Consider the following 57,428-nt stretch of genomic DNA (forward strand, 5'->3'; position numbering starts at 1 on the left):
GCTCTGGATCTGCTGCACCGAAGAGTCGGCAGCCACGTGCAAGGCGCTCACCAGGCGCGCAATTTCCTCGGTGGACTGCTGGGTGCGCTTAGCCAAGGCCCGCACTTCATCGGCGACCACTGCAAAACCCCGGCCCTGCTCTCCTGCCCTGGCGGCTTCGATAGCGGCGTTGAGGGCCAGCAGGTTGGTCTGCTCGGCAACACTCTTGATCACATCCAGCACACTGCCGATGTTGTCGATTTCCGTACTCAGGCTCTCTATACCGCTGCTGGCACGGGTCGCGGAATCTGCCAACTGTTCGATCCGCTGCATGCTCTGGCGCACCACCCGCTGGCCGCCTTCCACCTTGTCATCCGCCGCCTGCGCGGCCTGGGCCGCTTCCTCAGCATTGCGCGCCACGTCGTGCACCGTGGCAGTCATTTGATTCATGGCAGTGGCCACTTGCTCGGTTTCTTCTTTCTGGGTGCTGACTTCAAGGTTGGTCTGCTCGGTCACCGTGGACAGCGACTGGGCCGAATTCGCCAGTTGCTCGATCCCGGCCTGCAGGCCACTGACGATACCGCTCAGGCCACTGCCCATCTGCTGCATTGCCTGCATCAACTGGCCGATCTCGTCACGCCGGGTCACCACCACGCTGGTAGTCAGGTCCCCCGCGGCAATCTGCTGGGCCACATGCATCACGCTGCGCAGCGGACGAACAATCAGGCGGGTGATGCTCAACGCCGCCAACAAGCCCACCAGCAGGGCCAGGGCCGAGGAGCCGATAATCAGCCAGGAGTTCTTCTCCAGCTCCCCTTGCATCGACTGGTCTTCAGCCAGATAAGCCTGATCAACCCGCGCCATCACCCGGGCCGCGCGCTCATGCAACTGTTGATAGACCTGCTTCTCCTGGGCCAGCAGGCCGGTGTATTCGTTGAGTTTCTCGCTGAAGTTACCGATGTGCCCCGACACTTCATTGAGCACGGTCTGATAACCCGCATCCTTGACCGCCGCCTTCAACTGTTCGGCCTGGGCCAGGGCCTGTTCGGCCTGTTCGATCTTGCCTTGCTCGGCACTATCCTGGTCACCGCCCTTGCGATTCTGATCCAGGCGCACCCGGGCTTCGTTCATAGCCTGCAGCATCAGGCGCGAGACCTGGCTGATCTGATTGGCTTGCTCGATGAGTTCGGCGCCTTCCTTGCCCTGGGAATCCTTCAGCGCATAGGCGCCGTCATCCGCCAGCCCGGCCTGCAGCACGTCGAGGTTGTTGGCCACGCTGGACACCGACCAACTGGCCATTTCCAGGGCCAGGTCCTTGGCCTGGGTCAGTTCGACGAACTCATCAAAGGCCTTGCGATAATCCGCCAGGGCCAACTCGACATCAGCCATGGCCACTTGGTTGGCCGGGGATTGCCCCTTGAGCTGCAGGGCCAGGGCCAACAGAGCGGCCAGGCTTTCATGCAGGCTGTCGACGGTCTTGGCGTCGCCATGCAAAGCATAATCCTGCTCCAGCAGGCGCACCTTGAGCACGCCACTGTTGAGCTGCGACATCTGCTTGAGGCCATCAAAACGCTGGCTGATGGTTTGCAGGGACCAGACGCCAATGCCGGCCACCAGGGCCGTCAGGAGCAATACCAGGGCAAACCCGATGCCCAGTTTCTTGGCCATGCCCAAGTTGGCAAAACGTCCACTCGCGGTCGAAGTCATGCTGTGCAGCCCCCTTCCAGTCCCAATGGCAATAGGGCCATTTTGTCTAAGTGAAGGGTCGCAACGGTGCGTACCGACGCACAAGTCTCTGACATCGGAATAATGGCAAAAAGCTACGTCAAGGTCGTTTTCAGGACACTGGAGGTCGATTCCACAAGGCACCCGGCGGCCCGCGCCGCCCAGAACCCGCCCCTCCACTCAGATTGCGGTGGCACCACCGTCGACGGCCAACGCATGGCCGGTGGTAAAGGCGGCGCCATCGCTGCACAGATAGAGCACGGCACTGGCGATTTCCTCGACCGTACCGATGCGGCCCACCGGATGCATCGCCGCGGCGAATTCGGCCTTCTTCGGGTCTGCCTCATAGGCACGACGGAACATATCGGTGTCGATCACCGCCGGACATACGGCATTCACCCGAATTTTCTTCTTCGCGTACTCGATGGCCGCCGACTTGGTCAGGCCGATCACCGCATGCTTGGAGGCCGCATAGATGCTCATTTTCGGTGCCGCGCCCAAACCCGCCACCGAGGCCGTATTGACGATGGCACCACCGCCCTGGGCGAGCAGCAGCGGCAACTGGTACTTCATGCACAGCCACACCCCTTTGATGTTGACCCCCATGATGGCGTCGAACTCGTCCAGGGAGCCCTCGGCCAGCCGGCCCTTCTCGATCTCGATCCCGGCATTGTTGAAGGCATAGTCGAGGCGGCCATAGGCTTCGACGGTACAGGCCATGAGGTTTTGTACATCAGCCTCCAGTGTGACGTTGCAACGCACGAACGACGCCTCGCCACCCGCCGCTCGAATCAGCGCAACAGTGCCTTCGCCTCCGGCCACATCCAGGTCCGCCACCACCACCTTCAGACCTTCTGCAGCGAACGCCAGGGCCGTCGCCCGGCCGATACCATTGGCCGCGCCAGTCACCAGGGCCACCTGGCCGGAAAACCTCATGCTCATTGCTCAGTTCCTCGATCAATTACGGGTCAACCACCCGAGCCAATCTAGCCACAGCCAGCCTTGCTCGCGTCAGCACTATCAAAAGGCCGGTTGGGTCCTTATGCATCCGGGTGATGAAAGTGCCTGGGCCTTCATCACGGCATTGGATTGGCCCCCATTCGGCGGGCCGGCAAACCTTGCGGCATCGGCTTCGAGGGTCTATCAACTAGTGTTTCGTTCCCCCCTTTGAGTGCCTGCCATGACCAGCCTGACCAACCGCCAGTTCCTGCTCGCCAAACGTCCCGTCGGCGCGGCCACCCGCGAAACCTTCACCTACCAGCAGGTTGCAGTAGGCGAACCTACCGCGGGGCAGATCCTAGTGCAGAACCAATACCTGTCCCTGGATCCGGCCATGCGTGGCTGGATGAATGAAGGCAAGTCCTATATTCCGCCGGTGGGCATTGGTGAGGTGATGCGCGCGCTCGGGGTGGGCCAGGTGATTGCCTCGAACAATCCGGGGTTCGCGGTTGGCGATTACGTCAATGGTGCCCTGGGCGTGCAGGACTACTTCCTCGGCGAGCCTCGGGGCTTCTACAAGGTCGACCCCAAGCTTGCACCGCTGCCGCGCTACCTATCGGCCCTGGGCATGACCGGCATGACCGCCTACTTCGCCCTGCTGGATGTTGGCGCACCGAAGGCCGGTGACACCGTGGTGTTGTCCGGCGCCGCCGGCGCGGTGGGCAGCATTGCCGGGCAGATTGCCAAGATCAAGGGCTGCCGTGTGGTGGGCATCGCCGGCGGCCAGGACAAATGCCAATTCCTCATCGACGAACTGGGTTTTGACGGCGCCATCGACTACAAGAACGAAGATGTCCACGCCGGGCTCAAGCGCGAGTGCCCAAAAGGCGTCGACGTGTTTTTCGACAACGTCGGTGGCGACATCCTCGATGCAGTGCTCAGCCGCCTGAACCTCAAGGCGCGGGTGGTGATTTGCGGCGCCATCAGCCAGTACAACAACGACGCGGTCAAGGGTCCGGCCAACTACTTGTCGCTGCTGGTCAACCGCGCGCGCATGGAGGGCTTCGTGGTGATGGACTATGCCGCTCAGTACGCCGCCGCCGGGCAGGAAATGGCCGGCTGGATGGCCACGGGGCAGCTCAAGAGCAAGGAAGACATTGTCGAGGGACTGGAGACGTTCCCGGAAACGCTGATGAAGCTGTTCAGCGGGGAAAACTTCGGCAAACTGGTGCTGAAGGTCTGAAAACAAGCCAGCCCCGGAATCGGGGCTGGCTCAGGTGCCGGACCTGGATTACCGGCGTCGGCACCATCGGATCGCAGCGAGCCGGTTGTTACAGGGCCAGTTCGGCCACGACATCGGCCAAGGCCTTGGCCGGGTCAGCCGACTGGCTGATGGGGCGGCCGATCACCAGGTAATCGGAACCGGCATCCAGGGCCTGGCGCGGAGTCAGAATCCGCCGCTGGTCGTCCAGGGCGCTGCCCGCCGGACGAATCCCCGGGGTCACCAGTTGCAGGGACGGGTGAGCACTCTTCAAGGCCTGGGCCTCCAGGGCCGAGCACACCAGGCCGTCCATGCCGGCCTTTTGCGCCAGCGCGGCAAGGCGCAAAACCTGCTCCTGGGGCTCGATGTCCAGGCCGATGCCAGCCAAGTCCTCACGCTCCATGCTGGTCAGCACGGTGACACCGATCAGCAGGGGCTTGGGGCCGCTGCGCTGGTCGAGCACATCGCGGCAGGCGGCCATCATGCGCAGGCCGCCGGAGCAGTGCACATTGACCATCCATACGCCCATTTCCGCAGCGGCCTTGACCGCCATCGCAGTGGTGTTCGGAATGTCGTGGAACTTCAGGTCCAGGAACACTTCGAAGCCCTTGTCCCGCAGGGTCCCGACAATTTCGGCGGCGCAGCTGGTGAACAGCTCCTTGCCGACCTTGACCCGGCACAGTTTCGGGTCCAGTTGATCGGCCAGTTTCAGCGCGGCGTCACGGGTGGGGAAATCCAGGGCGACGATGATAGGAGTCTGGCAGATGGACATGAAGGGGCTCTCAGGCAAGTCGAAATCGGCGCGGATTGTAGCGCAAGCCGCGCCGATCCGGGACCCGACGAGCGCTATTTCATCCTCAACGGCAGCCCACACCGACGATCCGCCCGGTAAATAGCCCTGGCTGCCGGGTATTTGTATCAACCCGGATACACTGAAGACACGCCAGCAACAATCCGCAGCGCTACCCTCGCCAGCCGCAATACCCTCGAACAGCACTTCCAGCCCTCGGGCCGGACGCCTATGCTGAAGCCACAACCTCGTCGCCACCCTCTGGTGGCCGGCAGCCTACCTGGCAGATGACCGCACCTATGCATACCACTCCAGCCCCTCTGTACGACGACTCCAAAGCCCCGGTCAATGGCGACGACAAGCGCTGGAATACCCGAGCCCTGATCGTCGACGACGACGTACCGATCCGCGAGCTGCTGATCGACTACCTGGCGCGTTTCAATATCCACGCCAGTGGCGTCACCGACGGTGCCGCGATGCGCCAGGCCCTGCAGGCCGAACACTTCGACGTGGTGGTGCTCGACCTGATGCTGCCCGGTGAAGACGGCCTGTCCCTGTGCCGCTGGTTGCGTACCGAGTCGGACATTCCGATCCTCATGCTCACCGCCCGTTGCGAACCCACCGACCGTATCATCGGCCTGGAACTGGGGGCCGACGACTACATGGCCAAGCCTTTCGAGCCTCGGGAGCTGGTGGCACGGATCCAGACCATTCTGCGCCGGGTCCGTGATGATCGCAGCGAACAACGAGCCAATATCCGCTTCGACAACTGGCGCTTGAACAGCGTCCTGCGCCAGCTGATCTCTGCCGATGGCCTGGTGGTACCTCTTTCCAACGCCGAGTTTCGGCTGCTCTGGGTGTTCATCGAGCGCCCGCGTCGGGTGCTGAGCCGTGAACAACTGCTGGATGCGGCTCGCGGCCGCTCCATCGAGGCCTTTGATCGCAGCATCGACCTGCTGGTGTCGCGCCTGCGGCAGAAGCTCGGGGATGATCCGAAATCACCGCAGTTGATCAAGACTGTACGCGGTGAAGGCTATCTGTTTGATGCCCGAGACATCGGCTGATGCGTGGGCGCTTCGATACGCTGTTCGGCCGCCTGTTCGGTGTCCTGCTGATCGCGATCGTGCTCGCCCACCTGCTGGCGTTCTTCTGGTTTCACCACTACGGGCCTCCGCCCCCGCCACCGCCCATGTCCGCGAGCTTGAGCAACGGCCAGCCACCCGGCCAGCCCCCAGCCTATCCAAGACGGCCACCACGGCCCTGGTTCGGCGGCCCGCTGGTGCCGCTGACGTTCCAGTTCATTTCCTTGATCATCGCTGCCTGGTACGGCGCCAAGCTGCTGTCACGACCCATCCAGCGCCTCAGCGAAGCTGCTGAACGCTTGAGTGAAAACCTCGACAGCCCGCCCCTGGAAGAAGTCGGCCCCCGTGAGGCACGGCAAGCGGCCAATACCTTCAACCAGATGCAAAAGCGCATACGCGAACAGGTGCAGCAACGCGGGCGCATGCTCGGCGCCGTGTCCCATGACCTGCGCACCCCGCTTTCACGGCTGAAATTGCGCCTGGAACAGATCGAGGACAGCAAGCTGCAAGGGCAGATGCGCCAGGACCTGGACGACATGATCAAAATGCTCGATGCCACCCTCAGCTACCTGCATGAACAGCGCACCAGCGAGGCCGAGCAATGGATGGACGTGCAGGCACTGGTGGAGTCGCTGTGCGAGAACGCTCAGGATCAGGGCGCCAAGGTCCAGGCACAGGGCCATTGCGCGCCGCTGCTGGTGCAGCCCATGGCTCTGCAATCATGCATCAACAACCTGCTGGACAACGCCTTGCGATATGCCGGCCAGGCCACCCTGGCCCTGGAAGACAACCGTGAACACCTGCTGATCAAGGTCATCGACCACGGGCCGGGCATCGCAGCCGACAAGCGCGAGGCCGTGTTCGAGCCGTTCTTCCGCCTCGAAGGCTCGCGCAACCGCAACTCCGGCGGCGTCGGCCTGGGCATGACCATCGCCCGCGAGGCGGCGGGACGCATGGGCGGCCAGTTGCTTCTCGACGAAACCCCCGGCGGCGGCCTGACCGCGGTATTGCGTCTGCCCCGGCCCTGAGCGCCTTGTGTACCCATAGGTACAAAACGCCAATACCCAGGATAACTACCCCCCTGAGCCTGCATGAGCCGGAGCCCCCACCGGCTCTATTCATCCGCAGGGAGTGAGTCCAATGATCGGTAGCGTCAGCAGTAACCATTCGAGCTGCTACAGCTCCAGCAGCACCTCCAGTACCAGCCGTGGCCAGCAATTGCAGAAGGAGCTGTTTGCCAAGCTCGACAGCAACGGCGATGGCGCAGTGGACCAGGACGAGCTGAAAAACGCGCTGTCACAGAAGAGCGACAATCGCATCCTGGTCAGCCTGAGCAAGAACTTCAGCGACCTGGACACTGATGGCAACGGCAGCCTGAGCAGTGACGAGATGGCCACCATGGCACCGCCCGCGCATGACCACGCGCCCAATACCGAACTCGCGGATGCCCTGCTCAGCGCCCTGGACAGCAATGGCGACGGTGTCATCAGCAGTGATGAACTGAACAGCGGCTTGAGCAGTGCTGGCAGCAGTGCCGACAGCAAACAGATCTTCTCGGCTCTGGACAAGAATCAGGACGGCACTGTCAGCCTCGATGAACTGGCCGCCAGCCTGGCGCCGCCACAGCCGCCACAGCAGGGCTCCGGCAACCAGCTGTTCAGCCAACTCGACAGCGACTCGGACGGCAGTATCAGTGCCACGGAACTGAGCAGCGCCTTGCAGGCCCGCGACAACGGCTCAGGCAGCAACAGCAGTTCGGCGCTGCTGAAGATCCTCGATAGCGACAGCAGCGCTGGCATCAGCAGCGAAGAGCTCAAGGCCACGCTGCATGCCGGGCGCAGCCAGGACAGTGACACCCAGGGCGAACAGGCCAGCGTCGCCGATGCCCTGGGCAAGATGATCGCCAACCTGAGCAAGCAGTATCAGTTGAACGCCACCCGCAGTGTCGGCGGCGGCGTCAACGTCGCCGCCTGATAGGCCCTTGCCGTTCCCTTGCGGAGCGGCAATCGAGGTTTCACTGTGGTTCCTGGGCCCGGGCCTGGCTGGCGCTCCAGTCCAGCAGCAGGCTGTAGGCCACTGCTAGCAGGGTCGGGCCGATAAACAGACCGATGAAGCCGAAGGCAATCAGGCCGCCGAACACCCCAAGCAGCACGATCACCAGGGGCAGGTTGCCGCCGCGGCTGATCAGGTACGGCTTGAGCACGTTGTCGACGCCACTGATGATGAACGTACCCCAGATCCCCAGGAACACCGCCATGCCGTACTCGCCTTTCCAGGCCAGCCAGGCGGTGGCCGGAATCCATACCAAGGGCGGCCCCATGGGAATCAGGCTGAGCAGGAAGGTGACAATCCCCAGTACCAGCGCTCCCGGTACACCGGCAATGATGAAACCGATCAGCGCCAGCAGGCCCTGGGCCGCCGCCGTACCGATCACCCCGTTGACCACACGCTGCACGGTGCCAGCGACCAGGTCGATGTAGTAACCGGCACGCTCGCCGATCAATCGCTCCAGCAATTTGTGCACGAACAGCGCCAGACGCGGACCGTCGCGGTAGAAAAAGAACACGAAAACAATGCTCAGGGTCAGCTCGAGGATGCCCCCGCCGATCTGCGCGCTACGGGCCAGCAACCAGTTGCCCACTTGCCCCAGGTACGGCTTGACCGCCAGCATCAGGGCCGCGCCCTGCTGGTCGATGCTGTTCCACCAGCCTACCGCCCGCTCCCCGATAAAAGGCAGGCTCGCCAGCCAGTCCGGCGCAGCGGGCAGGCCATCGACCTGCACATCCTTGATAAAGACCGTGGCATCGCGCACATGGTCCGCCAGGTTGAGGCCAAGCCAGACCAGGGGCGCTGCCACCAGCAGCATCCAGCCCAGGGTCAGCAGGGCTGCGGCCAGGGACTCGCGCCCGTTGAGCCAGCGGGTCAGTAAACGCATCAGCGGCCAGCTGGCAAACGCCAGGACTGCACCCCAGAACAGCGCCGACCAGAACGGTGCCATCACCCAAAAGCTGGCACCAAAGAGCACCAGGAGCAGGATCTGCACCAGCAGGCGATCGTTATTGAGCATGAAATGTCTCGCGCAAGGATAACCAGTGAAGAGTAGGCGAACCCGCAATCGCGGGTTGCCCAAAACAGCTTAACGCAGCAGTTCGAAGTGTAGGCCAGCAGTATCGGTGTTACCGGTTTCCATCCGCCTCGCCAGCACTCCTTGCCCGATCAAGGCCTGACGCCAGGCTTCGGCCTGCTTCCCGGACAGGCTGACGCGCAGGGTGGTATCCAGATTCAGCCCGCGGGACAGCAGGTTGAGCCAGGTCGGCTGGGGATCCGTCAGTTTCGGAAAGTCCAGTTTTCCGGTGTCTTTCAACTGCCGCAGCAGGGTCGCCGAGGTCGGCAACAAATCCCCCAAGGGGGCTGCGGCGTCGAACTGTTCCACATGCAGATAAGCCCGACGGTTACCTCGAGTAATGCCGTACAGGGCTACCAGAGAGTTGTCCTGGGGCGCCGCCAGCCGCAGCAACAGATAGGCCTGCTGCTCATCGGCGCCAAACAGCTTGGCATTGCCGAACACCTCGTTGGCCCACAGGCTACTCTCGCCGCAATCACGCGCCTGGCACCAGAACAGCAGCTCGGCGCCCTGCTTCTGCAAGGCCTCCCGAGCCAGGGTGAAGGCATCGTTGGAGGTGCGCTCCGCTGGCAGTTGATAGGTGATGGCGGTGAGCTTGCCTCGGGCATTGACCTGGTTGTCAAAGCGCAACTGACCGCTGATCCTGCGGATCGAGCCCAAGGGATAGATGCGCTCCTGCTCCACTTCCGGACGGTAGTCGACGATTTGGGCATCGGTCAGGCGGGGTATCAAGGGCAGGTCATGACTGCCGGGCAGATCGGCGGCAAGCGCCAGGGAGCTTAGCAAGGACAAGCCCAGAACACTGATTGAACGCATGGAAACTCTCATCGGATAAGCATGGCCTGGGCGCCTTTGACGACGTTGGCATCGTCACTGCGTTGCGGAACCTGCAAGCCGCGCTGGACTGCAGGTCGGGCTTCCAGGGCCGCCATCCAGCGTTGCAAGGCAGGCAAACCCTCCACCGAGACACCGGACCACTCATGACCGCGCACCCAGGGGAAGGTGGCGATGTCGGCAATGCTGTAGTCCCCGGCCAGGTAATCGGCCTGTTGCAGACGAGTGTCGAGCACCTCGTACAAGCGCCGGGTTTCGTGTTGATAGCGGTCGATGGCGCCCTGAAGCTTTTCCGGGAAGTAGCGGAAGAACACGTTGGCCTGGCCCTGCATGGGCCCGATGCCGCCCATCTGGAACATCAGCCATTGCATGACGATCGAGCGGCCCTTGGGATCGGCAGGCAGCAATTGACCACTGAGTTCGGCCAGGTACACCAGGATCGCGCCAGATTCGAACACTGCGAAGTCGCCATTGTCGCGGTCGACGATGGCCGGAATACGCCCATTGGGATTGATCTTCAGAAACGCCGGCGCCTTTTGCTCCCGCTTGTCGAAACTCAAGGCGTACACCGTATAGGGCAGGCCGAGTTCTTCAAGCAGGATGGAAACCTTGTGGCCATTGGGGGTCGCAGCGGTGTACAGATCTATCATGGTTGTCTCCCATTTCAACCTGCCCAGCCTCGACAGTTGCCCCCGTCAAGTCAAGGAACGGCGAAAAACCGATTGAAACAGTCTGCGACAAAGCTTGCACCGATCTCATCGTTGAGGTGCAGGTGGTGCCCGCCTGGCAGCTTTTCACGGTTGAAATTGAAGGGTAGACGCTGCAACAGGCTTTCGTGCCTGGCCAGCATGCCGTCGGCGGCCACCACCAGTTGCGTCGGGCAACTGACCCGCTGGACGAAGGACATGGCCTGCTCATCGGTCAGGCGCAGCGGCGAGGCCAGGGTCAGGCGACTGTCGCTGCGCCAGGTATAACCACCGGCCACTGGCATCAGGCCGCGCTGGGCCAGCAGTTCAGCGGCTTCGCGACTGACCGCCACCAGCCCCTGCATGCGCGCCTCGATGGCGCGTTCCAGGGTGCTGTAGACCGGCTTGCGCTTGCCCTGCAGCTCCAGTTGCGCCTGCAGGGCCATACCCAGGCGTTCGGCGGCCCCCTCGCCACTGCTGGTCGGCGGAACAATCCCATCGATCAAGGCCAGGTGGCTGACCCGTTCCGGCAGCGCCGCCGTCAGCACCAGAGAGACAATCGCCCCCAGGGAATGGCCCATCAGGGCAAAACGCCGCCAGCCCAGTTGTTCGGCGACTTGCAGCACGTCATACGCGTAATCCCACAGGGCGTAACCCGCGCCCAGGGGGCGATGCGCGGAATGACCGTGGCCGGCCATGTCCAGGGCAACAATGCGCAGGCCTTTGAGCTTGGGCGCCAGCCGGGCAAAGCTGTTGGCGTTGTCCAGCCAGCCATGCAGGGCGATGACCGGCAAACCGTCCTCGGGCCCGAACAGATGGGCCGCCAGTTCGATATGCGGCAGGCTCAGGCGTACTTCTTCGACGGCGTGGCTCATGCACAACTCCGTGGCTGGCGCAGTTCCCAACGAGTGAACAGGTCCTTGAGCAAGGTCGCAGTGTCCTGGGGCCGCTCAAGGGGAAACATGTGGCCGCCCGGCATGGTCAGCGACTCGCCCTGGGGCATGCGCCCCACGGCACTGGTGTGGTGACGCATCACCACCCGGCTTTGCTGCCCGCGCACCACCGCCAGGGGCACCTTGAGCTGACGAGCACTCCCCGGGCTGGTGTGGGGCACACCACGATAGATGCTGATTTCCGTGGCCGGATCGAAGCGCAGCCGCAAGCGATCACCCACTTGCTGCAGGCCGTGCTGCAAGTAGGCGTCCAGGCACTCCGGATCGAACGCACGAAACAGTGTCTTGTGCGCGAAATAGTGGCGAGCGGATTCGATATCGGCAAACTCCTCGCGGCGCCCCAGGGTACGTCCAGCCGGAGTCAGCCGGTCGATGAAACCGAAGCGCTTGGCTGCGCGGATAACCCATTGGTCGGCCCGGGTCAGCACCGGCGAGTCGAGCATCACCACCCCCCGATACAACTCCGGACAGCGCAAGGCTGCATGCAAGTGCAGTACACCACCGAGCGAGTGCCCTACCCCCCACACCGGTTGCGCCTGCTGTTGCAGGTGGTGGATCAACTCATCCACCAGGCTGCGCCAGTTGTCGTCCACCGGAAAACGCGGGTCGTGGGCATGCTGCGGCAAGTGGGTCACCTCAAACTCAGGCGCCAGGGCAGCGAACAGCTTGCCGTAAGTGCCGGAGGGAAACCCATTGGCATGAGCGAAAAACACCTGTTGCGACATACCGACTCATCCATCCACCAAACCAACGGCGATTGTCCGCAAGCCCCGCCACCAGGGCAATGACCGTAACGGACAGGAATACTGACACCCAGGTTCAGCCTATGCAGGCTGAGTTCAAGCCGCCGGCGGCGTCTGCCCCAACGGCACCACCGCCATGGTCAAGCGCGAGACACAACTGGCCTTGCCTTCGTCGCTGCTCAGGCGGATGTCCCAGACGTGAGTGGTACGGCCGATATGGATAGCCCTGGCCACCGCCGTTACCCGCCCACTGCGCAAGCCCCGCAGGTGATTGGCATTGATCTCCAGGCCCACGCAATAGAACTTGCTGGCATCGATGCACAGGTAACTGGCCATGGAGCCGACGGTTTCCGCCAGCACCACCGACGCTCCACCATGCAGCAGGCCATAAGGCTGGTGGGTGCGATGGTCAATGACCATGCTGGCCGTCAGCGACTCCTGGTCAAAGGACTCGAAGCGAATGTCCAGCACTTCGCCGATGGTGTTCTTCTGGATTGCATTCAACTGCTCGATGTTCGGAATGGTACGCCACAGACTCATCGCCGCTTCCTTCTAGGGTGGTTATTGCCAATCAATCCTGCCACAGCACGGCTTCGCTGCGCTCGCTCCAGGTTTGAAAACTCCCACCATAGGTGGCCTCGATCACATTGCGCTTGATCTTCAGGGTCGGGGTCAGGAAGCCGTTCTCCACCGCCCAGCTGCCCTTGACCACCACCAGCCGATGCAGGCGCTCATGCTTGTCCAGGCTGCCATTGACCTGGGCCAGGAGACTTTCCAGGCTACTGTGCAGCCCTTCACGGGAACTGCCACCGGCGGCCTGCAAGCCTGCTGCCGACAGCACGCACAACCCCAGGGGAGCGCTCAACCCGTCGCCGACCACACACACCTGTTCGATATGCGAATGCACCGCCAGGCGGTTCTCGATAGGCGCCGGAGCCACATACTTGCCCTTGCTGGTCTTGAAGATTTCCTTGAGCCGGCCGGTCAGGCGCAGATTACCGGCAGCGTCCTGCTCGCCCTTGTCACCGGTGCGCAGAAAACCGTCCTCGGTGATGGTTTCGGCAGTTTTATGCGGGTCCTTGAAGTACCCCTGCATGGTGGCGCCGCTGCGTACCAGGACCTCTCCCGCCTCGTCGATACGCACCTCGACTTGGGGACACGGCCGGCCGATCCAGCCGGGAACATGCTCCCCGGGACGACCGATATGGGAATAACCGCAGTTCTCGGTCATGCCATAAACCTCCAGCACGTCCAGGCCCAGGCGGCGATACCAGAGCAACAGGGGCTGGGGCACCGGCGCCGCTCCTGACAGTGCCACCCGCAAAGCATCCAGCCCCAGCCCGGCGAGAACCTTGTGGCCGATACGCTTGCCGATAAAAGGCAGGCTCAGGAGAAAATCCAGGCGTTTGGCCGGCACCTTGCTGTAGACCCCCATCTGGAACTTGGTCCAGATCCTCGGCACCCCAAATAACGCCGTGGGCCGAGCCCGTTGCAGATCGGCCAGAAAGGTATCGAGGCTCTCGGCAAAGAACACCGTCTGCCCGGTATAGATCGCCGCCATCTCGACGAACATGCGCTCGGCCACATGGCACAACGGCAGATAGGACAGCAGCCGATCCGTGGGGCCGAGGCCGAAGAGCCGAACCCCGTGGCTGGCAGCAAAGCCCAGGTTGGCAAAACTATGCATCACACCTTTGGGCAAGCCCGTAGTACCGGAGGTGTAGATGATGGTAGCCAACTGATCCGCAGGCGGACATGGATGGTCGGCAATCGGCTGACAAAGCTGCAGGTCGTCCCAACTGAAATCGAAATGCCCATCGGGAGCCAGCGGCAGGCAGACGGTGGGCAATCCGGGCCTGACTCCCGGGGCCATGCTCGGCCAATCATCGAGCTTGCCGATGAACACCAGAGCCGACTCGGAGTGTTCCAGTACCTGGGCCACCGAGTCGGCGCTGAGGTTGGGATACAGCGGCACCGAAACGTGTCCGGCCATCCAGATGGCCAGGTCGCTGATGACCCAATGCGCGGAGTTCTTGCCGATGATCGCAATGTGGCTGCCTGGGGGCAGTTGCCGCTCCCGTAGCCATTGGGCGGCGCGCCGGGCCTGCTGGCCGACCTCGGACCAGTTCAGCTCCTGCACCTGCCCTCCGGCACTGGGCTGAACCAGGAAACGTTGCTGGGGATGACCAGCCTCGCGCTCGTAGAACACTTGCAGCGGCAAACGAAAAGCAGCAGACATGACTCGCTCCTTTGTTTTTATTCTGTTCGTGACACCAGCCAACCAAGCACTTGCTCGGTCGACTATTCCACGCACAAAGGAGCGCTGCAAGTTAAGAAATGTAGCGGATCGCAACCGGCTGCCGGTCCCGCCCCGGAGATCAGGGGCGGCCTGGACATGCCCGGCCGCCGGGGGCGTTATGGATGGGTGACGCCGTTGAGGCTCATCAACCCGGCCAGCGGCCAATCGCCTTCCAGCTCCGCCAGGCTGGCGGTATTCATCGACAGAGGATCACGCAGATGACCGTGCTGCAGCAAGCCGATCAGGCTGCCCACCAGGGGGTGATGGCTGACCAACAGCAGATTGTCCGCACTGTCCAGTTGTTCCAGCACCTGCAACGGATTGGCGTCTGGCGTCAGCCAGGGCACTGTGCGGATCTCCCCTTCGAAACCCAGTGCTTCGCACACCAGTTGCGCGGTCTGCTGGGCCCGCACATATGGACTGGCAATGATCGCGCTGATGGGCTGGCCAATCAGTTGGGCGGCACTGCGCAGCACCTCCTCGCGGCCATGGGCCGTGAGGTTGCGCTCGGCATCGGTGGCCGCGTGAGACTCGGCTTGACCGTGCCGCAGGATCCACAGCTTCACAGCTTGGGCTCCTCGTCACGGGCAGGATGGGGCGCTGGTGGCACGCTGTGGGGGGCCTCCCCTTCAGGCGCCCGCGGGGCCGGCCAATCGGCAAACGGCCAGGGTTTCTGCTCACTATGGAAGCTGCCAAAACGGCCGATCTGCGCGAGGAACTGGCTCAGGCTGTCGCCAAAGTTCATCAGGCTGGCATTCGGCGCGCCGTAGATCAGCCGGTAGATCAGCTGCACCAGGACCAAGGCACCGAGAAGAAACTGCGCCACCTGCCACACCAGCACGAACACCAGCATCCACAACACCCGCAGGAGGATGGACTGGTATTTGGCTTCGGAATTCGTATCGTTCATGTCTGGCTCCTGTACTGCTCAGTTGAATCCGCTGGTGGAGATAAAGTCGACGTCGGTTTTCGGCTCGCCACGCATCAGCAACTCGATCACCTGATTCAGCGTACGCCCTTCGAACAGAATCGCGTGCAGCCCGGCCACCAGCGGCATATAGACTCCCAGCTCCTGGGCCTTGACCTTGAGCACCTTGAGGGTATTGACACCTTCCGCCACTTCGCCCAGGCGGGCCACCGCATCCTCCAGGCTCAGCCCCTGGCCCAGGGCAAAGCCTACCTGGTAGTTGCGGCTCTTGGACGAGGAGCAGGTGACGATCAGGTCGCCAACGCCGGCCAGGCCAAGGAAGGTCATGGGGTTGGCCCCTTGGCTGACGGCGAAACGGGTCATCTCCGCCAGGGCGCGGGTGATCAGCATGCTCTTGGTGTTCTCCCCCATGCCCAGGGCCACTGCCATCCCGGCGATGATTGCGTAAACGTTCTTCAAGGCCCCGCCCAGTTCCACACCGAAACGGTCGGTACTGGCGTAGACCCGGAAAGTCCGGCCGTGCAGCGCAGCCTGGACCCGCTGGCACAACTCTTCATCTTCACTGGCGACCACGGTAGCAGTCAGCGCGTGCTCCGCCACTTCCCGAGCCAGGTTGGGCCCGGAGAGCACCCCGATCCGTGCCTGTGGCGCGATGTCCTCGAGGATCTCGCTCATCAGCTTGAAGGTCTGGGCTTCGATGCCCTTGGTCAAGCTGACCAGCATCTTGCCGCTCAACAGCTGCGCATGAGGCGCGAGCACCGAGCGCAGGGCGCTGGAAGGCAACGCGACAAAACACAGGTCGCTGTCATTCAGGGTGGCCAGCAGGTCGGTGACCGGCTCCACCGCCGGATGAATCTTGATGCCCTTGAGGTAACGCGGATTCTCGCGATTGACCCGAATGGCCTCGGCCTGCTCGGGGTCACGCATCCACTGCCGCACCGGGTGACCGTTCTCGGCTAGCAGGTTGGCCACGGCGGTACCAAAACTTCCGCCTCCCAGGACCGCAATAGGGCGCTGTTGTGTCATATGCAATCCGTTTATCCATAGCAGTGGCGATGGCGGCATTATACGGGGCGGTTTTCTCATCACCAGCCCCAGCGGCCATTGAAAAAAAATGTTGAGAACAAGTGCCGTCACTCGGGGAATGTCGGGGTTCCTGAATGGAAAAATCGACCGTCTCGGTTAACATGCGCGCCATCCATCAAGATTCAAGGCTGTGTCGTGTTCGTTGGTCCCTCACCTCTTCGTCTGTCACTGTTGCTGGGCATGCTGTTCGGCCACTCGGTGCTGGCCGACGATCTGTTTGTCGACGGCTCCGCCCTGCCGCAAGTGCTGACCGCCACCCGCCTGAAACAATCTCCCGCAGCGGTCCCCGGCAGCATGACCGTGCTCGACAACGAACTGATCAAGGCCAGTGGCGCCCGCGACATCAGCGAGCTGCTGCGCCTGGTGCCGGGGATGATGGTCGGCGCCATCAGCGGCAACCAGGCCACGGTCAACTACCACGGCACCAACGCCAGCGAAGCGCGGCGCATGCAGGTGCTGATCGACGGACGCTCGGTGTACCGCGCGGGCCTGGCGACGGTGGACTGGAGCGATATTCCGGTGGCCATGGAAGACATCGAGCGCATCGAGGTGTTTCGCGGCCCCAACACCGTCAGCTATGGCGCCAATGCGCTGATGGCGGTGGTCAACATCATCACCCGCGCCCCGGCCAACAGCCATGGCACGCGGGTCAAGCTGACCCGGGGCCAGCGCGGCATCAGCGACTGGTACGCCAGCCAGGGCACCGGCTGGGAAACCGGCGACCTGCGCCTGTCGCTGTCCGGGCAGGAGGATGATGGCTTCGACGAGAATCGCCTGGGCGCCGACTACCGCGACAGCAAACGCTTGAACCGCTTCAGTCTCTCCGTGAGCCAGATGCTCAACGAACAGCAGAGCATCGACTGGCAGTTGAACGCCAAGGAAGGCACCAATCAGCGGCCCTATACCTATCAGCCGGTGTTCCATGGCGTATCCCAGCAGGGCAACAACTCCGATGTGGTGGCCAAGGACTACGCCGGATCGCTGCGCTGGAACCTGGAGCTCAACCCCCAGCACAGCCTCTATATCCAGGGCTCGGCCCAGCACTGGGATCGCCAGCAGACCTGGCGTGCCTGCGATGCGGCGATTTCCTTCAGCCCAGAGCTGACGCGCCTGTGGCAAGTCAATCCGAACTACGCCGAGCGCCTGGCACGCCACATGCCCGATTATTTAAGCGCAGCGCCCAGCGGAACCCCGACGGAACAGGCATTGGCCAATCAGGTCATCGACCAATGGAAAAACGGCGGTGGCAAGAACACCGTCTGCGGCAATATCGACCAGAGCGCCCGGGAAACCCGCTACGACCTGGAACTGCAGGACACCCTGAGCCTCAGCGATAACCTGCGACTGGTCAGCGGCATGAACTATCGTTACGACCGGGCCGACTCCGAAACCTACTTCAACGGCACCCTCGACGACACCACCTGGCGCCTGTTCGGCCAGCTGGAATGGCGGGCCAGCGAGCATTGGCTGATCCAGGGCGGGGCTATGTACGAAGACACCCAGCTGACCGGCAACTCCCTGACTCCACGGCTCGCGGTCAACTACCTGATCAACCCGCGCCACGGCTTGCGCGCGGTCTACTCGGAAGCCATCCGCTCCCCGGACATGTTCGAGAACAACGTCAACTGGAGCTATCGGGTCACCGGCCTGAGCAGCCCGGTCAACGGCCAGAGCAGCGCTCAATACTTCGTCAAGACCCGCGGCCCCGGCAACCTCGACCAGGAACACATGCGCTCCCGAGAGCTGGGCTACAACGGCTACTTCATCGACCAGGCGCTGAACCTCGACATCAAGCTGTTCTATGACGAAATCAGCGGGATGATCAGCGAACCGCTGCGCAACAACCAGTACATCGCCAGCAACAGCAACTCGTCACGCTTCTCCGGCACCGAGACCCAACTGGACTGGCAACTGAGCCGCGCCGACCGGCTACGCCTGACCTACGCCTACGTCCATGCCGACGCCAGCAATCGCCTGGACCAGCGCCTGACCGCCAGCAACAGCGGCTCCGCCGGCTGGCTGCGCAATTGGGGCCAGGGCTGGTCCAGCGCGCTCTTCTACTATGGCGACAACGCCCTCAACGGCTACCGCTTCGAACGGGTCGATACCCGTATTGCCAAACGCCTGGCCCTGGGCAAGGCCAACCTGGAACTGGCCGGCACACTGCAGCAACGGCTCGACCATGAGCCCACCACCTTCGCCGACAACCGCTACGATTCGCGACACGTGGTCTATTTCAGCGCAGAGCTCGAGTTCTAGCATGGCCCGCTACCGGCCCCGGGGGGGCTTGCGCATACCACGTCGACTCGGCTGGATCCTGCTCCTCCTGGGGCTGCTGCTGTGCACACCGCTGCGCGCCGCCGAAGTCCTGCTGACGGCCAGCGAAGACAACGAAGGCGTACGCACCTTTACCCAGGAACTGGCCGCCCAGCGCCCCCAGGATCGGGTACGCTTCGTGCCGCTGGCACAGTTGCCGACGCCAAGCCAGTTGCCCAGCGCCACGCGCCTGATCCTGCTGGACCCGCAAAGCCTCGACTGGCGCCTGCAAGACCCTCAAGGCCCGGCCACCCTGGTGCTGCGCATCAGCCGCCTGCAGGCCGAACAGCGCCTGCCGCAGGTGCCTCACCCTAAACTCAGCTTGCTCTGGAGCGACCCGCCCCTGAGCCGCCAGCTGCACCTGATCCACGCGGTCCTGCCTCAGGTGCGTCGGGTGGGAGTGCTGTACAGCGAAGAAAGCCGCTTCCTGCTGAAAGAACTGCGCACAGCGGCGCAATCCCTGGATATGGAAATCGTCGCAACCCTCTGGGACAGCACCAGTGACAGCCGTCCGCTGCAAGAAGTACTGCGCAACAGCGACGTCCTCCTGGGCCTGGATGACCCCAGGCTGTACAACCCCAAGACCGTAAAAAACCTGTTGCTCAGCAGCTACGCCAGGCACCAGGCCTTGATCGGCCCCAATGCCGGCTTCGTCAGGGCCGGCAGCCTGGCCAGCACCTACAGCGACCAGCAAGACTGGTTGCGTACCCTGGACCAACTGCTTGACCAACCACCAACACGCTGGCCCCGCGCGCTGTACCCGGCGGCCTTCAAAGTACTGAGCAACCCACAGGTGGCACGCTCCCTGGGCATCGAGGAAATCGACCCCGAGGCCGTCGCACGCCAGTTGAGTGAAGGAGAGAAACGCCCATGACATTGCGTCGCCGTTGGGACATCCATACCCGCACTCAGCTCATCAGCCTTGGTCCGGCCCTGCTCCTGACGTTGTTGCTGATCAGCTTCTTTACCTTTGTGCGCATCCAGGATCTGCGCCAGGAGCTGAACCATACGGGCCAACTGATTGCCAACCAACTGGCACCGGCCACCGAATATGGGGTGATCTCCGGTAACAACGAGGGCCTGGAAAGCCTGTTGCAAGCCACATTGGCCACGCCGCACGTGCATTTCCTGGAAGTCCAGGACAGCGCCAACAACATTCTGGTGTATGTCGAGCAGCCATCTGCCAGTCACAACCACGCGCAACAGATCAAAGTGTTCCAGGCGCCGATACGCCTGCAGCGCATCCAGGTGCACAACGACTTCCTGCAGAATGATCCCACCAGCCAGGCCAACCAGAGCGACGGCTATCTGGGGCGAGTGATCGTCGGCATGTCCAACGATGCCTTCAATCAGCGCCAGCAGGAGATCCTCCTCAAGGCTGGCGTCCTCGCGCTGTTCGCCCTGCTCTTTACCTATCTGCTGGCACGACGCCTGGCGGCAGGCCTGGCGCAGCCCATCAGCGCCATGGGCCACGCGGTGAAAGCGATCCAGGAAGGCGACTTCAAGACCCCGCTGCCGATCGTCGATGACGGTGAACTGGGCAATCTGGCGCGGCATATCAACAACCTCGCCACCGGCCTGGAGCTGGCCAGCCGCGAACAGCAGCAAGCCATGTCCCAGCTGATTCAGACCCGGGAAGAAGCGGAACGGGCAAACAAGGCCAAATCGGACTTCCTGGCCATGATGAGCCACGAGCTGCGCACCCCGATGAATGGCGTACTGGGCATGCTGCAGTTGCTGGAAACCACCGAGATGACCCAGGAGCAGAGCGAATACGCGGCGCTGGCCTCCGAATCCACCGAGCACTTGCTGAAAGTGATCAACGACATCCTCGACTTCTCGCGCATCGAGCGCTCGGCGCTGGAACTGGAACACATCCCGTTCAACCTCGCCGAGTTGATCAGCAGCTCGGCCCAGGCGTTCCAGCACAGCGCCTTGCAACGGGGCCTGGACCTGCAACTGCGGCTACCGCCGGGCATGGAGTCGCTGCAGGTCAAGGGCGATCCGACGCGAATCCGCCAGATCCTGGTCAACCTGATCGGCAATGCGTTGAAGTTCACCGAGCAAGGCAGTGTCACCATCGAACCGCAGTGGCAGGCCCTGGATCATGAGCTCCTGTGGTTCACCTGCTCGGTGCGCGACAGTGGGATCGGCATCAGCCCGGCCAGCCTGGAGCTGATGTTCGATGCTTTCCAGCAGGCCGACAGCTCGATCTCCCGACGCTATGGCGGTACCGGCCTGGGCTTGCCTATCGCCCGGACCCTGGCCGAGCACATGGGCGGCACCCTAAGGGCCCAGAGCGAGGAAGGTCGCGGCTCGGTGTTCACCCTGGAAATCCCTCTGGCGCTGTTTCAGCAGAGCTTGCCGGTGCTGGCCCCGCGGGTGAACACCACAGCGCATCAGGGTGAAGGGCGCAACGTGCTGCTGGTGGAGGACAACCCGGTGAACCAGACAGTGATCCAGGCCATGCTGCGCAGCCTGGGCTTCACCGTGAGCATCGTCACGGACGGCGCCCAAGCGGTGCGCAGTGCCGAAAGCCTGATTTTCGAGGCGATCCTGATGGATTGCCGATTGCCGCTGGTCGACGGCTATGAAGCCACCCGGCAGATCCGCCAACTGCCCGGCTGTGCCGATTTACCGATCATCGCCCTGACTGCCAACGCCTTGCAGGGCGACCGTGAAGCCTGTCTCTCGGCGGGCATGAACGACTACCTGGCCAAGCCGTTCAAGCGCGCGGATCTGCAGCAAATTCTCCAACGTTGGGTGCAGTAACAGGCTATTTTCAAACATCTGCGACTGGCGTCATGGGCGAAAGTGCGGCAGTCTTAGGCACCCGACGGGGCCCCGAAAAGGCCCTCAAAAAAAATTTCAGTGCACAAGTGTACATTCATGCCCTTTGCGCTGTGACTTTCACTACAACGCAATAGTCTATGAGTAGGCTGCCGGCTCGAGGCATGAACGCTTCGATCGGCCGGGAAGATTGCCCAACCCTGCCGCACGGGACTATTGAGGAGCTCGCATGACCAAACAAAACGCCTTTACTCGGGAAGACCTGCTGCGCTGCAGTCGCGGTGAGCTGTTCGGCCCAGGTAACGCGCAACTGCCCGCCCCCAACATGCTGATGGTGGATCGTATCGCCCATATCAGCGAAGAGGGTGGCAAGTACGGTAAAGGTGAATTGGTCGCTGAGCTGGATATCACTCCAGACCTGTGGTTCTTCGCTTGCCACTTCGAAGGCGACCCGGTAATGCCAGGCTGCCTGGGCCTGGATGCCATGTGGCAGCTGGTCGGTTTCTTCCTCGGCTGGCAAGGCCTGCCGGGCCGTGGCCGTGCCCTGGGTTCGGGGGAAGTGAAATTCTTCGGCCAGGTACTGCCAACCGCGAAAAAAGTCACCTATAACATTCACATCAAGCGCGTGCTCAAGGGCAAGCTGAACATGGCCATCGCCGATGGTTCGGTCAGCGTTGACGGCCGCGAAATCTATACCGCCGAAGGCCTTCGGGTCGGCGTGTTTACCTCAACTGACAACTTCTAAGGGTTATCCGCATGCGCCGCGTCGTTATCACAGGTCTTGGCATCGTTTCGTGCCTGGGCAATGACAAAGAGACCGTCTCCGCTAACCTGCGTGCAAGTCGCCCGGGCATCCGCTTCAACCCGGAATATGCCGAAATGGGTCTGCGTAGCCAGGTTTCCGGCTCCATTGACCTGAACCTCGAAGAGCTGATCGATCGCAAGATCTATCGTTTCGTCGGCCATGCGGCGGCTTACGCCTACCTGGCCATGAAAGACGCCATTGCCGACTCCGGCCTGAGCGAAGAACAAGTGTCCAACCCGCGTACCGGCCTGATCGCCGGTTCCGGTGGTGCCTCGACCCTGAACCAGATGGAAGCGCTGGACATCCTGCGCGAGAAAGGCGTCAAGCGCGTTGGCCCGTACCGCGTCACGCGGACCATGAGCAGCACGGTTTCCGCCTGCCTGGCCACGCCATTCAAGATCAAGGGCCTGAACTACTCGATCGCTTCTGCCTGCGCTACCAGTGCCCACTGCATCGGTACCGCCATGGAACAGATCCAGATGGGCAAGCAGGACATCGTCTTCGCCGGCGGCGGTGAAGAAGAGCATTGGAGCCAGTCGTTCCTGTTCGACGCCATGGGCGCCCTGTCCAGCCAGTACAACGACACTCCGGAAAAAGCCTCCCGCGCCTACGACGCCAAGCGTGACGGTTTCGTCATTGCCGGCGGTGGCGGCATGGTGGTGGTCGAGGAGCTGGAACACGCTCTGGCCCGTGGTGCCAAGATCTACGCGGAAATCGTCGGTTACGGCGCCACTTCCGACGGCTACGACATGGTCGCTCCAAGCGGCGAAGGCGCAATCCGCTGCATGCAGATGGCGATGTCCACCGTCGACACACCGATCGACTACCTGAACACCCACGGCACCTCGACTCCGGTCGGCGACGTCGCGGAAATGAAAGGCGTGCGTGAAGTGTTCGCCGGCAAGGCTCCAGCCATCAGCTCCACCAAGAGCCTGTCGGGTCACTCCCTGGGCGCCGCCGGCGTTCACGAAGCGATCTACTGCATGCTGATGATGGAAGGCAACTTCATGGCCGGCTCGGCCAACATCGACGAACTGGATCCGGAAGTGGCCGATATGCCGATCCTGACCAAGACTCGCGAAGACGCCACCATCAACACCGTGATGAGCAACAGCTTCGGCTTCGGTGGCACCAACGCTACCCTGGTGCTCAAGCGCTGGCAGGGCAAGTAAGCCCCGCTACCTGGTTGAACAAAAAGCCCCGACTGGTTCGGGGCTTTTTTTCGCCTGCCATTCGCCGGCAAGCCGGCTGCCACGGGTAAATCCGGCTTACACCGAGAATCGCGCCACCATGGTGTTCAGGTCCACCGCCAACCGCGACAGCTCCTGGCTGGCGGCGCTGGTCTGATTGGCCCCAGCAGACGTCTGCTGGGCCAGGTCGCGGATGTTCATCAGATTACGGTCCACCTCACGCGCTACCGCCGCTTGCTGCTCCGAAGCACTGGCAATCACGATATTGCGCTCATTGATCAGGGTGAAGGCCGAAGCAATCTCCTCCAGCGCCTGCCCCGCCGCCTTGGCCACTTCCAGGGTCGAGCGGGCGCGGCTGTTGCTCTGCTGCATGGAACTGACCGCCTGATCGGTGCCCTGCTGGATACCGCCGATCATCTGTTCGATTTCCTGGGTCGACTGCTGGGTTCGATAGGCCAGGGCCCGCACCTCGTCGGCCACCACGGCAAACCCGCGCCCGGCATCCCCAGCCCGCGCCGCCTCGATGGCCGCGTTCAGTGCCAGCAAATTGGTCTGATCGGCGATGGAACGGATCACCTCCAGCACCTTGCTGATGCCATAGACCTTCTGCGCCAGGTCTTCCACCTGGCTGGCATTGGCTGTCACATCCTCGGCCAGCGACTCGATGGACAGCACGGTCTGATGCACCTGCTCACGCCCCTGCTGGGCGATCCGATCGGACTCCCGGGAGGCCTCGGACGTGGCCACCGCGTTGCTGGCCACCTCTTCCACTGCTGCGGTCATCTGATTCACCGCGGTGGCGGCCTGCTCGATCTCCAGGCTCTGCTGATGCAAGCCACGGGTCGCATCCTCGGTGACGCAACTGAGCTCCTCCGAGGCCGAGGCCAACTGGCTGGAAGAGTCGGAGATGCGCCGGATGGTTTCCCTCAGGCTCTGCTGCATGGCCTTGAGCGCCTGCAACAGCCGCGCCGGCTCGTCCTTGCCGCTCACCGTGATATCACCGGTCAGGTCACCGCCGGCCACCACCTCAGCCACATTCAACGACTGCGCCAGCGGCAGGACGATGCTCCGGGTCAACAGCAGCGCCAAGCCAATGGTCACCAGCGCCGCCAGCACAATCATCGCCACCACCCAGACCCGCGACTTGCTGAACACCGCCTGGGCCAGATCGGTGGCGCGGGTCGCACTCTGCTTGTTCAACTCGATCAGCTCGTGCAGGGTCGCAGCCATTTCATCGGCCAACTGGTTCATCTCACCGTTGACCACCTTGACCGCCTCCTCCAGCTGATTCTGCCCGGAGAACGCCATGACCTGGGCCTGACGTTGCAGGTACTGTTTTTCTATGGCTTTGAAACGATCGAACAGGACTCGCTCCTGGGGCAGCACAATCAGCGACTCATAGCGCCCCTGAGCGACGCCCAGGCCATTCTTGATATCGTTGATCTTGCTTTCGTTCTGGGCAATCGCCTGCGGGTCGCGATTGATCAGCAGACGCAGGGTCAGGGCGCGAATGCGCAGCAGGTCCTGGTTCATGTCACCGACGGACATGACGCTGGGCAGCCAATTGCTTTCCACCTCATCGGATTGCTCGCGCATGTTGGCCATCTGCATCAGGGCGAATATCCCCAGGGCAAACACCATCAGCGCCAGCAAACCGAAACCCAGGCTTGCGCGAGGCGCAATATTGAGACTTCTGAGACTCATTCCTCTGGCTCCTTCCTAGAGCGCTGCAAGGCCTTGCAGCAGGTTGCTCTTAGACGGTATCGGGCCAGCGGAAATTTGCGTAAGACAAAAACGTGATATCAAAACGCCCTAGCACTTCGATACCTGGGCATGAAACGATTCAGCGCACTGAAAATCGCTGTTGTGCCAACAAACGGTCACCTTGGAAGACCATGAAATGCCACTCGCCGGGAACCACTTCATGGTTTTCGGTGAACTCGTAGGCCATCACATCCTGAGGCGCATTGGGCACCAGCTTCTGGGTGATCTCGAACTTGTCGTGACGCACACCGTCCGGCGTACGGATGCCCGGAGTCAGGTAAAGCAGAGTCAGGGGCTGATCTCCGGCGACCTTGCCCAGCAGTTGGTAACGCATGCCGAACTTGGTCCCGAGCCGGGCCGGAATCACCTCTGTCTGCTGGATCGTCTCATTGCTGCGACGCAACACCCGCTCCCCCGATTGCAGCTCGGCCTTGGGCCCTTCGAACACGCCATGTTCCACGGGGCCTTCGAGACGAACCTCCGCACTGGCCAAACCACTGAAGATCATCAGCGCTACCAGCGCGCTTGAACGAGTGAAGTGCATATCACGCTCCTTGATTGAGATGGCGCGAGCTTATGAAGCAGGCGTGACAGGCTGATGACAGTCTGTCGCGCCCAATGATTCGGGAGCCACCAGAAGCATCAGTCGGCGAGCCGGCGGCTCCACATCGACGCTGGATAGAACGCAGCACCACGCCGCAGGCACGGAAAAAAGAGCAACGCCCACGCCTGGAGATGCTCTATAACTCCAGCACCTTCAAAGCCTGATCCCAGTTTCTTCACTGCCTGAGGTTTGCCATGACTATTACCGTCAATACCGAGTCCAGCGACAGCTACCGCCACAGCATCCAGGTCGACGACCATCAATTGTTCGCCGATCTGCCTACGTCCGCTGGCGGCGAAGGTACCGCGCCCGAACCCCATGATTACTTCGACGCCGCCCTGGGTGCCTGCAAGGCCCTGACCCTGAAGCTCTACGCGCAGAAGAAAAACATCCCGCTCACCGGGGTCACGGTGGAGATCAAGCACGACAACAGTGAAGAGCAGAAAGGCAAGTACGCCCTGCATGTGAAGCTGACCCTCAAGGGCGTGCTCAGCGACGCCCAGCGCGATGAACTGCATCGCGTGGCTGACCGCTGCCCGATCCACAAACTGATGACCACCAGCGAAGTCAGCATCGAAACCCATCTCAGCGAAGGCACCTTCAGCCAGTAGCGGCAAGGGCTGCGCAAGCGGGTTATGCTCCCGGGCATAACCCGATCAGCCTGGAATCCGCCATGAACTCTCCCCTCGTGATCCGTCCCCGCATCGAGGACGTTGAAGGCCAGCCCATCCTGCGCCCCTTGCCGTCGGCCCAATGCCGCAGCGTCGGACCTTTCGTATTCTTCGACCATATGCTGGAAACCGCCTACCCGGCGGGCAAGGGCATGAACATTCGCCAGCATCCGCATATCGGCCTGTCCACCCTCACCTACCTGTTCGATGGGCAGATCCAGCATAAGGACAGCCTTGGCTCGGACCAGATCGTGCAAGCCGGGGATGTCAGCTGGATGACCGCCGGCAGCGCCATCGCCCACGTCGAACGCACACCCGAGGCGTTGCTGGCCGAGGACTTCGAGATGCATGGACTCCAGGTCTGGCTGGCGTCGCCCAAGGAGCATGAACAGGGGCCTGGGCACTACAGTCATCACCCCGCCGCCACACTGCCAGTGAGCGACAACCTCGGGGTGGCAATCCGCATGATTGCAGGCACGGGATTTTGCCTGGAGTCTCCGGTGCCGGTGCTCTCCCCGACCCTGTACGCCGAGTTGCGATTACAGACCGCCACCAGCCTGCTGATTCCTACCGAACATCAGCAGCGCGCGCTGTATGTACTCGACGGCGAGGCCCAACTGGATGGCGAGCCAGTAGTGGCACATTCATTGGTGGTGTTGCCGGAAGGAGAGACTGCGACCCTGTTCGCCGAGAGCGATTGCCATGCGGTACTGATCGGCGGTGCGCCCCTGGACGGGCCGCGACGGATCAACTGGAACTTTGTTGCCAGCGACCCGCTGTTGATCAATGAAGCACGCAGGCGCTGGGCGGCCGGGGACTGGCCGCAGGTGCCGGGAGAAAACGAGCGCATCGAACTGCCCCCTTCCCGCCACTGATCCGTAGGAGCCGGCTTGCCGGCGAACAGGCCCGTGAGTCTGGTGTTGCTCTCACTGACGCCTTCGCTGGCAAGCCAGCTCCTACAGGGTCAGGGGTTGCGGTCAGTCCTGGAATACTTCATCCAGCAGGTAGTGCATGGTGGCGAAGGCCCGGGCAGACGTCTTGGCGTCGTACATCATCTTGCCCGGGACATTGGCATGGGGGTCGGTGAAGGAATGCACCGCACCGCCGTAGCTAACCAACTGCCAGTCAACCCCCGCCGCATCCATTTCCGCCTCAAAGGCCGGTAGTTGCTCCTTGGCCACCAGAGGATCGGCGGCACCATGCAGCACCAGCACCGAGCCGTTGATGTTCTGCGCATCAGCCGGATTGGGAGTATCCAGAGTTCCATGGAAGGACACCGCAGCCTTGACCGGCGCGCCATCGCGAGCCAGCTCCAGGGCACAGCAGCCGCCGAAGCAGAAACCGAAGGTGGCCAGCTTTGAGGTGTCCACAGCCGCTTCAACCTGGCTTTGCAAGGCCGCAAACGCCGCCTGCATGCGCTTGCGCAACAGCGCCCGGTCATTCTTCAGCGGCATCATCGCGGCACCCGCCTGATTGGCATCGCTGGGACGATTCGACTGGCCGTACAGGTCGGCAATCAACACCACATATCCCTTGGCCGCCACCGACTCGGCGATTTTCTCCGCGCCGGCGCTGATACCCATCCAGTTCGGCGCCATCAGCAACCCCGGGCGCGGGCCCTGATGTGCGGCATCGAATGCCAGGCGCCCCTCATAAGGCTCGCCATCAATCTGATAGACCACGGAACGTACAGTGATTTGACTCATGGTTCAGCTTCTCCAGTAGGGGGACACCAGAATGAAAAAACCCGCCGAAGCGGGTTTTTCTTGCAACGCGGTTAAACCGACAGTTCAACCAGCAGCTTGTTCAGCCGGCGCACATAGGCCGCCGGATCCTTCAAGCTGTCGCCGGCCGCCAGGGCCGCCTGATCGAAGAGGATGTGCGACAGGTCGCCAAACCGCTCTTCGCTCTGCTCGCTGTCGAGTTTCTCGATCAGCGGGTGGCTCGGGTTGAATTCGAAGATCGGCTTGGAATCCGGAACCTTCTGCCCGCTGGCTTCGAGGATCTGGCGCATTTGCAGCCCCAGGTCCTGCTCGCCAATGGCGAGGATCGCCGGCGAGTCGGTCAGGCGGTGGGAAACCCGCACTTCGCTGACGCTCTCGCCCAGGGCAGTCTTGATCCGCTCCACCAGGCCTTCCTTGGTCTTGGCGACTTCCTCGGCAGCCTTTTTGTCCTCTTCCGAGTCCAGGTTGCCCAGGTCCAGGTCACCACGAGCCACGTCGACAAAGTTCTTGCCGTCGAACTCGCTGAGGTAGCTCATCAGCCACTCGTCGATGCGGTCGGTGAGCAGCAGCACTTCGATGCCTTTCTTGCGGAAGACTTCCAGGTGCGGGCTGTTCTTGACCTGCGCGTAGGTTTCGCCGGTCAGGTAGTAGATCTTGTCCTGACCTTCCTTGGCGCGAGCCAGGTAGTCGGCCAGGGACACCGCTTGCTCACCGTCATCACCCTGCGTGGAGGCGAAGCGCAGCAGGCCGGCGATTTTTTCCTTGTTGGAGAAATCTTCTGCCGGGCCTTCTTTCATCACCTGACCGAAGTTTTTCCAGAAACCCTTGTATTGCTCAGGCTCGTTCTTCGCCAGTTTTTCCAGCATGTCGAGGACGCGCTTGGTCAGCGCCGACTTCATCGAATCAATGATCGGGTCTTTCTGCAGGATTTCCCGCGACACGTTCAGCGACAGGTCGTTGGAATCCACCACGCCCTTGATGAAGCGCAGGTACAACGGCAGGAAGGACTCGGCCTGATCCATGACGAACACGCGCTGCACATAGAGCTTCAGGCCTTTCGGCGCTTCACGCTGGTACAGGTCGAACGGTGCGCGGGCCGGCACGTAGAGCAACGAGCTGTATTCCAGCTTGCCTTCGACCTTGTTGTGGCTCCAGCTCAGCGGGTTCTCGAAGTCATGGGCAATATGCTTGTAGAACTCCTGGTATTCCTCGTCCTTGATCTCGGTACGCGGACGGGTCCACAGAGCACTGGCGCGGTTGACGGTCTCCCATTCCAGCGCAGGCTGCTCTTCGCCTTCAGCGGCAGCAGCCTCTTTCGGCAGCTCGATCGGCAGGGCAATGTGGTCGGAGTACTTCTTGATGATGTTGCGCAGGCGCCAGCCATCAGCGAACTCTTCTTCGCCGGATTTCAGGTGCAGGACGATGCGCGTACCGCGTTCGGCTTTCTCGACGGTGGCGACTTCAAAGTCACCCTCGCCCTTGGACAACCAGTGCACGCCTTCGCTGGCAGGCTGGCCGGCACGGCGGCTGAACACTTCAACCTGGTCGGCGACAATGAATGCCGAGTAGAAGCCGACACCGAACTGACCGATCAGGTGCGAGTCCTTTTTCTGGTCGCCGCTGAGGTTTTTCATGAAATCGGCGGTGCCGGACTTGGCGATGGTCCCCAGGTGGGTGATCACATCTTCACGGCTCATGCCGATGCCGTTGTCTTCGAGGGTGACGGTTTTCGCGTCCTTGTCGAAGCTCACACGGATTTTCAGCTCCGCACCACCTTCCAGCAACTCAGGCTTGGACAGGGCTTCGAAGCGCAATTTGTCTACGGCGTCAGAGGCGTTCGAGATCAATTCGCGAAGGAAGATTTCCTTGTTGGAATACAGCGAATGGATCATGAGGTGCAACAGCTGCTTCACCTCGGTCTGGAAGCCCAGGGTTTCCTTTTGAGTTTCCACACTCATGGTCATCAAACTCCAATCAGATGGCAGTGGCCGCATTCCGGAAGCGGAGGGCGGCGGGATGACATGAAAGTGGGGGTCACTTGCAGGATTTCAAGGGCTGGGGCTTTCTTCAATCTTGAAATGTGCGCGAGCGGTAGCTATCGGCTCATCCGCATTGCTCTGCCAGGCAGTGATCGCGACGTTGGCCACGCGCCGCCCCTGACGGCACACCTGGCAGCGAGCGAAGGTATCGCGAAACTGACCGGCACGCAGGTAATCCAGGGAGAAGTCGATAATCTTCGGCACCCCCGGCGAGCCGGTGAAGATCAGCAGATGCAGGGCAGCAGCCAGCTCCATGAAGCCGGCGATCACGCCGCCATGCAGCGCCGGCAACAACGGGTTGCCAATGTTGTCCTTGTTGGCAGGCAGACGAAACAGCAACTCATCACCCAGCCGCGAACACTCGATACCGATCAACGCGGCATAGGGAATTTTCCCCAGCAACGGCCCGTAGTCACCCTGCTGGTGCGCCTGGTCCAGCAACGCCTTGAGATCTTCGCTCATGGACGGCCTCCTTTGAGCGTATTGGCGAAACCCGGACTGCCCTTGAGGCCTTTACCCATGCGCATGAAGGTGCCGACCACGTGCGCCACCGGGCGCTCCGGATCATCCTGATAAGCAAAGCCGCGGGTGAAGATCACATCCGTGGTGACGCGGTAGCACTGGGCGAAGCCATGCACGTCACGATGAGGCATCGCCGGGTGCATATAGTCGATACGCAGATCCAGGGTCGGGCACACCTCGAACTCCGGCAATACACAGAGCGTGGCCATGCCACAAGCGGTGTCCATCAGCGAGGTCAAGGCACCGCCGTGGATGATTCCACTTTGCGGATCACCCACGATCTGTGGGTTGTAGGGCAGGGTCAGGGTCATGCCCTCTGTAGAGGCGCTGTGCACCATGATGCCCAGTACCTGACAGTGGCGCAGCGCTGAAAGAAAGCGTGTAGCACGCTCAAAGATAGGGTTTTGCGCCATGGCTTATGTCTCTTGTTATTGTCAGGAGTGTGCATTGAATGAAGCAGGTAAAAGTTCCGCGAAACCAACACTTAATATATCTGCGAGTCTCAAGGAACTTAAATCACAAGGCCATGATCGAAAGGCCAGTAAATATCTTCACTAAGGAGAAACACCCCATGCGTAAGACTTTAGCTATTGCCCTGATGCTGACTGCCTCCCTTGGTCTGGCTGCCTGCGACAAAAAATCCGAGGACAAAGCTCAAGATGCCAACCAACATGCTGAGCAAGCGCAACAGAAAATGAACGAAGCTCAGGATAAAGTGAACGACGCAGCCAAGGAAAATGCCGAAGCTGCCAAAGATCAGGCTGAATCCAACAAAGCGGCGGCCGAAGAAAGCGCCAAGGAAGCAGCTCCTAAAACCAACTAATTCGGTTTTAGTGCAACAAAAGATAAAGCCCGCCAAGTGCGGGCTTTATCTTGCCTGGAAGAAACTCTTACATCAGCAGCTAGCGAAAAATTGGACTAAGCATCAGCAATAAGGAACACAAGAGCCCAATTGCCCAGACCAGACTTCGCTGCCAGGTCAGGTCCGCCAGGTAGCACAGCAGAAAGACGATTCGCGCCACCACGAAAGTAATGGCCAAGGTGTCGATCAACCAGCCTTGAGTCTGGGTGGTATGCGCGATCAATACACCGACGGCAAACAGGATGAAGGCTTCGAAACTGTTCTGGTGCGCCGCCAGCGCTCGTGCACCGAGCCCCGTGAGCTGCGCCTGCTGCTGGCGAGGCAAATGGTTGTTATAACCGCCCTGCTCTTTCATGGCCTTGGCCACCGGCATGCGCGCAATGAAAATCAGCAACGCGCTGATAAACACGCACCAGAACGGAATACTCATCAGCCTATCTCCTTGCTCACATCAGGCAATGGCGCCTCTGTAGGGGTATAGACCATGACATCCAGCACGTCGGAATGAAACTCACGACGATAGAGCACCAGCACTACACCGGTGCTCATCAACATAAACAGCCATGGACTGACGAACCAGGCCAGCATGCTCATGCCGAAGTAATAGGAACGCAAACCGAAGTTGAACTGGTTGGCGGCCAGGGAGATGACCCGCGCCGCTCGTGAGGCAAAAGCTTTACGCTCCTGCTCGGACACCTGCCGCTCACCGATCATCGGTGCCGAGCCCACCAGGATCGCGGCGAAATTGTATTGGCGCATGCACCAACTGAAGGTGAAGAAGGCGTAGACAAACACCAGCGCCAGGCATAGCAACTTGATTTCCGACATGCCCTGGGATGCTTGCTGGACCATGGGAATATCTGCCAGCAGCGACACTGCGCGCTCGGAGGCGCCGAGCACCGTAAGAATACCGGCCAGGATAATCAGAGTGCTGGAAGCAAAGAACGAAGCGTTGCGCTCCAGGTTACCAATCACGCTGGCGTCGGCGATGCGGTTGTCCCGCAGCAGCATGCGGCGCATCCAATCCTCGCGATATAGATGCAGAACGCTGGCCAGACAGGCGGTATCGCGGCCCTTCCAGGTCGCATAGCGGGTGTAACCGCCCCAGCAGATGACAAACCACAGGGCGGCCAGGAGGTGGATCTGGTTGGCTTGGACAAACGACATGCAAATTCCTGTCAGGCGTTGGCGGAGGACAAAAGCAAAGGGCACCTCTTCGACGCACAGACGAGGAAAAAGGCACCGCCAAAGGCCCATAAAAAATGCCCCGCATCGATGGATACGGGGCATTTTTTAGTCCTCGGGCCGCTTGTGGCGGTCACCAAGCATCAGTGACTGATCAAGCCAGGGCTTCGCTGCGCTTGCCCAGTACGCGGTCGCAGACTACCGCTACCACCAGAATGATCACCGAAGGCACCAACCAGGCCAGACCCTGCTCGCTCAGCGGCAGGTGGGACAGTTGGGTCGGCATCCAGTCGGCCAGACCCGCGCCCTTGAATGCATCGATCAGGCCGAACACGAAGGACACCAGCATCACTGGACCGACGATGCGACGCTGATCCTGCCAGAAGTCCTTGCAGAAGCTCAGTGCCACCAGGGCGATGCAAGGCGGATAGATCGCCGTCAGCACCGGAATCGAGAAAGCGATCAACTTGGTCAGGCCCAGGTTCGATACCAGCAGCGAGAACGCTGCGAGGATCACCACCAGGGTCTTGTAGGACAGTGGCAGAACGCGGCTGAAGTACTCGGCACAGGCGCAGGTCAGGCCTACCGCGGTCACCAAGCAAGCCAGGGAGATCAGCACCGCGAGGAAGCCGCTGCCCAGGGAGCCGAAGGTGTGCTGCACATAGGCATGCAACACTGCCGCACCATTGGTGGCACCGGCGGCCACTTCATGACTGCCCGCACCCAGGCGGAACAGACTGATGTACACCAGTGCCAGGCCGACACCGGCGATCAGGCCGGCGATGACTGCGTAACGGGTGATCAGTTGAGGCGACTCGACCCCACGAGAACGGATCGCGTTGACGATGACAATACCGAACACCAGAGCGCCCAAGGTATCCATGGTCAGGTAACCATTGATGAATCCCTGGGAAAACGGTGCCGCCATGTACTCGGGAGTGGCGGTGCCAACTTCCCCTCCAGGCAAAGCGAAGGCGGCGATACCCAGCACTGCCAGGGCGATGATCTTCAGCGGCGCCAGGAAACGCCCGACGGTGTCCAGCAAACGCCCCGGATACAGCGAGATGAAGAACACCAGCAGGAAATACGCCGAGCTGTAGAGGAACAGCGCCAGCGGGCTTTCACCGGTCAGCGGCGCGAGCCCCACTTCAAAGGACACGGTGGCGGTACGTGGCGTGGCGAACAGCGGGCCTACAGCCAGGTAGCAGACGGCAGCCAACAGGCCGCCGGCCACCTTGCCGATAGGCGTGCTCAGTGCGTCCATGGCGCCGCCGACCTTGGCCAGGGCAACCACGGTGATCACCGGCAGACCGACCGCGGTGATCAGGAAGCCTAGCGCCGCCATCCAGACATGGGGTCCGGACTGCAGGCCGACAATAGGCGGGAAGATGATGTTACCGGCCCCGACGAACAGGGCGAAAGTCATAAAGCCGAGTGCCAGAATGTCCTGGCCTTTCAACACTTTCATTAAGGAAATACCACACTACTGAATCGGAATTTAGAGAGGGATTTCCCTTATGGGTGAGGGAAATGCTGTCAGTCCGTATAAGACTGACCCGTTTAGCGCGCAGCGACCTTGTGGGCAGCAGACGCAAAAAGAGGCGGCTAGCCTACCGAATCTGCAAGACGAACGCACCGGCGCAGTGCGAATTTTCTGATATGCGACATCGGGATGTCGCATTTTCGAAATTATATTTCCACCGGACTTAATCCATCCCCTGCGCAACCACTGGCTAGCCGGGGACCGAACCTTGCGAGAAGCGGCTTATGTTGCGGATGGCCTGTGCAACAGCGGGTTCACACAGCAGATGGCTTGTGTGGGAGATGGCTCGTGCAGGAACTGGCTTGTGTAGGAGCTGGCTTGCCAGCGAAGGCGCCCTCAAAGGGCAAGACCTCACCCTCAGCAGTCCCTCCTACGCCAGAAAGCACAAAGGCCACCCGAAGGTGGCCTTTGCTGGTTTTGCGTCAGCTAAGCGCGAGGCTTACTTGACAGCCCAACCAGTCAGCTCGGCCAAGGCCTTGCCGATGTCTGCCAGCGAACGCACGGTTTTCACGCCTGCGTCTTGCAGAGCAGCGAATTTCTCGTCTGCAGTGCCTTTGCCGCCAGAGATGATTGCACCAGCATGGCCCATGCGCTTGCCCGCAGGGGCAGTCACACCAGCGATGTAGGAAACAACCGGCTTGGTCACGTGAGCCTTGATATAGGCAGCCGCTTCTTCTTCAGCCGAACCACCGATCTCACCGATCATCACGATCGCTTCGGTCTTCGGGTCTTCCTGGAACAGCTTCAGGATGTCGATGAAGTTGGAGCCTGGGATCGGGTCACCACCGATGCCGACGCAGGTGGACTGACCGAAACCGGCGTCAGTGGTCTGCTTCACAGCTTCGTAGGTCAGGGTGCCGGAACGGGAAACGATACCGACCTTGCCTGGCAAGTGAATGTGACCTGGCATGATGCCGATCTTGCATTCGCCTGGGGTGATCACGCCTGGGCAGTTAGGGCCGATCAGGGTAACACCCAGCTCGTCGCACTTAACTTTAGCGTCCAGCATGTCCAGGGTAGGAATGCCTTCGGTGATGCAGACGATCAGCTTGATGCCGCCGAAAGCCGCTTCCAGGATCGAGTCCTTGCAGAAAGGAGCAGGAACGTAGATCACGCTGGCGGTGGCGCCAGTGGCTGCTACAGCGTCTTTCACGGTGTTGAACACTGGCAGACCCAGGTGCTCGGTGCCGCCTTTGCCCGGAGTTACGCCACCGACCATCTTGGTGCCGTATTCGATGGCTTGCTGGGTGTGGAAACTACCTTGCGAACCGGTAATACCCTGGCAGATAACTTTGGTGTCTTTATTGATCAGGACGCTCATTATTTGCCCTCCGCAGCTTTGACAACTTGTTGAGCAGCGTCGGTCAGGCTGGTAGCAGCGATGATGTTCAAGCCGCTTTCTGCCAGTACTTTAGCGCCCAGTTCAGCGTTGTTGCCTTCAAGGCGAACAACAACCGGGATTTTCACGCCGACTTCTTTCACGGCGCCAATGATGCCTTCGGCAATCATGTCGCAACGAACGATGCCGCCGAAGATGTTAACCAGTACTGCAGCGACGTTAGTGTCGGACAGAATGATTTTGAAGGCTTCGGTCACGCGCTCTTTGGTAGCACCACCACCTACGTCGAGGAAGTTGGCTGGCTTGCCGCCGTGCAGGTTGACGATGTCCATGGTACCCATGGCCAGGCCAGCACCGTTGACCATGCAGCCGATGTTGCCTTCCAGGGCTACGTAGTTCAGTTCGAACTTGGCAGCGTGCGCTTCGCGCGGATCGTCCTGGGACGGATCGTGGAAAGTCTTCAGCTTAGGCTGACGATACATGGCGTTGGCGTCGATGTTGATCTTCGCGTCCAGGCAATGCAGATCGCCGTCAGCCTTGATCACCAGCGGGTTCACTTCCAGCAGTGCCAGATCGTGGTCCTGGAACAGTTTGGCCAGGCCGACGAAGATCTTCGCGAACTGAGCAACTTGCTTACCTTCCAGACCCAGCTGGAATGCCAGCTCGCGACCCTGGAATGGCTGAGCGCCAACCAGTGGATCGATAGTGGCCTTGAGGATTTTCTCAGGGGTGTCGTGAGCGATTTTCTCGATGTCCACGCCACCTTCGGTGGAAGCCATGAACACGATGCGACGGCTCGAACGGTCAACGACAGCGCCCAGGTACAGCTCTTTAGCGATATCAGTGCACGATTCAACCAGGATCTTGGTGACAGGCTGGCCATTGGCGTCAGTCTGATAGGTCACCAGACGCTTGCCCAACCACTGCTGAGCGAAGGCTTTAGCGTCTTCTTTGCTGCGAACCAGCTTAACGCCGCCCGCTTTACCGCGACCACCAGCGTGAACCTGGGCTTTGACAACCCACTCGGAGCCGCCGATTTTGTCGCAAGCTTCTGCTGCTGCTTCCGGGGTGTCTACTGCGTAGCCTTGGGATACTGGCAGGCCGTATTCAGCGAACAGCTGCTTACCCTGATACTCGTGAAGATTCATGCTTTTTACCGTCTTCGTTAGGTACTGCGCATTCGGCGCTGCGCTCGTGATGAGTGCCGCGCCACCTGTGACCGCTACTCTCAAACCAGCGCCACACCCTGAACCTGGAACCTGGGCTCCGGTCCAGTGTGTGGCGCTACCCCGAGAGGTCGAGTCCAGCGGATATTCCGCGGTGAGTCTTGCGCACAAGGCTCACGACGGGCCAACCGCCGTGGTTTCTTATTATTGCTTAGCGTTTCTTGCGGTTGGCAATGTGGATGGCAGTGCCATTCACAGCCAGAGCTGCTTCGTGCAGGGCTTCGGACAGGGTCGGATGGGAGAAAACCATCATGCCCAGGTCTTCGGCGCTGGTGCCGAATTCCATGCCGATCGCACCTTGCTGAACCAGTTCCGCAGCGCTTGGGCCAATCACGTGGACGCCCAATACGCGATCAGTCTTGGCATCGGCGATGACTTTGACGAAACCGCCGGTGTCGTTGGCTGCCATGGCACGGCCGCTGGCGGCAAACGGGAAGGTGCCGACGTTAACTTCAACGCCTTCAGCTTTCAAGGCCTGCTCGGTTTTACCGACCCATGCAATTTCCGGGTGAGTGTAGATAACCGAAGGGATCAGGTCGTAGTTCATCTGGGCTTTGTGGCCCTTGATGCGCTCGGCAACCATGATGCCCTCTTCCGAGGCTTTGTGAGCCAGCATCATGCCGCGCACCACGTCACCGATGGCGTAAACACCCGGTACGGTAGTCGCGCAGTGATCGTCAACGTGCACGAAACCGCGCTCGTCGAGGGTCACGCCGCAATCAGCAGCCAGCAGATCAGTGGTCACTGGACGGCGACCAACGGCTACGATCAGCTTGTCGAAAGTGATGGTCTGCTCGCCCTTGGCGTCGGTGTAGGTCACCACGACTTCTTCGCCATTGACCTTGGAGCCGGTCACGCGAGCGCCCAGCTTGATGTCCAGGCCCTGTTTGGTCAGGGTTTTCAGCGCTTCCTTGGAAACAGCAGCGTCAGCCGCCATCAGGAAGGTGTCCAAAGCCTCCAGGACAGTCACTTGCGCGCCCAGGCGCGACCAGACCGAACCCAGTTCCAGGCCGATGACGCCAGCGCCAATCACGCCCAGACGTTTTGGCACGGCTTGGAATTCCAGGGCGCCGGTGGAATCGACGATCACGTTCTGATCAACCGGTGCAGGTGGAATGTCGATTGGACGCGAGCCTGGAGCCAGGATCACGTTCTCGGCTTCGATCACTTCAACCGAACCGTCAGCCTTGGTGACTTCGACTTTCTTGCCGGCCAGCAGTTTGCCGTGGCCCTGGATCGAGGTCACGCCGTTAGCTTTGAACAGGGTGGCAACACCGCTGGTCAGGCCTTTGACGATGTTGGCCTTGCGGCCGACCATGGCCGGTACGTCCATGGTCACGCCAGCGTGGTTGATGCCGTGGATGGCAAAACCGTCCTGGGCTTCATGGAATTTCCAGGAGCTGTCCAGCAGCGCCTTGGAAGGAATGCAACCGACGTTCAGGCAAGTACCGCCGAGGGCCAGCTTGCCCTCTTTGTCGGTGTACTTCTCGATGCAAGCAGTAGTGAAACCGAGCTGTGCAGCCTTGATTGCGGCTACATAGCCGCCAGGGCCCGCACCGATCACTACCACGTCGAATTTCTGAGTCATAAAAGGTTCCTTTTAGCGGCAAGCTAGAAGCCGCAGACCGCAAGCTTGAAGCTCCTTCGCCCGAATCGGGCCTGGAGCTTGTCGCCTACAGCCGGCGGCTGCTTTTTAGATGTCCAGGAGCAGACGCGCTGGATCTTCCAGCAGGTTCTTGATGGTCACCAGGAACGTCACGGCTTCTTTACCGTCGATCAGGCGGTGGTCGTAGGACAGCGCCAGGTACATCATCGGACGGATTACCACCTGACCGTTGATCGCCATAGGACGCTGCAGGATATTGTGCATGCCCAGGATCGCTGCTTGTGGCGGGTTGACGATCGGGGTCGACATCATCGAACCGAAAGTACCACCGTTGGTGATGGTGAAAGTACCACCAGTCATCTCTTCCATCGACAGCTTGCCGTCACGGGCCTTCTTGCCGAAGGTGGCAATGCCGCCTTCGATTTCAGCCAGGCTCATCAGTTCGGCGTTACGCAGAACCGGAACCACCAGGCCACGGTCGCTGGAAACCGCAACACCAACGTCGGCGTAGCCGTGGTAAACGATGTCGGCACCGTCGATCGAGGCGTTGACAGCCGGGAAGCGCTTCAGCGCTTCGGTAGCGGCCTTGACGAAGAACGACATGAAGCCCAGGCGCACGCCATTGTGGGACTTCTCGAACAGATCCTTGTACTTCGAACGCAGGGCCATGACTTCAGTCATGTCGACTTCGTTGAAGGTGGTCAGCATCGCCATGTTCGACTGGGCTTCAACCAGACGCTCGGCAACCTTGGCGCGCAGACGGGTCATTGGCACACGCTTTTCAACGCGGTCGCCGGCAGCGAATACCGGAGCAGCAGCGGCAGGAGCCGGAGCCTTGGCAGGCGCGGCAGCTGGAGCGGCTTTCTTCGCGGCAACAGCAGCCACCACGTCTTCCTTGGTCACGCGACCGCCTTTGCCGGTACCGGCAACGGACGCAATGTTGATGCCATTCTCTTCAGCCAGCTTGCGCGCAGCAGGCGCAGCGATTGGATCGTCTTCGCCTTCGGCAGCAGTTGGGGCAGCAGCGGCAGCGGCCGGAGCAGCAGGAGCCGCGGCAGCAGCAGCGCCTTCAACGATGGAGCCCAGGACTTCGTCGGACAGAACGGTGTCGCCTTCGTTCTTGACGATAGCGCCCAGCACGCCGTCAGCAGTGGCCAGCACTTCCAGCACAACCTTGTCGGTCTCGATGTCAACAATCAGGTCGTCGCGCTTGACGGCGTCGCCTGGTTGTTTGTGCCAGGTGGCAACGGTGCCATCGGCAACCGATTCCGGGAAAGTGGGGGCTTTGATCTCGATAGCCATTATCTGTGGTTCCTTAAATTCGGTTTCAGGTGCGCGAAGGCGTTAAACAGTAAAGGCATCTTGCAGCAGTTTTTCCTGCTGCTCAGCGTGCATCGATGCGTAACCACAAGCAGGGGCAGCAGAAGCGTCACGGCCCGCGTACTCGAGTACGAGCGACTTGTTATGACCGCTGATGATGCGACGCATGTGATGCTGGCTGCAGTACCAGGCACCCTGGTTCATCGGCTCTTCCTGACACCAAACGATGTGTTTGAGGTTGGTGTAGGGAGCCAGGACTTCAATCAAGTCGTCCTCAGGGAATGGGTACAGCTGCTCAAGACGCACGATGGCGATATCGTCACGACCTTCGGCACGGCGTTTTTCCAGCAGGTCGTAGTAGACCTTGCCGCTCGCCAGCACGATACGACCGACCTTTTTCGGGTCCTGGGCATCGATTTCCGGAATAACGGTCTGGAATGAACCTTCGGCCAGATCTTCCAGGGTCGAGATGGCCAATTTATGACGCAGCAGCGACTTCGGTGTCAGGACGATCAACGGCTTGCGCAGCGGGCGAATCACCTGACGACGCAGCAAGTGGTAGATCTGCGCCGGCGTGGTCGGTACGGCTACCTGAATGTTGTGCTCAGCGCACAACTGCAGATAACGCTCCAGGCGAGCCGAAGAGTGCTCCGGCCCCTGACCTTCATAACCGTGCGGCAGCAGCATGGTCAGACCGCAAAGACGGCCCCACTTGTGCTCGCCACTGGTGATGAACTGGTCGATAACCACCTGGGCACCGTTGGCGAAGTCGCCGAACTGGGCTTCCCAGATCACCAACGCGTCAGGCGTGGTGGTCGAGTAACCGTATTCGAACGCCAGTACGGCTTCTTCGGACAGGAACGAATCGTACAGGTCGAAACGTGGCTGGCCTTGGTACAGGTGCTGCAGCGGGATGTAGGTACCCGCGTCTTTCTGGTTGTGCAAGACCGCGTGACGGTGCGAGAACGTACCGCGACCGATGTCCTGGCCAGTCATGCGAATCGGGTGACCTTCGAACGCCAGGGTCGCGTACGCCATGGTTTCAGCGTAACCCCAGTTGATCGGCAGGCCGCCGGCTTGCATCTTTTGACGGTCTTCGTAGATCTTCGCCACTTGGCGCTGCACCACGAAGCCTTCCGGGATTTCCAGCAGCTTGGCGGACAGCTCTTGCAGGGTCTTGAGATCGAACCGGGTGTCATGACGCGCAGTCCAGGCGTGACCCAGATACGGACGCCAGTCGACGAACAACTCTTTGTTCGGCTCTTTGACCAAGCTTTTTACCACGTGCAGACCATTGTCCAGCGCGTTGCGGTATTCATCGATCTTCGCTTGAACACGCGCATCATCGACCACACCGGCCTGGGTCAGGCGTTCGGCGTACAGCTCACGGGTGGTGCGCTGCTTGGTGATTTGCTGGTACATCAACGGCTGGGTGCCGCTCGGCTCATCCGCTTCGTTGTGGCCACGACGACGGTAGCAGACCAGATCGATCACCACGTCGCGCTTGTACTGCATGCGGTAGTCGATCGCCAGCTGGGTCACGAACAATACGGCTTCCGGATCATCACCATTCACATGGAGGATCGGCGCCTGGATCATCTTCGCGACGTCGGTGGCGTACTCGGTGGAACGCGAGTCCAGCGGGTTGCTGATGGTGAAACCGACCTGGTTGTTGATCACGATGTGCACAGTACCGCCGGTCTTGAAACCGCGGGTCTGGGACATCTGGAAGGTTTCCATGACCACGCCTTGACCGGCGAATGCCGCGTCACCGTGGATGGAGATCGGCAGAACCTTCTCGCCGGTTGGATCGTTACGACGATCCTGACGGGCGCGTACCGAACCTTCGACCACTGGAGATACGATTTCCAGGTGGGACGGGTTGAACGCCATCGCCAAGTGGACTTCGCCACCGGTAGTCATCACGTTGGACGAGAAGCCCTGGTGATACTTGACGTCACCGGAACCCAGCTCGACCTTCTTCTTGCCTTCGAACTCGTCGAACAGCTCGCGCGGGTTCTTGCCGAAGGTGTTGACCAGCACGTTCAGACGGCCACGGTGGGCCATGCCGATGACGATTTCCTTGGTGCCGTAGGAACCGGAACGCTGGATCAGCTCGTCGAGCATCGGGATCAGGCTTTCGCCGCCTTCCAGACCGAAACGCTTGGTGCCCGGGTATTTGGTGCCCAGGTATTTTTCCAGGCCTTCACCGGCAGTCACACGCTCGAGCAAGTGGCTCTTGATGTCAGCAGAGTACGTCGGACGACCACGCACGCTTTCCAGACGCTGCTGGAACCACTGGCGCTGCTCGGAATCGGTGATATGCGTGAATTCAGCGCCGATGGTGCGGCAATATGTCTGCTGCAACGCTTCGTGAATTTCGCGTAGGCTCGCTTCCTCTTTGCCGATGAACAGGTCGCCGGCACGGAAGGTCGTATCAAGATCGGCATTGGTCAAGCCGTAATGATTGATCGACAGGTCTGCAGGTGCAGGACGCTGCCACAGCCCCAGCGGGTCCAGCTGGGCTGCCTGGTGGCCACGCATCCGATAGGCCTGGATCAATCGCAGCACTTCAACTTGCTTCTTTTCGTGCTCACTGCTCACGCTGCCGGCGGATACCGGTTGGGCGCGGCGCTGGTTCTTTGCCAGCAAGACGAAATGATCGCGGATTGTCGAGTGCGAAACATCGATGGCAGTGCTGCCGTCGGTAGGCAACTTCTGAAAGTAAGTGCGCCACTCTTCTGGCACAGCGTTAGGGTCGTGCAGGTAGAGCTCGTAGAGCTCTTCCACATAGGCAGCGTTACTACCGGATAGGTAGGCGCTGTTCCACATGCGCTGCATCACGCTTTCTTGCATGCTTGGTCACCCTCGGTTAGGGGAACACCACCGGCGACGACACCGAGCAAGCTTGCAGAAGTCCGAATGCAGCGACCAAAACAAGCCACTTAGGATCACGCTGATAGTCCGGGTACCAGCCCGGATGCCCCTGCTTGTCTCATTTCTTCAAAAATAAGAGCAGCCACTTTGTGAGCTGCTGCTCAGGTTAGAGCCATGACGCGGGTTGAAGCCCGCGCCGTGGCTTTTACGGGTACAGCGGTCCTACGGGTACAGCAGCTGAATCACACGCCACTTTGCAGCAACATGTTACGGATGTGACCGATGGCCTTAGTCGGGTTCAGGCCTTTCGGACAAACGTTGACGCAGTTCATGATCCCCCGGCAGCGGAATACGCTGAACGGGTCATCCAGTGAAGCCAGACGCTCGGACGTCTTGGTGTCACGGCTGTCTGCCAGGAAGCGATAGGCTTGCAGCAGCGCAGCTGGACCCAGGAACTTGTCCGGGTTCCACCAGAAGGACGGGCAAGAGGTCGAGCAGCAAGCGCACAGGATGCACTCGTACAGACCGTCGAGCTTCTCACGCTCTTCCGGGGACTGCAGACGCTCGATGGCCGGAGCCGGCGTATCGTTCTGCAGGAATGGCTTCACCTTCTCGTATTGCTTGTAGAAGATGCTCATATCGACGACCAGGTCACGGATAACCGGCAAACCTGGCAGCGGACGAACAACCAGCTTGTTCTTCTTGACCACGGCGGACAGCGGCGTGATGCACGCCAGGCCGTTCTTGCCGTTGATGTTCATGCCGTCGGAACCGCAGACGCCTTCACGGCAGGAGCGACGATAGGAGAAACCTTCGTCCTGCTCTTTGATCAGCGCCAGCACGTCCAGCACCATCAGGTCTTTACCACCGGTATCGACCGAGAATTCCTGCATGAACGGCGCAGCGTCCTGATCAGGGTTGTAGCGATACACACTGACTTGCAACATAGTGGCCACCCTTAGTAAGTCCGAATCTTAGGTTCAAAAGTCGGAACAGTCTTCGGCGAGAAGTTCACGGCACGTTTGGCAACGCGTTTCTCACCCGGGAAGTACAGGGTGTGGCACAGCCAGTTTTCGTCATCGCGGTCTTCGAAGTCTTCACGGGCGTGAGCACCGCGGGACTCTTTACGCACTTCGGCAGCGATGGCCGTGGCTTCGGCCACTTCCAGCAGGTTCTGCAGCTCAAGTGCTTCGATACGCGCAGTGTTGAAAGCTTGAGACTTGTCGTTGATCTTGACGTTGGCGATACGCTCACGCAGGTCAGCCAACTGGGCAATACCCTTCTGCATGTATTCGCCAGTGCGGAATACACCGAAGTAGTTCTGCATGCAGTTCTGCAGTTCACGACGCAGGGTCGCAACGTCTTCACCGGTGGTGCGCTCGTTGAGCTTGGCCAGGCGGTTCAGGGCAACTTCTACGTTGGTGTCGCTGGCGTCGCGGTATTCGATACCGTCGGTCAGCGCTTTTTCCAGGTGCAGACCGGCCGCACGACCGAATACCACCAGGTCCAGCAGCGAGTTGCCGCCCAGACGGTTGGCACCGTGCACCGATACGCAAGCCACTTCACCCACTGCGAACAAGCCAGGGATGATGGTGTCTTCGCCATCAGTGTTCTGAGTGATCGCCTGACCGTGAATGTTGGTGGCAACGCCGCCCATCATGTAGTGGCAGGTTGGAACAACCGGAACCGGAGCAACTACCGGGTCAACGTGGGCGAAAGTCTTGGACAGCTCGCAGATACCTGGCAGGCGGCTGTGCAGCACTTCCTCACCCAGGTGGTCGAGCTTGAGCATCACGTGGTCGCCATTCGGGCCACAACCGTTGCCGGCGATGATCTCTTTGACCATGGAACGTGCCACAACATCGCGACCCGCCAAGTCTTTGGCGTTCGGAGCATAACGCTCCATGAAACGCTCGCCGTGCTTGTTGATCAGGTAACCGCCTTCACCGCGGCAGCCTTCAGTCACCAGGACACCAGCGCCGGCGATGCCGGTCGGGTGGAACTGCCACATCTCGATGTCTTGCACCGGAACGCCAGCACGCAGCGCCATGCCGACACCGTCACCGGTGTTGATCAGGGCGTTGGTGGTGGAGGCGTAGATACGGCCCGCACCGCCAGTTGCCAGAACGGTAGCCTTGGCGCGGATGTAGGTGGTTTCACCGGTTTCGATGCAGATGGCGATCACGCCGACAAAGGCGCCGTCTTCGTTCTTCACCAGATCGACCGCGTACCACTCATTAAGGAAGGTGGTGCCGGCTTTCAGGTTGCCCTGGTAAAGGGTGTGCAGCAGTGCGTGACCGGTACGGTCGGAAGCCGCGCAAGTACGGGCAGCCTGACCGCCCTTGCCGTAGTCCTTGGACTGACCGCCGAAAGGACGCTGGTAGATACGACCGGTTTCGGTACGGGAGAACGGCAGACCCATGTGGTCCAGTTCGAAGACCGCAGCCGGGCCTTCCTGACACATGTATTCGATAGCGTCCTGGTCACCGATGTAGTCGGAACCCTTGACGGTATCGTACATATGCCAGCGCCAGTCATCGTTCGGGTCCGCCGAGGCGATCGCACAGGTGATGCCGCCTTGGGCAGACACAGTGTGCGAACGGGTCGGGAACACCTTGGTGATCACTGCAGTCTTGTGGCCGCCCTGGGCCAGCTGCAGTGCGGCACGCATGCCGGCGCCGCCGCCGCCAATGATGATGGCGTCGAAAGAAATGGTTGGAATGTTAGCCATGAATCAGATACCCCAGAGAATCTGCACACCCCAGACGAAGTAAGCGAACATCGCGACGCCGCATACTGCCTGGAAAAGGAAACGCACTGCTGTCGCCGACTTGCCCAGCGCCATCGGCGTCAGGTAGTCAGTCGAGATGGTCCACATGCCGACCCAGGCGTGAGCGCCCAGGGCCACCATGGCCAGCAGACTGAAGATACGCATCCAGTTGTTTGCGAACAGGCCATGCCACTGTGCGTAGTCAATGCCCGGATTCGCTACGAGGTACCCGATCAGGAAGATGAAATAAGCCGCGAGAACGACCGCAGACACACGCTGTGCCATCCAGTCATAAAGGCCCGAACGCGACAGGTTCGTAACGCTGGTTACCATATCCAAACTCCCGCCAGAACGATAATCACCACGGATACGGCGATAACGATTTTCGAGCCCAGCTTGCCGCCTTCCAGCGTTTCACCGATGCCCATGTCCATAATCAGATGGCGCACACCGGCCACCAAGTGATACAGCAAGGCGGACAGGAGGCCCCATGCAACGAATTTGGCCAGCGGACTGGTCAAGCACGCCTTCACCTCGGCATAACCTTCCTCAGAGCCCAGGGACTTGCTCAATGCGTAAAGCATGATGCCGATGCCCAGGAAGAGGATGATGCCGGAAACACGGTGGAGAAACGACGTAACGCCGGTGATGGGGAGTTTGATGGTCCTTAGGTCTAGGTTTACAGGTCGTTGGCTATTCACGGCTTTTTTCACACTGAAGAGCCCCTAACAATCAGGGCAAAGTTGTTGGGGAGTGCACTGGTCAGGCAACCACTACCCAGGGAGTGCGACCCCCAGCAAAGCGGGCCCAGAAGCCTACGGAGGTCGGTGGCCGAGTATAGACAGTTAGGCTACTAATGACAACGCAAAGACCTTCCCCTAATAGCTCATTGCGTTAGCCTAATAAAAGGCGTAAATGGCAGTGAATTTCGCGCAAAAAACCCTCCCAAAGCCTTCTGGGACAAGACTTTAGGCAAATTGACATTCGGATTTATCTCACTATAGTGGTGCGGGCCCTGCGTGGGGGGTCTGTCTGATGATTTCAAGCATAAATAGGAGGCCACATGGCTGACAAAAAAGCGCAGTTGATCATCGAGGGCGCAGCCCCCGTCGAGCTGCCCATTTTAACCGGCACCGTTGGTCCTGATGTAATCGATGTTCGGGGCCTGACGGCCACGGGCCGCTTCACTTTTGACCCAGGTTTCATGTCGACCGCTTCCTGCGAGTCGAAGATCACCTACATCGACGGCGACAACGGCATCCTGCTGCACCGCGGCTACCCGATCGAACAGCTGGCTGAAAAGTCGGACTACCTGGAAACCTGCTACCTGCTGCTCAACGGCGAACTGCCGACCGCAGAACAGAAGGCCCAGTTCGTCAGCACCGTGAAGAACCACACCATGGTTCACGAACAGTTGAAGAGCTTCTTCAACGGTTTCCGTCGCGACGCCCACCCAATGGCGGTGATGTGCGGCGTAGTCGGCGCACTGTCGGCGTTCTACCACGACTCCCTGGACATCAATAACCCGCAGCACCGCGAGATTTCCGCCGTGCGCCTGGTGGCCAAGATGCCAACCCTGGCAGCGATGGTTTACAAGTACTCCATGGGCCAGCCGATGATGTACCCGCGCAACGACCTGTCGTACGCGGAAAACTTCCTGCACATGATGTTCAACACCCCGTGCGAGATCAAACCGATCAGCCCGGTACTGGCCAAGGCAATGGACCGGATCTTCATCCTCCACGCCGACCACGAACAGAACGCCTCGACTTCCACCGTGCGTCTGGCAGGCTCCTCGGGTGCCAACCCGTTCGCCTGTATCGCTGCCGGCATTGCGGCTCTCTGGGGCCCGGCTCACGGCGGCGCCAACGAAGCCGTGCTGACCATGCTCGACGAAATTGGCGATGTCTCGAACATCGACAAGTTCATCGCCAAGGCCAAGGACAAGAACGATCCGTTCAAACTCATGGGCTTCGGTCACCGCGTGTACAAGAACCGCGATCCACGCGCCACGGTAATGAAGCAGACCTGCGACGAAGTTCTGAAAGAGCTGGGCATCAACAACGATCCACAACTCGAACTGGCCATGCGCCTGGAAGAGATCGCCCTGACCGATCCGTACTTCATCGAGCGCTCGCTGTACCCGAACGTCGACTTCTACTCGGGGATCATCCTCAAGGCCATCGGCATTCCAACCAGCATGTTCACCGTGATCTTCGCCCTGGCGCGGACCGTCGGCTGGATCTCCCACTGGAAGGAAATGCTCTCCAGCCCTTACAAGATCGGCCGTCCACGCCAGCTGTACACCGGCTACGAGTCGCGTGACATCACTAAACTGGAAGACCGCAAATAAGACCTGTCTTGCGATCAAGTCTTAGCTGCAGCGGATACGGCCTCTCTTAGAGGTCGTATTTGTTTTCGCCCCCCCTGACACGGCACCCACAGCCCTCTGTAGCCGCGAAGGCTGCGGATAGTGACAACCTGCCCCCCTCCTCCCAGCAGCTGCTCAGCGGCCGTATTTGCAGCGCCTTCCCGCATCCGCGGCCATAAGCGCCCGATCGCACTTCACGCCAACCACCGACCATCAGCCCCGCTATCGCTACGGCGCGCTGCCGCTCAGCCTGCTCGAGCAGTGACAAGAGCTACGCAACACCATTCAGCACTACAGATACCTCCACTTAACCTGCCCCCATAAAAAAGTGCCCCGATCTCGCGATAAGGGCACTTAGCTACTACTCGGCTTATTAATAGAAGCCGATGCACATCACTCTTTTAGTGCGATACCGCCCCACTTGCACCCAGGCCGGTTTGCGAACGCACGAACTGCGGGAAGAACAGCGCCCGCTCGTTGGCCGCCGAGGTCGACTTGTCAGTGATGGAGAAGAACCAGATACCGATGAAGGCAATCATCATCGAGAACAGCGCTGGGTACTCGTACGGGAAGATCGCCTTCTCGTGATGCAGGATCTGCACCCAGATGGTCGGCCCGAGGACCATCAGGCCAACGGCACTGACCAGGCCCATCCAGCCGCCGATCATCGCGCCACGGGTCGTGAGCTTCTTCCAGTACATGGAAAGCAGCAGTACCGGGAAGTTGCAGCTGGCAGCGATGGAGAACGCCAGACCCACCATGAACGCAATGTTCTGGCTCTCGAAGAGAATGCCCAGGCCGATCGCCAGCACGCCCAAGGCCACGGTGGTGATCTTGGAAACGCGGATCTCGTCCTTCTCGTTGGCCTTGCCCTTCTTGATCACGCTGGCATACAGGTCGTGGGACACCGCCGAGGCGCCGGCCAGGGTCAGGCCCGCCACGACTGCCAGGATGGTGGCGAAGGCCACTGCCGAGATGAAGCCGAGGAACACGCTGCCGCCCACCGCATTGGCCAGGTGCACCGCCGCCATGTTGTTACCGCCCAGCAAGGCGCCTGCGGCATCCTTGAAGTCCGGGTTGGTGCTTACCAGCAGGATCGCGCCAAAGCCGATGATGAAGGTCAGGATGTAGAAGTAGCCGATGAAGCCTGTGGCGTAGAGCACGCTCTTGCGGGCTTCCTTGGCGTCGCTCACGGTGAAGAAACGCATCAGGATATGAGGCAGGCCCGCAGTACCGAACATCAGCGCAAGCCCCAGCGAGAACGCCGAGATTGGATCCTTCACCAGACCGCCAGGACTCATGATCGCCTCACCTTTGGGGTGGACCTTGATCGCCTCGGAGAACAGCGTGTTGAAGTCAAAGTTGACGTGCTTCATCACCATCAGCGCCATGAAGGACGCACCGGAGAGCAGCAGCACCGCCTTGATGATCTGTACCCAGGTGGTGGCCAGCATGCCGCCGAACAGCACATACAGGCACATCAGGATACCTACCAGGATCACCGCAACGTGGTAGTCGAGACCGAACAGCAGCTGGATCAGCTTGCCGGCACCGACCATCTGCGCGATCAGGTAGAACGCCACCACCACCAGCGAACCGCAGGCCGACAGGGTACGGATCTGGGTCTGCCCGAGGCGGTAGGACGCCACGTCGGCAAAGGTGTACTTGCCCAGGTTACGCAGGCGCTCGGCGATCAGGAACAGAATGATCGGCCAGCCCACCAGGAAGCCGATGGAATAGATCAGGCCGTCATAACCGGACGTGAACACCAGGGCGGAAATCCCCAGGAAGGACGCCGCCGACATGTAGTCACCGGCAATCGCCAGACCGTTCTGGAAACCGGTGATCTTGCCACCCGCTGCATAGTAGTCAGCGGCCGACTTGTTGCGCTTGGAGGCCCAGTAGGTGATGCACAGGGTGGCACCGACAAAGACCACGAACATCAGGATCGCCGATACGTTGAGGGGTTGCTTGTGGACTTCACCCGTCAAAGCGTCTGCGGCCCAGAGGGCAGGAGCGAAAGCGGCAAGTCCGAGTGCTGCGAATAGACGTCGGATCATTGCTGAGCCTCCTTCAGAATCGCGTTGTTCAGGTCATCGAACTCACCGTTGGCGCGGCGCACATAGATAGCCGTCAGGACGAAGGCCGAGAGAATCAAGCCAACACCGATGGGAATGCCCCAGGTGATGGATGAGGTTGGACTGATTTTGGCCCCCAGGATCTGGGGCCCATAGGCGATCAACAGGATGAAAGCCGAGTAAAGCCCAAGCATGATCGCCGAGAGAATCCAGGCGAACCGCTCTCGCTTGCTGACCAGCTCCTTGAAGCGCGGGCTGTTTTGAATCGAGAGGTAAATGCTGTCGTTCATTGTTTTTATCCTCGCAGCACAGATTTTAGGTAGAACCTAATCCACTCTATGCGGCTGCAGAACAGGTTCCAGACGACCTTAGTATTAGAACGACATTAGCGGCCGCGCCAACTTTCCTCCTCGAAAAGACAAGGCCATCCACGGACTTTCCGTGGATGGCCTCAAGACCCTTGTTCTAGACGCTTTTCGACTACTTGGCAGTCCACTCGGCAACGCGTTCCGGGTGCTTGCTGACCCAGTCCTTGGCCGCCACATCGGGTTTTGCGCCGTCTTGAATGGCCAGCATGACTTCGCCGATTTCGTCCTTCGACGCCCACTGGAATTTCTTCAGGAACGCCGCCACTTCCGGGGCCTTCTTCTCCAGGCCCTTGCTGCCGATGCTGTTGACGGTTTCAGCAGCGCCATACACGCCTTTTGGATCATCGAGGAAACGCAGCTTCCACTTGGCGAACATCCAGTGCGGCACCCAGCCGGTCACGGCGATGGAATCCTGCTTCTCTTCGGCACGGGTCAACTCGGCGATCATCGCCGCCCCGGAACTGGCCTGCAGCTTGTAGTCCAGGCCGTAGTCCTTGATCACCTGGTCGGTCTTGAGCATCACCCCTGAACCGGCGTCGATGCCAACGATCTTGTTCTTGAACGTGGTGTCGGTCTTCAGATCCTCAATGGACTTGGCCTTGACGTACTCCGGCACGATCAGGCCGATCTTGGCATCCTTGAAGTTGGGGCCGTAGTCGACCACCTTGTCCTTGTTCTTGGCCCAGTACTCGCCGTGGGTTACCGGCAGCCACGCCGAGAGCATGGCATCGAGCTTGCCGGTGGCCACGCCCTGCCACATGATCCCGGTCGCCACCGCCTGCAGCTTGACGTCATAACCGAGCTTCTGCTTGATCACCTCCGCCGCCACATGAGTCGTCGCCACACTGTCGGACCAGCCATCGACGTAGCCGATGCTCAGGGTCTTGCTATCGGCACTGGCCAGAGTGGAGCTGATGGCAAGTACCAGTGCGGCACCTGCGCCTAAGAGTCGTCGCATCTTCATCGTTACTTCCCCGAAAAGTGCAGTGCCGGGCGAGTGCCGGGCACGTCAACGTATGGTTATGGTGCGCTGCGCCTCCATCACGCCTCACCGCGAACGCGTTCGATCATCAGCGGAGTGCTGATGCCCTGATCATCAACCCGCCACTGTCCGCGACCTGCTCTGTCTGCGACCTCAAGGCAACAAGCAACGACATCAGATAGCCAGCAACCAGCCGCCTCCACAGCCCGTACAGCGGGCCCGCCCGAACTTTGCATGTCAAAATCATGCAGGCCACCAAGCCGCGAACAAATGCAGGTAAGATGCCCGGCTTTGTTCCACGACGGCCTGACCATGCCCGCCACTGCACGCTTCCCCGCCCTTGCTTATCTATTGTCCTGCCTGCTTGGCCTGCTGGCCCTCTGCGGTTACTGGTACGGCCTCGGCCAGCCGGTGCATCTACCGGACGTCGCCAGCGCCAGCCACAAACTGCAGTGCGCCTCCTACACCCCGTTCGACAAGGACCAGTCGCCCTTCGACCAACCGTTCAAGTTGCGCCCCGAGCGCATGGACGCCGACCTGGCACTGCTGGCCACCCGCTTCGAGTGCATCCGCACCTACTCCATGACCGGCCTTGAGGCCCTGCCCGAGCTAGCCCGCAAGCACGGTCTGAAGCTGATGATCGGTGCCTGGGTCAACAGCAACCCGGTGGACACCGAGAAAGAAGTGGACCTGCTGATCGCCTCGGCCAACGCCAACCCGGATGTGGTCAGCGCGGTGATCGTCGGCAACGAAGCCCTGTTGCGCAAGGAAGTCACCGGCCCGCAGCTGGCGCGATTGATTCTCAAGGTCAAGGCCGGGGTCAAACAGCCAGTAACCTATGCCGACGTCTGGGAGTTCTGGCTCAAGCACCCGGAAATCGCCCCGGCGGTGGACTTCCTCACCATCCACCTGCTGCCGTACTGGGAAGATGATCCGTCGAACATCGACGCCGCCCTCAACCACGTGGCCGAGGTGCGCCAGGTGTTTGGCAACCGCTTCGCGCCCAAAGACGTAATGATCGGTGAAACCGGCTGGCCCAGCGAAGGCCGCCAGCGAGAAACCGCACTGCCGAGCCGGGTCAACGAGGCCAAGTTCATTCGCGGTTTCGTTGCGCTGGCAGAACACAATGGCTGGCATTACAACCTGATCGAAGCCTTCGATCAGCCATGGAAACGCGCCAGCGAAGGTGCGGTGGGCGGGTACTGGGGGCTGTTCGACGCAGATCGCCAGGACAAGGGCATTCTTGCCGGCCCCGTGTCCAACCTACCTTATTGGCCGCTGTGGCTAGGGGTAGGCGCCGTGATCTTCTTCGGCACCTTGATCCTCGGCGGCCGGGTTCGCAGTCGACGTGCGGCGCTGCTCTTGCCGCTGCTGGGGGCATTGGCGGCCAGCACGATCGGTACCTGGGGGGAGCTGGCCCGCGTCACCAGCCGCTTCACCGGCGAATGGTGCTGGGCCGCGCTGCTGCTCGGCCTGAACCTGCTGGTCCTGGCCCATGCCGCGCTGACCTTGAGTGCCCGCGAAGGCTGGCGCCTGCGAGCCTTCAATGCTCTGGAGAAGCGTGCAGGCTGGTTGCTGGCGACAACAGGGTTCGCCGCGGCAGTAATGATGCTGGAGTTGGTGTTCGACCCACGCTATCGCAGCTTCCCCAGCGCCGCCCTGCTGCTGCCGGCGGTGGTCTACCTGTGCCGCCCCGTGCGGGTGCCGCGCCGCGAGATTGCCCTGCTGACCTTTATCGTCGGCGCCGGTATCGCTCCCCAGCTGTACCAGGAAGGCCTGGCCAACCAGCAGGCCTGGGGCTGGGCCCTGGTCAGCCTGTTGATGGTGGCGGCAATGTGGCGCAGCCTGCGGGCGCGTATCGCCTGATCCATCGCAACCTGTAGCCGACTGCCACGGCAGTCGCTACAGCGAGCCCAGTCCTTACTTGGCGCGCACCAGGCGCAGGGCCGCGATCACCACCGCAAACACCGCCAGGGTGGTGTTGTACAGAGCCAAGGCGGGAATGCCGGCCAACACGGCCAGCACCGCCAACCCCCAGCCGGCACGCCCGGGAACGACAAACGCCAGCAGTGCCGCGCCCAAGGCACTCCAGCCCAGCACCTTGAAGTGGATCATCCAGCCCAGGTTCGAGCGCAACGAACATTCCCAGCGGCTGGCCTCATCGACACAGACGCCCACCCATCGAGCATCCTCCATGAAGCCGTAGCGCAGGCCATAACTGGCGGCCAACCACAGCGGCAGGACAACAAGCAGCAGAATCAAGGGCAAGCGGCGAGACATGAAACACTCCGAACAATCAAAACGGCGCCCAGCATAATCGTCCATGGACGCTTGGCAAGCTCGATGCATAGATAACTGTTAAGCAAATAGCGGCAAAGTGTATCGCCCGGCTACTATCACCCCCTGATGTGCCTGCCACAGGCGTTATTTGCATCCAACCATGGCACTTCGGCAGCAGCGCGGTGGTCATAGCCTGCGAACCTCATTCGGCACCTTCCTTCTAGGGATATAGTCATGCTTCGTTCCTTGCGCTTCGCCGCCCTGTTCGGCGGCCTTATCCTGAGTGCGTCCGCACTGGCGGTCGACGTTGACGCGGCCAGTTATGGCTATCCGTTGACCAACCCCTTCGAAGCCACCATTGCCACCACGCCACCGGAGTTGCGCCCGGAACTGCCCTCCAATGACGATATCCGTCAGTCGGACCACAGCCTGACCCTGCGCCCGGAGCGCGAGTTCATCCTCCCGGACAATTTCTGGGCGGTGAAGAAACTCACCTACCGCATCGCCACCCAGGACCACGCTGCGCCGCTGATCTTCCTGATTGCCGGTACCGGCGCGCGCTACGACAGCAGCCTCAACGAGTACCTGAAGAAGCTCTACTACAAGGCCGGCTACCACGTGGTGCAACTGTCCTCGCCCACCAGTTTCGACTTCATCAGCGCCGCCTCGCGCTTCGCCACGCCCGGCGTGACCCAGGAAGATGCCGAAGACATGTACCGGGTGATGCAGGCCGTGCGGGCGCAAAACCCCAAGCTGCCGATCACCGAGTTCTATCTCACCGGCTACAGCCTGGGGGCCCTGGATGCGGCGTTCGTCAGCAAGCTGGATGAAACCCGGCGCAGCTTCAACTTCAAGAAAGTCCTGCTGCTCAACCCGCCGGTCAACCTCTACACCTCGATCACCAACCTCGACAAGCTGGTACAGACCGAGGTCAAGGGCATCAACAACAGCACCACCTTCTACGAATTGGTACTGGGCAAGCTGACCCGCTACTTCCAGCAGAAGGGCTACATCGATCTCAACGACGCCCTGCTCTACGACTTCCAACAGTCCAAGCAACACTTGACCAACGAACAGATGGCGATGCTGATCGGCACCTCGTTCCGCTTCTCCGCGGCGGACATCGCCTTCACCTCGGACCTGATCAACCGTCGCGGCCTGATCACCCCGCCCAAGTACCCGATCCGCGAAGGCACCAGCCTCACGCCGTTTCTCAAGCGCGCCCTGCAATGCGACTTCGACTGCTACCTGACCGAACAGGTGATCCCGATGTGGCGTGCCCGTACCGACGGCGGCAGCCTGTTGCAACTGATCGACCAGGTGAGCCTCTACGCCCTGCAGGACTACCTCAAGAACAGCACCAAGATCGCCGTGATGCACAACGCCGACGACGTGATCCTCGGCCCCGGCGACCTGGGCTTCCTGCGTAAAACCTTTGGCGACCGCCTGACCGTCTACCCCCATGGCGGCCACTGCGGCAACCTCAACTACCGCGTCAACAGCGACGCCATGCTGGAGTTCTTCCGTGGCTAAACATCTCCTGCTTATCGCTGCGTTGCTCTGCACCGGCTATGCCCAAGCTGACAACAGCAAGGCCAACACCCCCACCGTGCCGGATGCCGACGGTTTCACCGAGCCGCTGAAGAAACTCAAGTTCAACCCCGGGCTGGACCAGCGTGAGTTCGAACGCTCGACCCTCAACGCCTTGAACATCTACGACCCGCTGGAGTCGTGGAACCGCCGGGTCTACCACTTCAACTACCGCTTCGACCAGTGGGTATTCCTGCCGGTGGTGGACGGTTACCGCTATGTGACGCCAAGTTTCCTGCGCACCGGGGTCAGCAACTTCTTCAACAACCTCGGCGACGTGCCCAACCTGGTCAACAGCCTGTTGCAGTTCAAGGGCAAGCGCTCCATGGACACCACGGCGCGGCTGCTGCTCAACACCACCATCGGCGTAGCCGGCCTGTGGGACCCGGCCACCAAGATGGGCCTGCCACGCCAGAGCGAAGACTTCGGCCAGACCCTGGGTTTCTATGGCGTACCCGGTGGTGCCTACCTGGTGCTGCCAATCCTCGGCCCTTCGAACCTGCGCGATACCGCGGGGCTGGCGGTGGACTACACCGCAGAGTCGGCGATCAACTTTCTCAATGTCTCGGAAGTCAGCAGCAACCACCCGGAGATCTGGGCACTGCGTGGCGTCGACAAGCGCTACCAGACCAGCTTCCGCTATGGCCAGCTGAACTCGCCGTTCGAGTACGAGAAAGTGCGCTACGTGTATAGCGAATCGCGCAAGTTGCAGATCGCCGAGTAACCCCTACCCCGACAGTCCCGCCCATCCGGCGGGGCGACACTCCTCGGGCGGTCCGCCTGCAGCCGTTACAACCCCGCAACGAGAGCGAAAAGCCGATTGGCATCTCTCGGGGAAATAGATACGATGCTAATCATTAGCTAGCTATCTATGTGTCTGAAGCATGAGATTCCCCACCCTTCACATCGCCGATGTCTGGCAAGCACTCTTCGCCCCCGCGCCTTCGGACCTGTTGTTCGCCGCCAGGAACCTGATTGCCGGCGGACTGGCCCTGTACCTGGCGCTGCGCCTGAATTTCGAACAGCCGCAATGGGCCCTGACCACCGTGTTCATCGTCAGCCAGCCCAGCAGCGGCATGGTGCTGGCTAAAGGTGCCTACCGCTTGCTGGGGACGTTTACCGGGGCCGTGGTTTCGATCCTGCTGATCGCCGTGCTGGGCCAGGCACCGCTGCTGTTCCTGCTGGCCATGGCCCTGTGGCTGGCCTTCTGCACCACCGGTGCCTCGCTGCTGCGCAATCACGCCGCCTATGGCTTCGTACTGGCCGGCTACACCACCGCAATCATCGCCCTGCCCGCCACCGCGGCGCTATTGCAGGTATTCGACCAGGCCGTGGCACGCTGCTCGGAGATCGGCCTGGGAATCATCTGCGCCGCGGTGGCAAGCATCGTTCTATGGCCACGCCGGATTGAACAGACACTGGCCATTCAGGGCCGGGCCGCCTGGCTGGCGGGGCGGCGTGCAGCCGCCTCGGAACTGCTGGGGGAAGACCAGCGCAAGGGGCTCCTGGAAGCCCTGGGGCGCATCGTCGCGGTGGACGCCCAACGTGACCATGCCTGGTTCGAAGGCCCCCTGGGACGCCGCCGCTCCCAGGCGCTGCGAGTCCTCAGCCGAGACCTGCTGGGGTTGCTGCGAGCCGCCCGGGGCGTGGCACGACAACGGCAGATGCTCGACCTGGAAAACGCCCAGCGCCTGGAGCCATTGATTCAGCAGACGATCCAGGCCCTCGAGGCCGAGCATGAGCCAATCCTCGCGCCCCTGGCCCAGAGCCTGGAGCAGGCCCTGGAAGATCGCTCGCTGTCAGCCGAATGCCACCTGTGTCTGATCCAGTTGACCCAGGTATTGAACCTGGTGGAACAGAGCGCCAGCAGCATCAGCGCCGTGGAACAGGGCCGGGTACCCGCCGGCGCTCCCGGCGCCCTGTCATGGCACCGGGACATTCAGCAAGGGCTGCTGGGCGGGCTGCGCAGTGCCCTGGCCTTTCTCGCTGTGGCCGGTTTCTGGCTGCTGTCCGCCTGGCCTTCGGGACTGGGTGCCGTGTCCATCTGCGGGGTGGTATTGAGCCTGTTTGCCGGGCGCGAGAACCCCGCGGCCGCCTGCCTGAACTTCCTCAAGGGCATAGCCCTGTCGATCCCCGTGGCGGCGGTGGTCAGCCTCGGCCTGTTGCCCGGCTGGGAC

At 60.9% G+C, this 57,428-nt stretch carries 52 protein-coding genes and 2 pseudogenes (2 of these 54 running past the window's edge); 17 read left to right on the top strand and 37 right to left on the bottom strand.

The annotated features are described in order from the left end of the window. From GV819_RS33620 to GV819_RS03425, 3 genes and pseudogenes are all read right to left on the bottom strand, one after another. On the bottom strand, positions 1–597 hold the 5' portion of the coding sequence (locus GV819_RS33620; protein ID WP_434738418.1) for a methyl-accepting chemotaxis protein. 285 nt of this gene lie to the left of the window's left edge; 597 of the gene's 882 nt are visible here — the first part of the coding sequence; it begins with the start codon at positions 595–597; the stop codon falls past the left edge of the window. Then, positions 577–1,686, bottom strand: a pseudogene (locus GV819_RS33625) (HAMP domain-containing protein); the annotation flags it as partial. The pseudogene GV819_RS33625 and the gene GV819_RS33620, both read right to left, overlap by 21 nt. A gap of 198 nt (positions 1,687–1,884) precedes the next feature. Next, the gene (locus GV819_RS03425) at positions 1,885–2,646 is read right to left on the bottom strand and encodes an SDR family oxidoreductase (RefSeq protein WP_161753511.1); all 762 of its coding nucleotides are present in this window, start codon (positions 2,644–2,646) and stop codon (positions 1,885–1,887) included. 238 nt (positions 2,647–2,884) lie between these two features. Between GV819_RS03425 and GV819_RS03430 the strand changes: the two genes are divergently transcribed. Next, positions 2,885–3,886, top strand: coding sequence for an NADP-dependent oxidoreductase (locus GV819_RS03430; RefSeq protein WP_161753513.1), 1,002 nt, complete (start codon positions 2,885–2,887; stop codon positions 3,884–3,886). 88 nt (positions 3,887–3,974) lie between these two features. Here GV819_RS03430 and pyrF read toward each other — a convergent pair whose 3' ends face one another. Continuing rightward, complete coding sequence (gene pyrF / locus GV819_RS03435; RefSeq protein ID WP_178124743.1) at positions 3,975–4,676, bottom strand: orotidine-5'-phosphate decarboxylase; 702 nt, start codon at positions 4,674–4,676, stop codon at positions 3,975–3,977. A gap of 317 nt (positions 4,677–4,993) precedes the next feature. Between pyrF and GV819_RS03440 the strand changes: the two genes are divergently transcribed. The 3 genes from GV819_RS03440 (at position 4,994) to xopAW (ending at position 7,750) form a co-directional block, all read left to right on the top strand. Further along, entirely contained in the window at positions 4,994–5,758 is a 765-nt protein-coding gene (locus GV819_RS03440; RefSeq protein WP_161753514.1) for a response regulator, read from the top strand. Beyond that, positions 5,758–6,804, top strand: coding sequence for a sensor histidine kinase (locus GV819_RS03445; protein WP_161753516.1), 1,047 nt, complete (start codon positions 5,758–5,760; stop codon positions 6,802–6,804). The genes GV819_RS03440 and GV819_RS03445 overlap by 1 nt, the downstream gene beginning before the upstream one ends. Before the next feature lie 112 nt (positions 6,805–6,916). Next, positions 6,917–7,750: a XopAW family type III secretion system calcium-binding effector gene (gene xopAW / locus GV819_RS03450; RefSeq protein ID WP_161753518.1), complete on the top strand. Its 834-nt coding sequence runs from the start codon at positions 6,917–6,919 to the stop codon at positions 7,748–7,750. A 40-nt stretch (positions 7,751–7,790) separates the two neighbouring features. Here the strand turns inward: xopAW and GV819_RS03455 are convergent, their stop codons facing one another. From GV819_RS03455 to GV819_RS03500, 10 genes are all read right to left on the bottom strand, one after another. Beyond that, positions 7,791–8,843: an AI-2E family transporter gene (locus tag GV819_RS03455; RefSeq protein WP_161753520.1), complete on the bottom strand. Its 1,053-nt coding sequence runs from the start codon at positions 8,841–8,843 to the stop codon at positions 7,791–7,793. Positions 8,844–8,912: 69 nt separating this feature from the next. After that, positions 8,913–9,716: a DUF4892 domain-containing protein gene (locus GV819_RS03460; RefSeq protein WP_178124744.1), complete on the bottom strand. Its 804-nt coding sequence runs from the start codon at positions 9,714–9,716 to the stop codon at positions 8,913–8,915. An 8-nt stretch (positions 9,717–9,724) separates the two neighbouring features. Further along, complete coding sequence (locus GV819_RS03465) at positions 9,725–10,384, bottom strand: glutathione S-transferase family protein (RefSeq protein ID WP_161753524.1); 660 nt, start codon at positions 10,382–10,384, stop codon at positions 9,725–9,727. A 50-nt stretch (positions 10,385–10,434) separates the two neighbouring features. Beyond that, positions 10,435–11,295: an alpha/beta hydrolase gene (locus GV819_RS03470; protein ID WP_161753527.1), complete on the bottom strand. Its 861-nt coding sequence runs from the start codon at positions 11,293–11,295 to the stop codon at positions 10,435–10,437. After that, positions 11,292–12,098, bottom strand: coding sequence for an alpha/beta fold hydrolase (locus GV819_RS03475; protein ID WP_161753529.1), 807 nt, complete (start codon positions 12,096–12,098; stop codon positions 11,292–11,294). The genes GV819_RS03470 and GV819_RS03475 overlap by 4 nt, the downstream gene beginning before the upstream one ends. Positions 12,099–12,212: 114 nt before the next feature. Next, on the bottom strand, positions 12,213–12,656 hold the full coding sequence (locus GV819_RS03480) for a hotdog fold thioesterase (RefSeq protein ID WP_161753531.1): 444 nt from the start codon (positions 12,654–12,656) through the stop codon (positions 12,213–12,215). Between the two features lie 31 nt (positions 12,657–12,687). Further along, positions 12,688–14,355, bottom strand: coding sequence for an AMP-binding protein (locus tag GV819_RS03485; RefSeq protein ID WP_161753533.1), 1,668 nt, complete (start codon positions 14,353–14,355; stop codon positions 12,688–12,690). Between the two features lie 176 nt (positions 14,356–14,531). After that, a complete protein-coding gene (gene sixA, locus GV819_RS03490; protein WP_161753535.1) occupies positions 14,532–14,981 on the bottom strand; it encodes a phosphohistidine phosphatase SixA in 450 nt (149 codons plus the stop codon). Next, positions 14,978–15,325, bottom strand: a complete 348-nt coding sequence (locus GV819_RS03495; protein WP_161753537.1) for a DUF4389 domain-containing protein — start codon at positions 15,323–15,325, stop codon at positions 14,978–14,980. The genes sixA and GV819_RS03495 overlap by 4 nt, the downstream gene beginning before the upstream one ends. Before the next feature lie 18 nt (positions 15,326–15,343). After that, positions 15,344–16,369, bottom strand: coding sequence for an NAD(P)H-dependent glycerol-3-phosphate dehydrogenase (locus GV819_RS03500; RefSeq protein ID WP_161753539.1), 1,026 nt, complete (start codon positions 16,367–16,369; stop codon positions 15,344–15,346). A 195-nt stretch (positions 16,370–16,564) separates the two neighbouring features. Between GV819_RS03500 and GV819_RS03505 the strand changes: the two genes are divergently transcribed. From GV819_RS03505 to fabB, 5 genes are all read left to right on the top strand, one after another. Further along, a complete protein-coding gene (locus tag GV819_RS03505) occupies positions 16,565–18,688 on the top strand; it encodes a TonB-dependent receptor plug domain-containing protein (RefSeq protein ID WP_161753541.1) in 2,124 nt (707 codons plus the stop codon). A gap of 1 nt (position 18,689) precedes the next feature. Next, positions 18,690–19,619, top strand: a complete 930-nt coding sequence (locus GV819_RS03510) for an ABC transporter substrate-binding protein (RefSeq protein ID WP_161753543.1) — start codon at positions 18,690–18,692, stop codon at positions 19,617–19,619. Continuing rightward, complete coding sequence (locus GV819_RS03515; RefSeq protein ID WP_161753545.1) at positions 19,616–21,517, top strand: ATP-binding protein; 1,902 nt, start codon at positions 19,616–19,618, stop codon at positions 21,515–21,517. Before GV819_RS03510 ends, GV819_RS03515 begins: the two co-directional genes overlap by 4 nt. 247 nt (positions 21,518–21,764) lie before the next feature. Beyond that, positions 21,765–22,280 carry a 3-hydroxyacyl-[acyl-carrier-protein] dehydratase FabA gene (fabA, locus tag GV819_RS03520; RefSeq protein WP_038996198.1) on the top strand — a complete coding sequence of 172 codons (516 nt, stop codon included), beginning with the start codon at positions 21,765–21,767 and terminating at the stop codon, positions 22,278–22,280. An 11-nt stretch (positions 22,281–22,291) separates the two neighbouring features. Then, a complete protein-coding gene (gene fabB / locus GV819_RS03525) occupies positions 22,292–23,512 on the top strand; it encodes a beta-ketoacyl-ACP synthase I (protein ID WP_161753547.1) in 1,221 nt (406 codons plus the stop codon). A gap of 96 nt (positions 23,513–23,608) precedes the next feature. Here fabB and GV819_RS33630 read toward each other — a convergent pair whose 3' ends face one another. The 3 genes and pseudogenes from GV819_RS33630 to GV819_RS03535 all read right to left on the bottom strand — a co-directional run bounded on the left by GV819_RS33630 (position 23,609) and on the right by GV819_RS03535 (position 25,838). Beyond that, positions 23,609–24,472, bottom strand: coding sequence for a methyl-accepting chemotaxis protein (locus tag GV819_RS33630; RefSeq protein WP_434738419.1), 864 nt, complete (start codon positions 24,470–24,472; stop codon positions 23,609–23,611). After that, positions 24,464–25,234: pseudogene (locus GV819_RS33635) on the bottom strand (MCP four helix bundle domain-containing protein); the annotation flags it as partial. The pseudogene GV819_RS33635 and the gene GV819_RS33630, both read right to left, overlap by 9 nt. A gap of 139 nt (positions 25,235–25,373) precedes the next feature. After that, entirely contained in the window at positions 25,374–25,838 is a 465-nt protein-coding gene (locus tag GV819_RS03535) for a DUF3859 domain-containing protein (protein ID WP_161753551.1), read from the bottom strand. A 254-nt stretch (positions 25,839–26,092) separates the two neighbouring features. Here GV819_RS03535 and GV819_RS03540 point away from each other — a divergent pair, with 254 nt between their 5' ends. After that, on the top strand, positions 26,093–26,509 hold the full coding sequence (locus GV819_RS03540) for an OsmC family protein (protein ID WP_161753552.1): 417 nt from the start codon (positions 26,093–26,095) through the stop codon (positions 26,507–26,509). 62 nt (positions 26,510–26,571) lie between these two features. Continuing rightward, the gene (locus GV819_RS03545; RefSeq protein WP_161753554.1) at positions 26,572–27,444 is read left to right on the top strand and encodes a pirin family protein; all 873 of its coding nucleotides are present in this window, start codon (positions 26,572–26,574) and stop codon (positions 27,442–27,444) included. A 102-nt stretch (positions 27,445–27,546) separates the two neighbouring features. Here the strand turns inward: GV819_RS03545 and GV819_RS03550 are convergent, their stop codons facing one another. From GV819_RS03550 to GV819_RS03565, 4 genes are all read right to left on the bottom strand, one after another. Then, positions 27,547–28,275 carry a dienelactone hydrolase family protein gene (locus GV819_RS03550; RefSeq protein WP_161753556.1) on the bottom strand — a complete coding sequence of 243 codons (729 nt, stop codon included), beginning with the start codon at positions 28,273–28,275 and terminating at the stop codon, positions 27,547–27,549. A 71-nt stretch (positions 28,276–28,346) separates the two neighbouring features. After that, on the bottom strand, positions 28,347–30,251 hold the full coding sequence (gene htpG / locus GV819_RS03555) for a molecular chaperone HtpG (protein WP_161753558.1): 1,905 nt from the start codon (positions 30,249–30,251) through the stop codon (positions 28,347–28,349). 90 nt (positions 30,252–30,341) lie between these two features. Further along, positions 30,342–30,794 carry a PaaI family thioesterase gene (locus GV819_RS03560; protein ID WP_161753560.1) on the bottom strand — a complete coding sequence of 151 codons (453 nt, stop codon included), beginning with the start codon at positions 30,792–30,794 and terminating at the stop codon, positions 30,342–30,344. Continuing rightward, positions 30,791–31,267, bottom strand: coding sequence for a PaaI family thioesterase (locus GV819_RS03565; protein ID WP_161753562.1), 477 nt, complete (start codon positions 31,265–31,267; stop codon positions 30,791–30,793). Before GV819_RS03565 ends, GV819_RS03560 begins: the two co-directional genes overlap by 4 nt. Before the next feature lie 158 nt (positions 31,268–31,425). On the opposite strand from GV819_RS03565, the gene GV819_RS03570 reads away from it, so the two are divergent. After that, positions 31,426–31,677 (top strand): hypothetical protein, encoded by a 252-nt coding sequence (locus tag GV819_RS03570; protein WP_011060058.1) that lies wholly within the window; start codon positions 31,426–31,428, stop codon positions 31,675–31,677. A gap of 79 nt (positions 31,678–31,756) precedes the next feature. Here the strand turns inward: GV819_RS03570 and GV819_RS03575 are convergent, their stop codons facing one another. From GV819_RS03575 to sdhC, 12 genes are all read right to left on the bottom strand, one after another. After that, entirely contained in the window at positions 31,757–32,146 is a 390-nt protein-coding gene (locus GV819_RS03575) for an MAPEG family protein (protein WP_161753564.1), read from the bottom strand. Next, entirely contained in the window at positions 32,146–32,883 is a 738-nt protein-coding gene (locus GV819_RS03580) for a DUF599 domain-containing protein (protein ID WP_161753566.1), read from the bottom strand. Before GV819_RS03580 ends, GV819_RS03575 begins: the two co-directional genes overlap by 1 nt. Before the next feature lie 172 nt (positions 32,884–33,055). After that, positions 33,056–34,369 carry a branched-chain amino acid transport system II carrier protein gene (gene brnQ, locus GV819_RS03585; protein ID WP_161753568.1) on the bottom strand — a complete coding sequence of 438 codons (1,314 nt, stop codon included), beginning with the start codon at positions 34,367–34,369 and terminating at the stop codon, positions 33,056–33,058. Between the two features lie 514 nt (positions 34,370–34,883). Next, entirely contained in the window at positions 34,884–35,765 is an 882-nt protein-coding gene (gene sucD, locus GV819_RS03590; RefSeq protein WP_071496227.1) for a succinate--CoA ligase subunit alpha, read from the bottom strand. Further along, positions 35,765–36,931 (bottom strand): ADP-forming succinate--CoA ligase subunit beta, encoded by a 1,167-nt coding sequence (gene sucC / locus GV819_RS03595; protein ID WP_161753890.1) that lies wholly within the window; start codon positions 36,929–36,931, stop codon positions 35,765–35,767. Before sucC ends, sucD begins: the two co-directional genes overlap by 1 nt. 229 nt (positions 36,932–37,160) lie before the next feature. Then, positions 37,161–38,597 (bottom strand): dihydrolipoyl dehydrogenase, encoded by a 1,437-nt coding sequence (gene lpdA, locus GV819_RS03600; RefSeq protein WP_161753570.1) that lies wholly within the window; start codon positions 38,595–38,597, stop codon positions 37,161–37,163. A gap of 105 nt (positions 38,598–38,702) precedes the next feature. Next, positions 38,703–39,917 (bottom strand): 2-oxoglutarate dehydrogenase complex dihydrolipoyllysine-residue succinyltransferase, encoded by a 1,215-nt coding sequence (gene odhB / locus GV819_RS03605; RefSeq protein ID WP_161753572.1) that lies wholly within the window; start codon positions 39,915–39,917, stop codon positions 38,703–38,705. A gap of 42 nt (positions 39,918–39,959) precedes the next feature. Next, complete coding sequence (locus tag GV819_RS03610) at positions 39,960–42,791, bottom strand: 2-oxoglutarate dehydrogenase E1 component (RefSeq protein ID WP_161753574.1); 2,832 nt, start codon at positions 42,789–42,791, stop codon at positions 39,960–39,962. Between the two features lie 263 nt (positions 42,792–43,054). Then, positions 43,055–43,759, bottom strand: coding sequence for a succinate dehydrogenase iron-sulfur subunit (locus GV819_RS03615; RefSeq protein ID WP_161753576.1), 705 nt, complete (start codon positions 43,757–43,759; stop codon positions 43,055–43,057). 11 nt (positions 43,760–43,770) lie between these two features. Further along, positions 43,771–45,543 (bottom strand): succinate dehydrogenase flavoprotein subunit, encoded by a 1,773-nt coding sequence (gene sdhA / locus GV819_RS03620; protein ID WP_161753578.1) that lies wholly within the window; start codon positions 45,541–45,543, stop codon positions 43,771–43,773. A 3-nt stretch (positions 45,544–45,546) separates the two neighbouring features. Beyond that, complete coding sequence (gene sdhD, locus GV819_RS03625; RefSeq protein ID WP_159897100.1) at positions 45,547–45,915, bottom strand: succinate dehydrogenase, hydrophobic membrane anchor protein; 369 nt, start codon at positions 45,913–45,915, stop codon at positions 45,547–45,549. Beyond that, complete coding sequence (gene sdhC / locus GV819_RS03630) at positions 45,909–46,295, bottom strand: succinate dehydrogenase, cytochrome b556 subunit (protein ID WP_368668864.1); 387 nt, start codon at positions 46,293–46,295, stop codon at positions 45,909–45,911. Before sdhC ends, sdhD begins: the two co-directional genes overlap by 7 nt. A 350-nt stretch (positions 46,296–46,645) precedes the next feature. Between sdhC and gltA the strand changes: the two genes are divergently transcribed. After that, a complete protein-coding gene (gene gltA / locus GV819_RS03635; protein ID WP_011060047.1) occupies positions 46,646–47,935 on the top strand; it encodes a citrate synthase in 1,290 nt (429 codons plus the stop codon). 419 nt (positions 47,936–48,354) lie between these two features. On the opposite strand, the gene GV819_RS03640 is transcribed toward gltA, so the two are convergent. The 3 genes from GV819_RS03640 to GV819_RS03650 all read right to left on the bottom strand — a co-directional run bounded on the left by GV819_RS03640 (position 48,355) and on the right by GV819_RS03650 (position 51,363). Next, positions 48,355–50,013 (bottom strand): cation acetate symporter, encoded by a 1,659-nt coding sequence (locus tag GV819_RS03640; RefSeq protein WP_161753580.1) that lies wholly within the window; start codon positions 50,011–50,013, stop codon positions 48,355–48,357. Then, the gene (locus tag GV819_RS03645) at positions 50,010–50,321 is read right to left on the bottom strand and encodes a DUF485 domain-containing protein (protein ID WP_161753582.1); all 312 of its coding nucleotides are present in this window, start codon (positions 50,319–50,321) and stop codon (positions 50,010–50,012) included. Before GV819_RS03645 ends, GV819_RS03640 begins: the two co-directional genes overlap by 4 nt. A gap of 190 nt (positions 50,322–50,511) precedes the next feature. After that, positions 50,512–51,363, bottom strand: coding sequence for a glycine betaine ABC transporter substrate-binding protein (locus GV819_RS03650; protein ID WP_161753584.1), 852 nt, complete (start codon positions 51,361–51,363; stop codon positions 50,512–50,514). A 330-nt stretch (positions 51,364–51,693) separates the two neighbouring features. On the opposite strand from GV819_RS03650, the gene GV819_RS03655 reads away from it, so the two are divergent. Further along, positions 51,694–53,247 carry a beta (1-6) glucans synthase gene (locus GV819_RS03655; RefSeq protein ID WP_161753894.1) on the top strand — a complete coding sequence of 518 codons (1,554 nt, stop codon included), beginning with the start codon at positions 51,694–51,696 and terminating at the stop codon, positions 53,245–53,247. A 54-nt stretch (positions 53,248–53,301) separates the two neighbouring features. Here the strand turns inward: GV819_RS03655 and GV819_RS03660 are convergent, their stop codons facing one another. Beyond that, the gene (locus tag GV819_RS03660) at positions 53,302–53,661 is read right to left on the bottom strand and encodes a hypothetical protein (protein ID WP_161753586.1); all 360 of its coding nucleotides are present in this window, start codon (positions 53,659–53,661) and stop codon (positions 53,302–53,304) included. Between the two features lie 234 nt (positions 53,662–53,895). Here GV819_RS03660 and GV819_RS03665 point away from each other — a divergent pair, with 234 nt between their 5' ends. The 3 genes from GV819_RS03665 to GV819_RS03675 all read left to right on the top strand — a co-directional run. Continuing rightward, positions 53,896–55,194 carry a serine/threonine protein kinase gene (locus GV819_RS03665; protein WP_161753588.1) on the top strand — a complete coding sequence of 433 codons (1,299 nt, stop codon included), beginning with the start codon at positions 53,896–53,898 and terminating at the stop codon, positions 55,192–55,194. After that, positions 55,187–55,975 (top strand): MlaA family lipoprotein, encoded by a 789-nt coding sequence (locus GV819_RS03670; RefSeq protein ID WP_161753590.1) that lies wholly within the window; start codon positions 55,187–55,189, stop codon positions 55,973–55,975. Before GV819_RS03665 ends, GV819_RS03670 begins: the two co-directional genes overlap by 8 nt. Before the next feature lie 160 nt (positions 55,976–56,135). Next, a protein-coding gene (locus GV819_RS03675) for an FUSC family protein (protein WP_161753592.1) crosses the window boundary here: on the top strand, positions 56,136–57,428 show its 5' portion. It continues 741 nt past the right edge of the window; the window shows 1,293 of its 2,034 coding nt (coding positions 1–1,293); the start codon lies at positions 56,136–56,138; its stop codon lies beyond the right edge, outside the window.

The sequence above is a fragment of the Pseudomonas sp. Fl5BN2 genome (genome assembly GCF_009908205.1).
Lineage (GTDB): Bacteria > Pseudomonadota > Gammaproteobacteria > Pseudomonadales > Pseudomonadaceae > Aquipseudomonas.

Coding starts and splice junctions, on each gene's coding strand:
- GV819_RS03660 (WP_161753586.1), bottom strand. CDS start 53,661: ATGTCTCGCCGCTTGCCCTTGATTCTGCTGCTTGTTGTCCTGCCGCTG.
- GV819_RS03470 (WP_161753527.1), bottom strand. CDS start 11,295: ATGAGCCACGCCGTCGAAGAAGTACGCCTGAGCCTGCCGCATATCGAA.
- GV819_RS03640 (WP_161753580.1), bottom strand. CDS start 50,013: ATGATCCGACGTCTATTCGCAGCACTCGGACTTGCCGCTTTCGCTCCT.
- GV819_RS03655 (WP_161753894.1), top strand. CDS start 51,694: ATGCCCGCCACTGCACGCTTCCCCGCCCTTGCTTATCTATTGTCCTGC.
- GV819_RS03460 (WP_178124744.1), bottom strand. CDS start 9,716: ATGCGTTCAATCAGTGTTCTGGGCTTGTCCTTGCTAAGCTCCCTGGCG.
- lpdA (WP_161753570.1), bottom strand. CDS start 38,597: ATGACTCAGAAATTCGACGTGGTAGTGATCGGTGCGGGCCCTGGCGGC.
- GV819_RS03495 (WP_161753537.1), bottom strand. CDS start 15,325: ATGAACGATACGAATTCCGAAGCCAAATACCAGTCCATCCTCCTGCGG.
- GV819_RS03425 (WP_161753511.1), bottom strand. CDS start 2,646: ATGAGCATGAGGTTTTCCGGCCAGGTGGCCCTGGTGACTGGCGCGGCC.
- sucD (WP_071496227.1), bottom strand. CDS start 35,765: ATGAGCGTCCTGATCAATAAAGACACCAAAGTTATCTGCCAGGGTATT.
- GV819_RS03440 (WP_161753514.1), top strand. CDS start 4,994: ATGCATACCACTCCAGCCCCTCTGTACGACGACTCCAAAGCCCCGGTC.
- GV819_RS03430 (WP_161753513.1), top strand. CDS start 2,885: ATGACCAGCCTGACCAACCGCCAGTTCCTGCTCGCCAAACGTCCCGTC.
- GV819_RS03535 (WP_161753551.1), bottom strand. CDS start 25,838: ATGCACTTCACTCGTTCAAGCGCGCTGGTAGCGCTGATGATCTTCAGT.
- GV819_RS03500 (WP_161753539.1), bottom strand. CDS start 16,369: ATGACACAACAGCGCCCTATTGCGGTCCTGGGAGGCGGAAGTTTTGGT.
- GV819_RS03580 (WP_161753566.1), bottom strand. CDS start 32,883: ATGTCGTTTGTCCAAGCCAACCAGATCCACCTCCTGGCCGCCCTGTGG.
- sdhA (WP_161753578.1), bottom strand. CDS start 45,543: ATGGCTAACATTCCAACCATTTCTTTCGACGCCATCATCATTGGCGGC.
- GV819_RS33630 (WP_434738419.1), bottom strand. CDS start 24,472: ATGCAGCAGAGCCTGAGGGAAACCATCCGGCGCATCTCCGACTCTTCC.
- GV819_RS03455 (WP_161753520.1), bottom strand. CDS start 8,843: ATGCTCAATAACGATCGCCTGCTGGTGCAGATCCTGCTCCTGGTGCTC.
- GV819_RS03475 (WP_161753529.1), bottom strand. CDS start 12,098: ATGTCGCAACAGGTGTTTTTCGCTCATGCCAATGGGTTTCCCTCCGGC.
- GV819_RS03610 (WP_161753574.1), bottom strand. CDS start 42,791: ATGCAAGAAAGCGTGATGCAGCGCATGTGGAACAGCGCCTACCTATCC.
- GV819_RS03545 (WP_161753554.1), top strand. CDS start 26,572: ATGAACTCTCCCCTCGTGATCCGTCCCCGCATCGAGGACGTTGAAGGC.
- sdhD (WP_159897100.1), bottom strand. CDS start 45,915: ATGGTAACCAGCGTTACGAACCTGTCGCGTTCGGGCCTTTATGACTGG.
- GV819_RS03570 (WP_011060058.1), top strand. CDS start 31,426: ATGCGTAAGACTTTAGCTATTGCCCTGATGCTGACTGCCTCCCTTGGT.
- odhB (WP_161753572.1), bottom strand. CDS start 39,917: ATGGCTATCGAGATCAAAGCCCCCACTTTCCCGGAATCGGTTGCCGAT.
- GV819_RS03650 (WP_161753584.1), bottom strand. CDS start 51,363: ATGAAGATGCGACGACTCTTAGGCGCAGGTGCCGCACTGGTACTTGCC.
- GV819_RS03565 (WP_161753562.1), bottom strand. CDS start 31,267: ATGGCGCAAAACCCTATCTTTGAGCGTGCTACACGCTTTCTTTCAGCG.
- GV819_RS03615 (WP_161753576.1), bottom strand. CDS start 43,759: ATGTTGCAAGTCAGTGTGTATCGCTACAACCCTGATCAGGACGCTGCG.
- xopAW (WP_161753518.1), top strand. CDS start 6,917: ATGATCGGTAGCGTCAGCAGTAACCATTCGAGCTGCTACAGCTCCAGC.
- pyrF (WP_178124743.1), bottom strand. CDS start 4,676: ATGTCCATCTGCCAGACTCCTATCATCGTCGCCCTGGATTTCCCCACC.
- GV819_RS03665 (WP_161753588.1), top strand. CDS start 53,896: ATGCTTCGTTCCTTGCGCTTCGCCGCCCTGTTCGGCGGCCTTATCCTG.
- GV819_RS03540 (WP_161753552.1), top strand. CDS start 26,093: ATGACTATTACCGTCAATACCGAGTCCAGCGACAGCTACCGCCACAGC.
- GV819_RS03480 (WP_161753531.1), bottom strand. CDS start 12,656: ATGAGTCTGTGGCGTACCATTCCGAACATCGAGCAGTTGAATGCAATC.
- GV819_RS03465 (WP_161753524.1), bottom strand. CDS start 10,384: ATGATAGATCTGTACACCGCTGCGACCCCCAATGGCCACAAGGTTTCC.
- fabA (WP_038996198.1), top strand. CDS start 21,765: ATGACCAAACAAAACGCCTTTACTCGGGAAGACCTGCTGCGCTGCAGT.
- gltA (WP_011060047.1), top strand. CDS start 46,646: ATGGCTGACAAAAAAGCGCAGTTGATCATCGAGGGCGCAGCCCCCGTC.
- htpG (WP_161753558.1), bottom strand. CDS start 30,251: ATGAGTGTGGAAACTCAAAAGGAAACCCTGGGCTTCCAGACCGAGGTG.
- fabB (WP_161753547.1), top strand. CDS start 22,292: ATGCGCCGCGTCGTTATCACAGGTCTTGGCATCGTTTCGTGCCTGGGC.
- GV819_RS03560 (WP_161753560.1), bottom strand. CDS start 30,794: ATGAGCGAAGATCTCAAGGCGTTGCTGGACCAGGCGCACCAGCAGGGT.
- brnQ (WP_161753568.1), bottom strand. CDS start 34,369: ATGAAAGTGTTGAAAGGCCAGGACATTCTGGCACTCGGCTTTATGACT.
- GV819_RS03445 (WP_161753516.1), top strand. CDS start 5,758: ATGCGTGGGCGCTTCGATACGCTGTTCGGCCGCCTGTTCGGTGTCCTG.
- sucC (WP_161753890.1), bottom strand. CDS start 36,931: ATGAATCTTCACGAGTATCAGGGTAAGCAGCTGTTCGCTGAATACGGC.
- GV819_RS03645 (WP_161753582.1), bottom strand. CDS start 50,321: ATGAACGACAGCATTTACCTCTCGATTCAAAACAGCCCGCGCTTCAAG.
- GV819_RS03510 (WP_161753543.1), top strand. CDS start 18,690: ATGGCCCGCTACCGGCCCCGGGGGGGCTTGCGCATACCACGTCGACTC.
- GV819_RS03485 (WP_161753533.1), bottom strand. CDS start 14,355: ATGTCTGCTGCTTTTCGTTTGCCGCTGCAAGTGTTCTACGAGCGCGAG.
- GV819_RS03515 (WP_161753545.1), top strand. CDS start 19,616: ATGACATTGCGTCGCCGTTGGGACATCCATACCCGCACTCAGCTCATC.
- GV819_RS03575 (WP_161753564.1), bottom strand. CDS start 32,146: ATGAGTATTCCGTTCTGGTGCGTGTTTATCAGCGCGTTGCTGATTTTC.
- GV819_RS03550 (WP_161753556.1), bottom strand. CDS start 28,275: ATGAGTCAAATCACTGTACGTTCCGTGGTCTATCAGATTGATGGCGAG.